This is a genomic window from Parabacteroides sp. AF14-59 (assembly GCF_003479515.1).
Classification (GTDB): domain Bacteria; phylum Bacteroidota; class Bacteroidia; order Bacteroidales; family Tannerellaceae; genus Parabacteroides; species Parabacteroides faecis.
The window spans coordinates 113,758-171,428 of sequence record NZ_QUHH01000013.1; the positions used below are offsets into that span (position 1 = coordinate 113,758).

General features: G+C 42.1%; 43 protein-coding genes and 1 pseudogene (2 of these 44 only partly in view). 11 read left to right on the forward strand and 33 right to left on the reverse strand.

Features of this window, described 5'->3' with window-relative positions; all coding sequences use genetic code 11:
* The 6 genes from DWW23_RS15115 to DWW23_RS15140 all read right to left on the reverse strand — a co-directional run.
* On the reverse strand, positions 1–133 hold the 5' end (the start) of the coding sequence (locus DWW23_RS15115; protein WP_222941160.1) for a 6-bladed beta-propeller. The gene continues 329 nt to the left of window position 1, outside the view; only the first 133 of its 462 coding nucleotides appear in the window; its start codon is at positions 131–133; its stop codon lies beyond the left edge, outside the window.
* Between the two features lie 748 nt (positions 134–881).
* Positions 882–2,039: a DUF4998 domain-containing protein gene (locus tag DWW23_RS15120; protein ID WP_122354111.1), complete on the reverse strand. Its 1,158-nt coding sequence runs from the start codon at positions 2,037–2,039 to the stop codon at positions 882–884.
* Between the two features lie 18 nt (positions 2,040–2,057).
* Positions 2,058–3,248 carry a DUF5000 domain-containing lipoprotein gene (locus tag DWW23_RS15125; RefSeq protein WP_122354112.1) on the reverse strand — a complete coding sequence of 397 codons (1,191 nt, stop codon included), beginning with the start codon at positions 3,246–3,248 and terminating at the stop codon, positions 2,058–2,060.
* A gap of 36 nt (positions 3,249–3,284) precedes the next feature.
* A complete protein-coding gene (locus DWW23_RS15130) occupies positions 3,285–5,219 on the reverse strand; it encodes a RagB/SusD family nutrient uptake outer membrane protein (protein WP_122354113.1) in 1,935 nt (644 codons plus the stop codon).
* Between the two features lie 60 nt (positions 5,220–5,279).
* Positions 5,280–8,489 carry a TonB-dependent receptor gene (locus tag DWW23_RS15135; protein ID WP_122354114.1) on the reverse strand — a complete coding sequence of 1,070 codons (3,210 nt, stop codon included), beginning with the start codon at positions 8,487–8,489 and terminating at the stop codon, positions 5,280–5,282.
* Positions 8,490–9,183: 694 nt separating this feature from the next.
* A complete protein-coding gene (locus tag DWW23_RS15140) occupies positions 9,184–10,506 on the reverse strand; it encodes an MATE family efflux transporter (protein WP_122354115.1) in 1,323 nt (440 codons plus the stop codon).
* A 207-nt stretch (positions 10,507–10,713) separates the two neighbouring features.
* Here DWW23_RS15140 and DWW23_RS15145 point away from each other — a divergent pair, with 207 nt between their 5' ends.
* Complete coding sequence (locus DWW23_RS15145) at positions 10,714–11,709, forward strand: gliding motility protein GldB (protein WP_122354116.1); 996 nt, start codon at positions 10,714–10,716, stop codon at positions 11,707–11,709.
* A 77-nt stretch (positions 11,710–11,786) separates the two neighbouring features.
* Here the strand turns inward: DWW23_RS15145 and DWW23_RS15150 are convergent, their stop codons facing one another.
* The gene (locus tag DWW23_RS15150; protein ID WP_122354117.1) at positions 11,787–13,403 is read right to left on the reverse strand and encodes an ABC-F family ATP-binding cassette domain-containing protein; all 1,617 of its coding nucleotides are present in this window, start codon (positions 13,401–13,403) and stop codon (positions 11,787–11,789) included.
* A 345-nt stretch (positions 13,404–13,748) separates the two neighbouring features.
* Here DWW23_RS15150 and DWW23_RS15160 point away from each other — a divergent pair, with 345 nt between their 5' ends.
* Entirely contained in the window at positions 13,749–14,933 is a 1,185-nt protein-coding gene (locus DWW23_RS15160; RefSeq protein WP_122354119.1) for a DUF418 domain-containing protein, read from the forward strand.
* Between the two features lie 67 nt (positions 14,934–15,000).
* Here DWW23_RS15160 and DWW23_RS15165 read toward each other — a convergent pair whose 3' ends face one another.
* The 6 genes from DWW23_RS15165 to DWW23_RS15190 form a co-directional block, all read right to left on the reverse strand.
* On the reverse strand, positions 15,001–15,894 hold the full coding sequence (locus DWW23_RS15165) for an aldo/keto reductase (RefSeq protein WP_122354159.1): 894 nt from the start codon (positions 15,892–15,894) through the stop codon (positions 15,001–15,003).
* Positions 15,895–16,017: 123 nt separating this feature from the next.
* Positions 16,018–16,365: a cupin domain-containing protein gene (locus DWW23_RS15170; protein WP_122354120.1), complete on the reverse strand. Its 348-nt coding sequence runs from the start codon at positions 16,363–16,365 to the stop codon at positions 16,018–16,020.
* Positions 16,366–16,416: 51 nt separating this feature from the next.
* Positions 16,417–16,986 (reverse strand): Crp/Fnr family transcriptional regulator, encoded by a 570-nt coding sequence (locus DWW23_RS15175; protein ID WP_122354121.1) that lies wholly within the window; start codon positions 16,984–16,986, stop codon positions 16,417–16,419.
* A 245-nt stretch (positions 16,987–17,231) separates the two neighbouring features.
* Positions 17,232–17,810 (reverse strand): LUD domain-containing protein, encoded by a 579-nt coding sequence (locus tag DWW23_RS15180; protein WP_122354122.1) that lies wholly within the window; start codon positions 17,808–17,810, stop codon positions 17,232–17,234.
* Positions 17,811–17,847: 37 nt separating this feature from the next.
* The gene (locus DWW23_RS15185) at positions 17,848–19,221 is read right to left on the reverse strand and encodes a lactate utilization protein B (protein WP_122354123.1); all 1,374 of its coding nucleotides are present in this window, start codon (positions 19,219–19,221) and stop codon (positions 17,848–17,850) included.
* On the reverse strand, positions 19,218–19,958 hold the full coding sequence (locus tag DWW23_RS15190) for a (Fe-S)-binding protein (RefSeq protein ID WP_122354124.1): 741 nt from the start codon (positions 19,956–19,958) through the stop codon (positions 19,218–19,220). The genes DWW23_RS15185 and DWW23_RS15190 overlap by 4 nt, the downstream gene beginning before the upstream one ends.
* Before the next feature lie 308 nt (positions 19,959–20,266).
* Here DWW23_RS15190 and DWW23_RS15195 point away from each other — a divergent pair, with 308 nt between their 5' ends.
* Complete coding sequence (locus tag DWW23_RS15195; RefSeq protein WP_233564347.1) at positions 20,267–20,587, forward strand: hypothetical protein; 321 nt, start codon at positions 20,267–20,269, stop codon at positions 20,585–20,587.
* A complete protein-coding gene (locus DWW23_RS15200; protein ID WP_233564348.1) occupies positions 20,584–20,991 on the forward strand; it encodes a type II toxin-antitoxin system VapC family toxin in 408 nt (135 codons plus the stop codon). Before DWW23_RS15195 ends, DWW23_RS15200 begins: the two co-directional genes overlap by 4 nt.
* 43 nt (positions 20,992–21,034) lie before the next feature.
* Here DWW23_RS15200 and carB read toward each other — a convergent pair whose 3' ends face one another.
* The 4 genes from carB to DWW23_RS15220 form a co-directional block, all read right to left on the reverse strand.
* Positions 21,035–24,259: a carbamoyl-phosphate synthase (glutamine-hydrolyzing) large subunit gene (gene carB / locus DWW23_RS15205; RefSeq protein WP_122354125.1), complete on the reverse strand. Its 3,225-nt coding sequence runs from the start codon at positions 24,257–24,259 to the stop codon at positions 21,035–21,037.
* Positions 24,260–24,270: 11 nt separating this feature from the next.
* Positions 24,271–25,356, reverse strand: a complete 1,086-nt coding sequence (carA, locus tag DWW23_RS15210) for a glutamine-hydrolyzing carbamoyl-phosphate synthase small subunit (RefSeq protein ID WP_122354126.1) — start codon at positions 25,354–25,356, stop codon at positions 24,271–24,273.
* A 78-nt stretch (positions 25,357–25,434) separates the two neighbouring features.
* The gene (locus DWW23_RS15215) at positions 25,435–27,321 is read right to left on the reverse strand and encodes an amidophosphoribosyltransferase (RefSeq protein ID WP_122354127.1); all 1,887 of its coding nucleotides are present in this window, start codon (positions 27,319–27,321) and stop codon (positions 25,435–25,437) included.
* A gap of 237 nt (positions 27,322–27,558) precedes the next feature.
* The gene (locus DWW23_RS15220; RefSeq protein WP_122354128.1) at positions 27,559–30,498 is read right to left on the reverse strand and encodes a DEAD/DEAH box helicase; all 2,940 of its coding nucleotides are present in this window, start codon (positions 30,496–30,498) and stop codon (positions 27,559–27,561) included.
* Between the two features lie 81 nt (positions 30,499–30,579).
* On the opposite strand from DWW23_RS15220, the gene DWW23_RS15225 reads away from it, so the two are divergent.
* Positions 30,580–31,128, forward strand: coding sequence for a DNA-3-methyladenine glycosylase I (locus DWW23_RS15225; protein ID WP_122354129.1), 549 nt, complete (start codon positions 30,580–30,582; stop codon positions 31,126–31,128).
* Between the two features lie 3 nt (positions 31,129–31,131).
* Here the strand turns inward: DWW23_RS15225 and DWW23_RS15230 are convergent, their stop codons facing one another.
* Positions 31,132–31,986, reverse strand: a complete 855-nt coding sequence (locus DWW23_RS15230) for a virulence RhuM family protein (RefSeq protein WP_122354130.1) — start codon at positions 31,984–31,986, stop codon at positions 31,132–31,134.
* 251 nt (positions 31,987–32,237) lie between these two features.
* Here DWW23_RS15230 and DWW23_RS15235 point away from each other — a divergent pair, with 251 nt between their 5' ends.
* A complete protein-coding gene (locus DWW23_RS15235) occupies positions 32,238–33,488 on the forward strand; it encodes a DUF418 domain-containing protein (protein ID WP_122354131.1) in 1,251 nt (416 codons plus the stop codon).
* A 240-nt stretch (positions 33,489–33,728) separates the two neighbouring features.
* Positions 33,729–34,382 (forward strand): type A chloramphenicol O-acetyltransferase, encoded by a 654-nt coding sequence (catA, locus tag DWW23_RS15240; protein WP_122354162.1) that lies wholly within the window; start codon positions 33,729–33,731, stop codon positions 34,380–34,382.
* A gap of 19 nt (positions 34,383–34,401) precedes the next feature.
* Here the strand turns inward: catA and DWW23_RS15245 are convergent, their stop codons facing one another.
* The 4 genes and pseudogenes from DWW23_RS15245 to DWW23_RS26945 form a co-directional block, all read right to left on the reverse strand.
* The gene (locus DWW23_RS15245) at positions 34,402–34,614 is read right to left on the reverse strand and encodes a hypothetical protein (RefSeq protein WP_122354132.1); all 213 of its coding nucleotides are present in this window, start codon (positions 34,612–34,614) and stop codon (positions 34,402–34,404) included.
* 90 nt (positions 34,615–34,704) lie between these two features.
* Positions 34,705–35,611, reverse strand: a pseudogene (locus tag DWW23_RS15250) (hypothetical protein).
* A 3-nt stretch (positions 35,612–35,614) separates the two neighbouring features.
* Positions 35,615–36,739: a hypothetical protein gene (locus DWW23_RS15255; RefSeq protein WP_122354133.1), complete on the reverse strand. Its 1,125-nt coding sequence runs from the start codon at positions 36,737–36,739 to the stop codon at positions 35,615–35,617.
* Positions 36,740–36,801: 62 nt separating this feature from the next.
* On the reverse strand, positions 36,802–36,927 hold the full coding sequence (locus tag DWW23_RS26945; RefSeq protein ID WP_255419611.1) for a hypothetical protein: 126 nt from the start codon (positions 36,925–36,927) through the stop codon (positions 36,802–36,804).
* 425 nt (positions 36,928–37,352) lie between these two features.
* On the opposite strand from DWW23_RS26945, the gene DWW23_RS15260 reads away from it, so the two are divergent.
* From DWW23_RS15260 to DWW23_RS15275, 4 genes are all read left to right on the forward strand, one after another.
* A complete protein-coding gene (locus DWW23_RS15260) occupies positions 37,353–38,363 on the forward strand; it encodes a BT4734/BF3469 family protein (RefSeq protein ID WP_233564349.1) in 1,011 nt (336 codons plus the stop codon).
* Between the two features lie 197 nt (positions 38,364–38,560).
* Positions 38,561–40,261 carry a reverse transcriptase domain-containing protein gene (locus DWW23_RS15265; RefSeq protein WP_158583195.1) on the forward strand — a complete coding sequence of 567 codons (1,701 nt, stop codon included), beginning with the start codon at positions 38,561–38,563 and terminating at the stop codon, positions 40,259–40,261.
* A gap of 123 nt (positions 40,262–40,384) precedes the next feature.
* The gene (locus DWW23_RS15270; RefSeq protein WP_122354135.1) at positions 40,385–41,995 is read left to right on the forward strand and encodes a DUF262 domain-containing protein; all 1,611 of its coding nucleotides are present in this window, start codon (positions 40,385–40,387) and stop codon (positions 41,993–41,995) included.
* A 4-nt stretch (positions 41,996–41,999) separates the two neighbouring features.
* Positions 42,000–43,436 carry a hypothetical protein gene (locus DWW23_RS15275; protein WP_122354136.1) on the forward strand — a complete coding sequence of 479 codons (1,437 nt, stop codon included), beginning with the start codon at positions 42,000–42,002 and terminating at the stop codon, positions 43,434–43,436.
* A gap of 911 nt (positions 43,437–44,347) precedes the next feature.
* On the opposite strand, the gene DWW23_RS15280 is transcribed toward DWW23_RS15275, so the two are convergent.
* From DWW23_RS15280 to DWW23_RS15330, 11 genes are all read right to left on the reverse strand, one after another.
* Positions 44,348–44,842 carry a hypothetical protein gene (locus tag DWW23_RS15280; protein ID WP_122354137.1) on the reverse strand — a complete coding sequence of 165 codons (495 nt, stop codon included), beginning with the start codon at positions 44,840–44,842 and terminating at the stop codon, positions 44,348–44,350.
* A 115-nt stretch (positions 44,843–44,957) separates the two neighbouring features.
* Positions 44,958–45,233, reverse strand: coding sequence for an HU family DNA-binding protein (locus tag DWW23_RS15285; protein ID WP_122354138.1), 276 nt, complete (start codon positions 45,231–45,233; stop codon positions 44,958–44,960).
* Between the two features lie 69 nt (positions 45,234–45,302).
* The gene (locus tag DWW23_RS15290; protein ID WP_122354139.1) at positions 45,303–48,380 is read right to left on the reverse strand and encodes a BACON domain-containing protein; all 3,078 of its coding nucleotides are present in this window, start codon (positions 48,378–48,380) and stop codon (positions 45,303–45,305) included.
* 18 nt (positions 48,381–48,398) lie between these two features.
* Positions 48,399–49,562: a fimbrillin family protein gene (locus tag DWW23_RS15295; protein WP_122354140.1), complete on the reverse strand. Its 1,164-nt coding sequence runs from the start codon at positions 49,560–49,562 to the stop codon at positions 48,399–48,401.
* Positions 49,563–49,587: 25 nt separating this feature from the next.
* Positions 49,588–50,703 (reverse strand): fimbrillin family protein, encoded by a 1,116-nt coding sequence (locus tag DWW23_RS15300; protein ID WP_122354141.1) that lies wholly within the window; start codon positions 50,701–50,703, stop codon positions 49,588–49,590.
* A 25-nt stretch (positions 50,704–50,728) separates the two neighbouring features.
* The gene (locus DWW23_RS15305) at positions 50,729–52,048 is read right to left on the reverse strand and encodes a fimbrillin family protein (RefSeq protein WP_122354142.1); all 1,320 of its coding nucleotides are present in this window, start codon (positions 52,046–52,048) and stop codon (positions 50,729–50,731) included.
* Between the two features lie 25 nt (positions 52,049–52,073).
* A complete protein-coding gene (locus tag DWW23_RS15310; protein WP_122354143.1) occupies positions 52,074–53,048 on the reverse strand; it encodes a fimbrillin family protein in 975 nt (324 codons plus the stop codon).
* Positions 53,049–53,058: 10 nt separating this feature from the next.
* Positions 53,059–54,018 (reverse strand): fimbrillin family protein, encoded by a 960-nt coding sequence (locus tag DWW23_RS15315; RefSeq protein WP_122354144.1) that lies wholly within the window; start codon positions 54,016–54,018, stop codon positions 53,059–53,061.
* 48 nt (positions 54,019–54,066) lie between these two features.
* Positions 54,067–55,014 carry a DUF5119 domain-containing protein gene (locus DWW23_RS15320; protein ID WP_233564350.1) on the reverse strand — a complete coding sequence of 316 codons (948 nt, stop codon included), beginning with the start codon at positions 55,012–55,014 and terminating at the stop codon, positions 54,067–54,069.
* Between the two features lie 13 nt (positions 55,015–55,027).
* Entirely contained in the window at positions 55,028–56,491 is a 1,464-nt protein-coding gene (locus tag DWW23_RS15325) for a DUF3575 domain-containing protein (protein ID WP_122354145.1), read from the reverse strand.
* A 490-nt stretch (positions 56,492–56,981) separates the two neighbouring features.
* Positions 56,982–57,671, reverse strand: the 3' portion of a protein-coding gene (locus DWW23_RS15330) for a site-specific integrase (protein ID WP_122354146.1). It continues 228 nt past the right edge of the window; only the last 690 of its 918 coding nucleotides appear in the window; its start codon lies beyond the right edge, outside the window; it ends in the stop codon at positions 56,982–56,984.

Here is a 57,671-nt window from a genome sequence, read left to right on the forward strand (position 1 = left end):
CTACAAACGAAAACATAGACTGATCAGTTAGTTCAGGTATTATGAAAGATGAACTATATACTGCTTCAGACAAATGAAATTTTGAGATCATTTTCAAAGTATCAAAATCAATGACATGAATAGACTCCAACATCTCATATGTATTAACATTCTTGGTTGTACAAGAATAAAAGCAACTCAAAATTAAAAATAGATTAATTAACTTCATACTTAATTCAATATCATCACACTAGAATTTTATACATATTATTTATCCATTGCAATAAACTTAAGATAGAACACACCTTCTATTTTCTATACATTACAGTATGTTTTCATAGTTCAATAACTTTTCAAGCGTATAAAAATATTATATATAACATTCTAATCACGATTACAATTTTCTAATTTAAGCAATTCAAATCAGTAGATAATTCAGTCATTGAATAGTTTATAATATCATTCATGATAGTGCATCCATAAACTAATAATTTATAAATACTTAGTACTATAACATAAAGGGCCATCCCAAAAACACTAACAACATAACAGTTAGGATAAATAATAATAGAGCTCGATATCTTTGTCCATTTTTATACAGATTATATATACTTCTACCATAATAAACAGTCAAAAATATTGCTATTACAATTAGAAACATAGAAATATAATCCACAAATTTATCACTCCCATATAACCAATTCCTGCCATTTGTCACAATATTACTAATTAGTAAATAAGTAAACAATAGGATTGAAACAATTATGTTTATAAACAATTTCACATTCTTCATAATATATTACATTACAGAATAGCATATGGTAAATCCGGTGTCAACAGTGATCAATGTGACTCTGATTACTATTGATCACCGGATTAGTAAATAAAAAAAAGAATAATACCTAATGAATCAAGCCATCACCTGCCGGAGAATAAGCCCCTATTTCACCAATATAAGCATACGATGAACGAGAATTCGAAGCGACATAATACATGAAATAGCGTGCTTTAACAACATTAGCCGCCCTTGAAAATTGAGGGATATCGACTACATTATCTAAAGAGTAAACACCATAATCCTTCCATCCCGCATCATTACTGTCTGACGGATCAGTCAATGATTCTGCATAGAATATCTGGTGAGTCGGTTGAGCACCACCCGAATCATCCATACGACGATATACTTCAAAACTCGATATATCAACCATTTCTCCCATATCTACAATAAAATAATGAGGGAAAGGAGCCGTCGGGTTATGCTCCGTATGCCAAGGAGTATTAATATCACCATCGATAGCATTCGTTGCCGGCCATTCCGGGGAAGCTGAAGCTGAGCTGAAACCGACAATCTTCCAATTCGATTTGTCTATCGGACGTTCATAATAAACCGGTATACTCTTAGATGTAGACATGAAAGTATCTATAGCATTCTCCTCCGGTAAGAAGCGTAAGTTGTAACTTATATTTCCCTTTAACTTATGTAGGGTTGTAGTAGTGGCATCAGCCGGAACCTCCATGCGGACCGTTTTGTCGGAAATATCAGTATATTGCAACTCCATACCGATAGCCCCTCTGACTGTTCCTCCCCAATAGATCACCATCGAATCGCCTCTCATATCGTAACGGGTAAATTCGGTTGTATAACTTCGGTTAGAAAGTCCGTTCTTATAGTTCTCGCCATAAGAAGATCCGGTAGCTTCATATTCCAACGAACGGTTACCGAACTTATCGAAGCTGACTAACTGGAACAGATACCCGCTCTCCGGCATATCATCGAGCATAACAGGAAAAACTCCGGTTCGCCCTCCTATCTCGACATCGACCGAGTCTACATAATTATTCCAGTAGATACGTACATTATCTATACGTTGTGCTTTTATATGAAGGTTCAATTGAATCCGGTTCTCACCGGCCTGAACTCCCACACTATCCACTTTTGCAGCGTAAGCGATCTCCCCTTCGTCAAGATACCTGTCAGTAAGATCATTCATTTTCGTACATGACTGGCCAGCGATCACCAACAGCATCAGTAATGCAAAATATACTTTATTGAATTTCATAAACTGTTCTTTTTATAGTTATTGATATAATTCGGATCTGTTATCTCCAAACACAAACAATTCTCCAATCTGGAAATTATCACCACCAGTCCAAGTCCTAAGAACCCTTATACGAATCCATCGAACAGCCGGAACATCCAACGGCATAATAAAATTCTCGCCGGAAGTGAGGGCTACATCATCATCTTCTGCACTATGCTGCCCCAATGGAAGCCCTGAAGGCTTTACAGATTCAAAAGAGCCTAACAATGTCCAGCTATCCCAATTACCCGTAGGATCATAATCTTTAGTTCCATAAACTTCAAACTGTTTTAGGTTTCCTTCAGAAAAAACATAGACATCACCACGTTGATAAAGTAACAGACGGCTTATTTTACCTACCGTCCCCATGTCGATAGTGATCGATTGAGGCCAGATTCCGGTTCCACCGGGAGAACTGAACCCATTATCCCCCTTACCATACACATTATCCCATATACGGGACATTCCCCAACCTTGTGTTTCACCAATATCGTTCGGCAATTTCGCATCGGCCCATTTACTCCTGTCGAATGAAGTTTCGAACATTGGCGTCAATTCTTTATAAAGCGTCTGACTAACATTTCCCCAACGATCTTTTACGTAAATTCCGAAATTCATTGGAATAGTATCCAAACCACGGGTAGCTCCGCTACCCTCTACAACCGTCGTATAAAATGTTTCCAAAGGTTGATAATCTCCGTATTCATCTTCACGCACAATATGAACAGTCACTTCATCCCGGTTTGTATTTGTCCATTTTCCTTGTACACCACCAAAATCCTGTACCAAATCAAGTGTTTTACCGATTGTTATTACAGGAGGTTCTTCAGGATTGACAGTCACTTTCACAGGCACAGATTCGTTACTGCTCCGATCCACCGCAATAAGAGAAACCTCACGCGGTTCCGTATCACCAAAACCAACCACCTTGATCGTATCGTTATAAAGAGAACTTTTAGCCTCAGCCACACCATCTTTCAGATCATAAAGAGCTTTTACATACAGTAAATCTTCATCATCCGGCAAAGTATAACTAAGAATAGCCCCTCCGGGAATATTTTTCACATTTACATTCGATACGGCCCCCGGAGCAATAGAATCTATAGGTTGTTGCCCTACCGGGGCCTCACTGCATGACCAGGTGATCAAACCTAGTGTCATAACAGACAGTATAATTTTATTTTTCATATTCGTCTTATTATAATGTATTAAATATAGAATTCTCTACCATCCGTAGTTTTGTATAAGATTCTTATTCGCAACAATATTCGTTTCCCGGATAGGCATAAAATAATCTTTCACCGTCACTTTTACAGGAACTTCCGCCACATTCTGCAATTTATAAAAGTCTTCAGGTGTCTCACCCATGATATTCCATCCCTGAGGCTGTACATTGTAAGTATTGATCTCTTTCCAACGACGAACATCCCAGTAACGTTTGGATTCAAAAGCAAACTCGATCGTCCTTTCGTCGTGGATGATGCTGCGTAGCCCTTCTTTTGTAGATGGTTTAGACGGATCAGTGGAATATTTTCTCCATGAGTCTACTACACCTTCCAATCCGGCACGTTCACGAACCCGGTCTATGTATTCGTAAGCTTCTGTCGAAGGACCGGAATATTCATTCAACGCTTCCGCATAGAGCAAATAAAGATCGGCCAAACGGATAACAGGGAAAGGATAAAATTCAGGTGATGAAATATTATTGGCAGTAACACCGTTTTTATAACTAGCCATTTTCTTCGGTGCATACCCGGTTATGGAATAGGAACTCCCCCCCTGAAAACCAGACCAGCCTAAATTCAAAAAGTTAGTATAATTACATGATTCGAAATCTGTTTTGCCATTCCCATAATAGATTCCCTGATCGAAGCCTATACTTGCATAAAAACGAGGTTCACGGTTGTAATGCATATAGCAGGTACGTTGCCCTTCCTTGACAAAATATTTCTCATCACCGGAAGAAGGTTCCGGCCGCAACTCATAGCGTTTATTATACCAGGCTTCTTTACTCCATTGTTTATCTTCACTCATAGGGACACCATTGGAGGTATAATAACTTTCTACTGTTTTAATCGTCGGAGCCCATTGAGCATTGATTGTATTGATCACTTCTGCATTAACACGTAAAACACGAGGAGTCGCAAAATTGGAACGGTCATTACATTGACTGTTTGTTCCTCCCCATATCAATTCACTGTTCCAACGTTCGCAAACGACCTGGCGTAGCATGGTCTGTAACTGAAAGACTGGGTTTTGAGTCAATGTGATCGGCTCAATATCCGTATAGAGTTTCTTACCGGCACTATGGCAGGATTCTATCGCCTCTTTACAAGCTTCTGCCGCGATTTTCCATTTTTCAGGATCGTAAGTCTGGTTAAACAAAACCGTTCCGCGATTATCTACCAGCCCCGCCATTTCCGTATTGCCATTAAACAAAGGACTGGCAGCCATCACCAGCATCTCGGCACGAATAGCCAGAGCTATTTGTTTATCTACACGACCGGCTTCAAGACTCATGACCATTTCCTTATAATCCGGTAAATCGGGCAATGCTTCCATGATCAGATCATTCACATAAGTCACTACATCATCTACTTGATCCCGATAAACAGCTACCTGGTCAGGTGAGGCAGAAACCGGAAGGTTTACATCTATAATAGGTATCGGGCCATAACATTTCAACAGATAATAATGATAATATGCCTTTAGAAATTTTACTTCTGCTATCCAGCGATCACGTTCGTATGATTCCAGATCGACAGTATTAGTAATGTTTTCAAGAAAAATATTACAATCGCGGATACCGATAAATAAACCTTTACCACCTTGCAGACCATCCCAAAAGTTCAGATAAGGATTATCCAATTTCTGGAAACCACGCTGCAAATAAGAGGCTGTAAAAGTCGGTAATACGCCTGTTGTCGGATAAAACTGCCACGTCTCGTCACCTCCGTTAATCGCCGGATCATTATATAAATCACCCCACTGCGGACGATAGCTGTAACAAGTATATAAAAACTTCTCGGCTGCTGCCCGATTCGTAAAAGCCGACTCAACCGTTGCAACGTTATCCGGTACTAAATCCAGATAACCGTCACACGAAATAAGTCCTTGTAGTAATGCTGCAAACATTAGTATTTTATAGAATGTTTTCATGTAAACTAATTTATTGATTAATTGAATCAAATAAGATAAAATTCGTTGCCACTCTCATATTTAGAAGGAGATCTGAGCTCCCAGGTTGAATACACGCTGAACCGGATAGCCTAAGCCATCTCCGCCCATTTCAGGGTCCCATAATTTGAAAGGGCTGAATGTTAACAGGTTCGTACCGCTGAAATAGATACGGAGGTTCTTTATATGAGCTTTTTTGACCGCGTTAGCCGGAACAGTATATCCTACCTCCAATGACTTCAAACGCAGGAATGAACCGTCGCGCATAAACCAGGTAGACGGTTTCTGATTATTTTCTACGGCTTCATAAGACAAACGGGGCCACAAGGCATACAGATTACGATTATCTTCCGACCAGTGATCGTCTGCAAATGCTTTCAACAAGGCATTTTGTCCGTCAAGGAAAGGAAGGACACCTTTATCCGCTTTATCCGATGAAGTATCGATCCAGAACGATTCACGTGCCAACCCCTGGAAGAAGAAGGACAAGTCCCATTGTTTATATCCACCGGACAAACCGAAACCATAAACGATCTCCGGACTTGTCGGATATCCCATCGGTACCATATCCAATTCGGTAATCTTACCGTCATTATTAATATCCTTATATTTAATATCACCGGCCATATAATTACCAAACTGGACAGGCGAATTACGAATATCCTCCTCATCAACAAACAAACGTTCTGCTACATAACCGAAATTCTGATTCAGGGAAGTTCCTATTTTCGACTTCCAGGGAGTATTGCTATAGTCCGGTTCTTCATAAAAAGTAAACTCACTGGTTGCATAAGTAAAATTGGCCATACCTGTCAACCATGCATCTTTATTGATCATATGGTTATAATTTAATGACAGGTCGATACCGCCACTTTTAGCCTTTCCCACATTTGCCATCACATCAGCCTGAAGTCCCATAGTTGTTGGAATGGAAGCACGTGACATTAAAATATTCCAACGGGATTCCATAAAATAATCGGCCTGAAATTCTAATTTATCAAAGAGTCCCAGTTCCACACCAAAATTTGTTTTCCGGGCAGTCTCCCAGGTTATTTCATCGTTCGGATAACGGGATATCTGGACACCATTCAATGTTCGTCCTCCAAAATTACCGTATGTACCGAATGAAGACTGTTTACCTTCGCTATTCATATTCACTTCCGATATATAGAAAAAGCGATCTTCAGGCCTACCGATCGCGTCGTTACCGGATAGTCCATGTGTGATTTTCAGTTTCAATTTATTAATTGTTTTCTTCAGATCGTCATTCCAGAATGCTTCATTGGAAACAAGCCAACCCAGACCGGCTGAAGGGAAGAAACCGAAACGTTCTTTTCTGGCAAAACGTTCAGAACCGTTATACCCGAAGTTCGCTTCAAGGAAATAGCGTGAATCATAAGCATAGGTCGCACGACCGGCAAAATTTACATTACGAGAAGGTAATGATAGCTGAAGCGTCTCTGCATCGGAAGTAAGAGATTGACGAAGTGTAAAAACCAACATGGCACCTACCGAATGTTTATCATTATAAGTTTGTACCCAGTTAGCTGCTGTTTCGAAATAGGTCGTAGAACTAACGACTTTTTTCCCAGGTTCAAAGCTCAGGGTTTCCTGTCCTTCCTGTTCGTTAAGAGCGGCCAGGGTATAAGTGTCTTCCAGTTTATTGTACGAACCGACCCGATAGAAGAATGGTTTGTACTGACGGGAAACGTCGAAGTAACCGTAACGGTTCGTATTAAACATCGCACGAAGTGACAACCCTTCCGTGATAAAATCAAGATTCTGTTTCAACTCGAACTGGGCCGCCATCTGTGAAGTTTGCGTATCTTTATATCCTTTCAACATATCTGCATACGGATTATTATACTGGCCCTTGTCCGCATTACCGAATAATATATGTTTGGTAAATTGATTGGCTGCATCCGGTTTATAATAAGGGGCAAATAAAACAGGGTTGGTACGCATGACTTTAGCAAACAGTTGATCACCGCCATCTATCGGTCCGGTATAATCATCAAAAGCGCCACTCAAACGAACCACAGCTTCGGTTGTTTTTGTAACATTGATATTCACATTTGCACGGAGCATATAACGTTTCAGACTAATATTATTGTTGAAGCTGTTTCTTTTATCAACATTCAATACCCCATTATCCGAAATATAACTACCGGCAATATAATAGCGGGCGACCTTACCACCACCACTTACGTTAAAGTTAGCCCGGTAGTTGAACGTATTTTTCTTAAACAGTTCATTATACCAGTCTGTAGCCGGATAAGCATATGGATTTACTCCTGCAATCGTATTATCTATTTTCTGTTGGGAGTAAGGCAATGTCCCCATCGGGTTACGGGTCAATACGGCTTCATTATGAAGACGCATATACGTTATCGGATCGGCCAGCTTAACCATTTTTGTAGGTTGTGACATGGAGCCTTCCAACCGGACACTAACCTGTGCAGCCCCTTCCGCTCCTTCTTTCGTTGTAACCAAGATAACGCCATTCGCACCACGAGAACCGTAAAGGGCAGTTGCTGTGGCATCCTTCATAATAGAGAAAGAGGCAATATCGTCCGGTTGAATACGGGATAATTCCGTTGTGGTAACTTCATTATTATCAATAAGAATAAGAGGATCTTTTTTATAACCGAAAGTAGTCACACCACGAATAAAGAACTCGGCATTATCTTTTCCCGGTTCACCACTTCGTTGATAGGCAATCACACCGGCCAAACGACCGGCCATTGCTGTAGTCAGGTTACTGGAAGGAACTTTTAGTTCCGATGGATTCAATGTTGTGATAGATCCGATAACACTTTCTTTCTTTTGTTTGGCAAAAGCGACAACGGTCACTTCCTCCAGTTCATCTGTTTTAGGTCTCATCGTGATTATAAGATCTTTCTTATCCTTGACCGTTATAATCTGATCTTCCATACCCAAATAAGAAACAGTTAGTTTTTCACCGATCGAAACACTGATCACAAACGACCCGTCGATATCTGTGGCAACACCTCTCGTACCACCTACAAGAACTATATTTGCACCGGGAAGAGGCTCTCCCATATCATCTATTACTTTTCCTTTTAAATTAAAGGTTGTCTGACTTTGATTCGGTATTATCCCACTTGAAGCCGATTTGCCCCTATCTACTCCTATATTAACCGATGCGAAAGATGTTGTATAGCTAAAAGCACATAGAATAGTTAGGGATACAGCTTTTCCTTTTATATTACTGTATATAGATTTATTCATTATATTGATATTAAGTTTAACAATTAAATATGTTAATTATTGATACAATTAAATAAGTTCATTTTATGTCTTCATAAGCAATTATATTAATGTTACTGACTCTTAGTTCTAGTGGAACTATGGTTAACAGCACAAACACAAGAAGAGATTACTCATTGTATTTCAACGTATTAATTATTTTACACATCATTAACACATAAAGATTCAGTTGATCAAGTAGTTGTTTTCAGGATAATTTTTGGAACATAATTAAGGATAGTGCCAGTTTTATTATATTAAATATCATTTTTGTAACTTGTGATTTTTATTTAATACGGATATTTGTAACAATTAACAATCCGGATTAAATTAACATAGTTCCACTAGAACTGAGGATACCTTTAAACAACAAATATGAAAATGCGAAAAAATATGGCAATAGGAAATTCCGGTTATATCCGCAAATAGCTTACATTATAAAGAGATGAGCCTTTCTTTTATAATGCAAGAATAACTTTTCCATGCCCGGAGAGGGGAACAAGGGGGATGTTAAAGTTAGTTGGATAAGCACCGGACCATCTATCAGCAGGCTTTGGATAAAATATCTATCCTTTGAAATGTTAAGACCTGACTTTTGAGTTTTAAATAAAGGACTTTTGATTTCAAAATAAGGGACTTTTAATTACAAAACATATATGTTTTGTTTAGGATAAACTTATAGCCTTTTGTTCCTCCAATTTCCCTTCCAGAGATAAAAGAACGAAATCAGCAACATCCCGTTATAAACATGTTCGGTTGTCCAGCAAACAGCGACATCGGCATGCAACCAGATACCAACCAGAAATGTATAAGCCACATACACAAAGATACTAGCCATATCTATCATCAGTGCCGACTGTGTATTCCCGGTTCCAGACACACTAAAAAAGTAGATAAAAGCAGGAACGGCCAATATATAGGAAGAAAGCATCACCCAAAGAGAAGAAGTTGAACTCTGTATCAGGTCCGGATTATCCGTATAGATGCGCAAAACCAAATCCGGAAACAAGGCGATCAATATAGCTAACGGCAGCACGAAGAAATAACAAAGCCGTATCATACGTCCGCATAATCCCAGGACCTGATCCGATTTACCGGAACCGATCAGGTTACTGACCAAAGAGCTGGATGTGGAAGCAAACGCATTCACAAACATAAAAAGAAAAGAAGAAATACTCCTCACCACATTCGTAACAGCCAACGGACGTTCTCCCTGATGCTCCATCACCACAAAGAAGATAAACCACCCCACGAATGCAATGCCATGCTGTACCATAATCCAGACAGACACATTCAATATTTGTTTGAGCATCCTGAAATCGATCCCCACAAAACTGAACATCGCATATTTCTTATAATCGATCTTCTTCCAGGTATAAATAATAAAGAACAGGACCGACACCGCCTCAGAAATAGAGGAAGCAATCGCCGCACCGGCAATTCCCAATGCAGGAAAACCGAACTTACCGAATATCAGGATATAATTCAGGACAACATTGGTCAATACCATCACGACTGAGTTGGCAGTCAATATCTTTGTCTTGGTGATACCCACATAAAATGCCCTGAACATGACGGCAATAAAAGAGAAGAAAAAGCCATACACACGCCAGTCGACATAACTCATGGTAGCCCGATATACATCGTCCGAACCGATCAGTTTCCGAAGGATCAACGGAGAATATAAATGAGATGCGGTAAATAAAACCGCCGCAAGTAACAACAGAAAAAGTGTCCCTTGCATGAAGACCGGACCGATCCGTGTATAATCGTGAGCACCGTTGCGCCGGGCAATCAGAACCTGTGCTCCGACACTGAAGCCGAACCCCAACATATAAATAACCAGGTAATACACACCGGCCAATGCCGATGCACCTAATTCAACCTCTCCTACCCGACCCAAATAAGCCGTGTCGGTCAACCCGATCATGTGCTCCATCAGCAAACTGATAAGTACAGGATAGGTAATCTGCCAGATTTGTTTATTCGTAAATTGCATAAAGGATATTCAAAAGGGCTGCAAAGGTAGTAATAAGAAGTTTTCCACACAATATAACGGATAAATATCCGTTTATCAATTTGTCATTACTATGCCGGGTAAATCGGATTAATATACCGGGTAAATGAAAATACCCCCGCGGGTAATATTTTTTAACGTATTAAAATGACAGAGAAAAAAGTAAATATATAACATAAAGATAGAACGATGAATTTCAAAATATTCCTGACATTCCTTATGACCGTCTGCTTTTGTAGTTGTAACGGACAAAATACGAACGCAAACAATATCACGGATGCGACTCCGATGCCTGTTAACCGGTTCGATAAAGCGTTGTATGAATTGATTTGTTCCGATGACACCACGCTCAATCAGCAGTTATTAAATCAATATCCTCAAATGACAGAGATTCTGGGGAAAGGTATTCTGAATATGCAGTCACCGGATCTGCCCGGCTTTTTCACCAAGTTGGAAAACTTTTATTCGGAGCCGACCCTGAAAAAGCTCTATGCGGATGCTATTGCAAAATACGAATCGGTCACAGAGATGGAACAATCACTTGGTAATGCATTTGCCTGGGTACATGAAAAATTTTCGGCAATGCAGATTCCGGCTTTATATATGCACATTTCCGGTTTAAATCAGAATGTGCTGGTCGGAGATAGCCTATTGTCTATTTCCATCGATAAATATATGGGGCAGGATTATCCGCTATACCAGGATTTTTTCTATGATTATCAACTTCGCAAAATGCAACCGTCACATATAGTTCCCGATTATGTCGCAGGTTGGCTGATGTCCGAATATCCTTTCACCGGCAAAGAGAATGTACTACTCGACCGGATGGTCTATGAAGGTAAGATCAAATATCTGGTTTTATCTGCCTTACCGGATATGTCTCCCGCCCAATTGTTCGGTTACACGGACGAAGCATGGGAATGGTGCAAAAACAATGAAGCAAATCTTTGGAAAGCGATTGTCGAACGTAAACATTTGTACACACCGGATCAGATGGCTACTACAAAATATTTTGAAGATATGCCCGCACAATTCCTGGCAAGCGATGCTCCCGGCAATATCGGAAGCTGGGTAGGACTGCAAATCATTCTGAAGTATATGAATGAAACCAATGCAACCCCCGAAGCACTGATGAAAAACGAAAATGCACAGGATATACTGACTCTATCCAAATATAAACCATAAGACATAAAAAAACCGCCCTATTCTCACGAACAAGACGGATAACCTAATCTAACTTAATTCTAATACCATGAAAAACACTATATCTTAATAACAGGGGTTGAAGAAAAAAGTTCAACGAACCTGTTTATTTTTATTTCTTTCACAAAGTAAAGATCGTGCGAAACCAAAAGCACTGTACCATTGTAGTCCTTGATGGCCGCTGTTATTATACTAACACTCCGGATATCCAAATTGTTCGTTGGTTCATCCAAAACAAATATATCCGGCGTGCTATTACTGACCATCAGGCAGCAGATAGCAAGCCTCATCTTCTCCCCACCGCTTAATTTTGAACAGTTTTTATCCCATGTACCGACCGGAAAAAGGAAACGGCTCAGGATCATTTTTAACTCATGCTCCGGTTTGGCAAACAGGTTGAATTGCTCCAACTGTTCAAAAACCGTCAGGTGAAGTTTCACGATCGAATATTCCTGGTCGATATATACATATTTGAAGTCTGCACGGGTAATCGTTCCCTCAGTCGGTTCCAATTCGCCCAGCAGCAACTTCAGCAATGTCGTTTTTCCCGCTCCGTTATTTCCGCTGAACTGGATACGGTCACCACTCCGAACCTGCAGGTTCAACGGTTCTTTCCATAAACCATCCTGACCATAACCAAAGTTCATATCCTTTACAGTGATCAATATTTTACCGGTATGAAGATTGGGGGAATTGAAATCCGTCTTCATCTGTTTCATATCCGGCAGCGTGTTCTGGATATCCGTAATGGTGGAATTGATCGAACCCATTTTCTCATCGTGTATATCCTTCAATTTAACGGTACTTTGTTCGGCATGCTGTTTCATGGCTCCCATCATTATCCGGGGAATGCCTTTCTTTATGGCTGCTTTCTCCCCTCTTACACTCGATTTGCTCTTTCTTTCAAGTGTTTCCCGGGCAATCTTCTTTGCCAACCGCAACTCTTTTTCTTTCTCGCTCAATTGATTCTGCAAGGCTGTCAATGCGACCTCTTTCTGTTCTTTATAAAAGTCGTAATTTCCACCATACAATGTAATCTTACTTCTTTCCAGTTCACAGGTGTAAGGCAGCAGGTTGAGCAGCGTCCTGTCATGGCTGACAATAAGCATGGTGGCACGGCTCGACTCGATAAAGCTATAAAGTTTCTTTCTGCTATTTACATCCAGATGGTTGGTCGGTTCGTCCATCAGGATGATCTCAGGAGAATGTATCTGAATACCGGCTAAATACACTTTCGTCTTTTCACCGCCGCTCAATGTACTCATCGATTGGTTCAGCCGGATATGTTCCAATCCCCAGGAGGAAAGAGCGGCCAGGCTTCGTTCTTCAATATTCCAGTCATCATCCAGAACGGTAAAATTATCGGCCGACGCATCTCCCGCTATAATGGCATGTAATGCATTGATTTTGGATTCGACCAACAAGGCTTGTACCACAGTCAACTGATCGTATTGACCGAAATGTTGCGGCACATAATAGGGTTTGGAAGAACAAACGACCTCCCCGGAGGAGGGTTTCAGACTTCCTTCAATAATACGTAACAAAGTTGATTTACCGGAACCGTTATTTCCCACTAATGATAATTGCTCCCCTTTGTTTACCATCAAACTGATATCTTGAAATAGTGGTTCTTTATCCGCATGGATATAGCAAAGCTGTTGTACTGATATGCACATAGTCTATCTGCTTTAAAAATGTTAGAAACTAAAATCTGGAAATAAAAAATGCGCCAGGATACAGCGCAGGACATAGCCGGAAGGTTATACAGAAACTTACTCCCATTCGGATCGGGAGCTACTCATAAATATGTTCTGAAACCGGCTTACTTGGATATTTTCATCGGTGTATTTATAAAATTATGGGGCAAAGATAATAAAAAAGCTGAAAGTCAGGATAAAAACATTGTAAAAAGATTTTTATTGAATAAATTTTCTACATTTGATCTACCGATGTAAATCAATAGTTATACAACAAATCACATAGCTTATAAAATTCTCAATAACAAACAAAAAGATCAGACCATGGAAAACAAAGAATTAATCCATTCGTTCCAAAAGCAACGATTAGATGTAGTAGATGCTTTAAGAGGCTTCGCTTTATTAGGTATCATATTGATACATAATATAGATCATTTCGATTTAGGTAATACAGTCACATCAGGGTCTACGTTTTTATCATTCATGGATAAAATTATCCAAGAAGAGATTTTCTTTGTTTTCGGAGGCAAATCCTATGCAATTTTTGCTCTGTTATTCGGTTTTAGTTTTTTTATCCAGTTTGAAAATAATAGGAAAAGAGGGAAAGATTTTGCCGGAAGATTTGCCTGGAGGATGGTTTTGTTATTTTGTTTCGGATTACTGCATGTTATGTTTTATTCCGGAGAAATTCTTTCATGCTATGCGGTAGCAGGCTTGATTCTAATTCCTTTTCATAACAAAAGTAATAAAGTATTACTACTACTCGCACTTTTTTGTATGCTGGAGCCTTGGGAATTATCAAAAATAGCTTACGCAATCTGTGAACCCTCTTATGTATTTAAACCCTGGTCACATAATTATTACTTAGAGGCGACAGAAGCTGCTAAAAATGCAACCAGCTTCATTGATGTAGCAAAAGTTAATTTACATGCCGGATTCATAAACGCTCATCTATTTGCATGGCATTCCGGTCGATATTTTCAGACATTATCACTTTTCTGTATCGGTATGTACCTGGGGAGAAAAGAATTATTTTTACAAACAAACAAAAGTGAAAAATTCTGGACTTACACTTTATATATATCGCTTCTGTCTTTCGCTATACTTTATCCGGTAAAAAACCATCTATCTCAACTGGGATTCCGTCCTGAAATCAGCGGACCTCTTGACGTTATCCTGAATATGTGGACAAACTTCTCGATGATGGCCATTCTAACTTCTTTGTTTATCATCGCCTGGTTTAAAATTATTTGCCGTAAATTCCAATCAATACTTATCCCATATGGACGTATGAGTCTGACAAACTACATCACTACCTCTATTATAGGATCTTTTATCTATTATCAATATGGCCTAGGACTCTATTCCTCGGCAGGAGTAACATGGAGTTTGCTTATCGGTCTTTGTATATTTTCAATCCAAGCATATCTTAGTAATTTATGGTTAAAGAAGCACAGAAGAGGTCCTTTAGAATGGATATGGTATAAAGGTACATATTTATATAAGTAGAAAAAAAGAATCAAAAAAGATAGGTAACTTCCCTGACTTAACGGGTAGTTACCATCTTCAAAAAATATTATCGGATACTCTTTACATTCCTCATTACCCTTTCAATGGCATCATCCATCTGGGCGATCGACTCCAGGCCAAGCGTCATACAGTGTAAATTGCTCCCGGTAACAGCAAACCGGATCGAACGTTCGCGTTCATCATCTGCAACATGCTTTCCTTCACCGAATATTTTCATTCCCATGATACCTTTTCCATTCTCCCGGGCCTTCCCTAAAAGAACATTCACATCTTCGGGTGTTCCGTCCATATGGCTCTGGAAAGGATTCAGACGGGCCAGAATAATATCGCACCACGGATTATCGGCTGCTTCCTTCATAGCCTCCCAGTTATGGCAAGATATTCCGACAGCCTTCACAATACCCTCTTCTTTTGCCTGGGCAAGACCGTCCATATAGAATTTACGTGTTTCAGGCCAGTCGCCGCTGGTCATGCAATGCATCAGTAAGATATCGAAATATTCGGTACCGGCTTCCTGACGGAAACGGTCGAGGGTTTTCCTGACCGGTTCTCTTTTCTCCGATCCATCATCATACGTCCACATCTTTGTCATCAGAGTTACTTTTTCACGAGGCAGTTCTTTTAAGGCCTTACCCACGAAAGGCTGGGAACCGTACATATCGGCCATATCGAAGAAACGGATTCCCCTTTCATAGCCGTGATGAGCCAGTTTCAGGAAATTATCCATTCCGATACGGGTTTGGTTGGATTCATAATTCCATCCTTTCGTTCCGGTACCCAAAGCGATACGGGAAACTTCCAGTCCTGTTTTGCCTAACTCCACTTTATCGACCGTCACATCGGAAGGAAGTACCCGCTGCATATCAGCCCAACCAACCTGTGCCAGCGACAAACCGGCTACTCCGGCAACACCTGTCCGGATAAATTTTCTTCTGTTCATCATTTTTATGTTGCTCATGGTAAAAGAATATTGAGTATTATTTTCGTGAATACAGATTAAGGATTTCACAAAAATAATACTATTTACCTAATTACCCGAACTTTAACAGAAAAGAGTGAATAATCAAGATATATCAGGAAGGATTGTGATCAGGTCCTCATTTTCCTCTACCAAATAAAAGGCTGTAAAAACCAACGGTTCTGTCTCCGAAGCGTTATCAAAATGAAGTACCGGCTGATCCCTGGGTTCGAAGAAAGCTTCACCTGTTTTTATTATCATCGGATCTCCTCCTTTCAACTGGAACAGAAGGGCCCCGGAAACGATACATCCTACCACCGGGCAACGATGTAAATGATAATCAGCTTTTCCTGCAGGAGGAAGAGTTACTTCTTTTATCTCAACTCTCGACACGGTCTGCTTTGAAAAACAGGCTGTCAACAAATCTCTTCTGAATACTTTTTCTTGTACCATCTTTCTATGTTTTTAATTATATGGCAAAGAAAGAGTGAAAGAGCGACTATTTCATTGACCTATGTTAAGAGATTTGATCCGGCTCAAAGATTCCGGTTTGATTCCCAGGTAAGAAGCGATATGATACTGTGCTACATGTTGTTCTATACCGGGATAGTTTTTTACTAACAATCGGTATCTTTCCAAGGCTGAATCCTTCAAAAGAGAAGTTTCCTTGACACATTTCTTCACAAACAGGGTATCGGCAATGTGTTTTCCAAACTTAAACCATAAAGGAGATTCATTTGTCAAAAGTTCAAAATTCGCATATGAAAGACTGCTAAGCGTTGTATCTTCCAATGCCTGAATAGCTCCTACGCTCGGTTCTTTCCGCAAAAAACTCCGATAAGAGGTGACAAAAGAACCCGGGACATAAAAGTCGCTTATAAACTCCTCTCCATCCTGTTCACGGAATGACCGTAACACACCTTCTTCCACTACTCCGATAAAAGTACAAACCTGTCCGGTCCTCAGAAGATATTCTTTTTGGGGAAGTTGTTTCTCTTCTAATAGCTCTGTCAGTCTATCATAATAGCCAGCCGGAAGAGCTAGTTCTTTTATGATGAGTTCCAATTGTTTCATTCTATACTAAATAGTTATATATAATATAATGTACACACGTAATCTATAGAGTGAAAAACGATTTGAGAGGATACAGATTATGGATTCGGTCCTAATCAGATTTGGATGTTGCTTTTCTCTTGAAAGAAATGTGACCAAAAGATCAAGACCTCAACTAATAAGCGTCCGCTTTGTCTTTCATTGGAACAGCGAAGCCGGTGCAGTCCTGATCTTTTGACCACTTTTCCATCAAATAAAAAGTAGTTTTATCTTAAAATAACCAAGACATTCATCGGTCCATGTGCACCGAACACCAATGCCTGTTCTATATCGGCTGTTTTAGACGGACCGGAGACAAAAAAGCCATATTTATAGTCTGTACCTTCCACCCGCTTATAAGCTTCATGCATATTATTAACCAAATCTTCCTTATTGGTAAGGATCACCAATCCGGTCGAGATGAAATAAAGTGCTTTATGTTTTACTTGCTGCGTAATCCATACGGCACCATTCTCGGCAACCCCGAAACAACCCTCCACAATAGCAAGGTCTGTATTATTCAATCCCCTGGGGTCGGATACCGAATCTGGATCGAAAGTGGCACAAGTTATTTCAGACAGATTCGACGCAATACGTTTCGCGTCAGGAAAATGTTTCCGGATCAGCTCATTGATATCTTCCCCCGCTTGCAGAACAACGGCCTCACCACCTGCAGCCTTTAACGATTCGGAAAACTGTCCGGTTTTATCTTCATAATGAATGGCATCCAATGTGATTTCCGGCTGCTCGTAACGAGTACCGGTATGACTACGGATACGGGATAATATAGATTCTTTACTACTCATTCTTTCCTATGTTTTTACAGGCAGGCAAACCCTACCCCTACGGTTTTTGTATCTTGTTTTTCTTCCACATATCATTGAACGATTCTTTGGCAAAGGTCGGTAACTCACGCCCCTTTCCCCAAGCATTCAATCCGTTATAGATCATAAAACGAGGTAATTTATTTACCAGAGGAGCAAACCTCAATGCTGTATTGAACAGTGCCGGACGTTCCATCAGGAACTTCATACCGCCCGACATTACTTTCTTCTCCGAGCTGGCCTTTCCAATCTTGTCCAGATCCTGACGCCAACGGTAAATCTGTTCACCCAGGTCTATCTTTACTGGACAGACATTTGAACAGGATAAACACAGGGAACAAGCCGAAACATTATCAGAATACTCTTCCGGATTTTTCAACATGCCCAGATTGATGCCGATCGGACCGGGTATAAAATAGGTATAGGAATAACCGCCAGTCCGACGATATACCGGGCAGGTGTTCATACATTCGCCGCAACGAATACAATTTAGCGTACGGATATGATCCGGCTTTGCCAGAATATCGCTACGACCGTTATCTACGATGATTAAATGAAACTCACCGCCATCCTGAGGTTTACGGTAATGAGAAGTATAAGAAGTTATCGGCTGTCCGGTACCGGAACGGGCGAGCAGGCGGGTAAAGACACCCAAAGCCTCCTGGTTGGGAACGATCTTCTCCATCCCGAATGTAGCGATATGGACTTTAGGGAATGAAGTCCCCATATCTGCATTTCCCTCATTGGTACAAACTACAATTTCACCGGTCGAAGCAACGGCAAAGTTGGCTCCCGTCATAGCAACATCAGCCGTCAGGAATTTTTCACGCATATTCTTACGAACAGCATGTGTCAGATAAGTTGGATCTGAATTGCCTTTCTCCGTACCCAGCACACGTTCCATCATCTCGCCCACCTCCTGGCGTTTGATATGGATGGCAGGCATCACGATATGGCTCGGATGAAGGTGCATCCATTGAAGGATACGTTCACCGAGATCACTCTCGACGATGTCATACCCTTTCTCGAACAGATACTCATTCATACCGCATTCTTCCGTCAGCATAGATTTGCTCTTGATCAGCGTATGCGCATTATGCTGCTGAAGGATCTTTTCGACGATCTCATTGTGCTCCTTCGCATCTTTCGCCCAATGTACGATGGCTCCGTTGGCTATGGCGTTCTTTTCAAACTCTTCCAGCAACGTATCCAAATGGCTGTTGGAATACATTTTGATATCACAGGCCAACTCACGCAAACGCTCCCATTCGGGAAGCGAATGACTCATCTTATCTCTTTTGGCACGTACCATCCAAAGGGTCTCATCGTGCCAGGCTTCCTGTTTCCTGTTAGCTATGAAACGGGCAGCTGCTATTGAATGTTTCGTACTCATAATCCTGCGGCTAATATTTGAGTGATATGAATGGTCTTTATCGGCAGGTGTTCACGCTCGATGACACCCTGCATATGCATCAGACAGGAACTATCGGCTCCGGTGATATATTCGGCCCCGGTACTCATATGGTCTTTCACCTTGTCATGTCCCATACAAACAGAGACTTCCGGCTCTTCGACGGCAAACATTCCTCCGAAACCGCAACATTCGTCGATGCGCTTCGGTTCGAGTATCTCGATGCCTTTTACCAACTGCAACAAATCACGCAGTTTGGAAAAGTATGGGGTATTCATTTCGCTGGGAGATGACAGATGCAACTCGCGCACCCCGTGGCAACTGTTATGAATACTCACTTTATGGGGGAAAGCAGAAGGCAGTTCTTCCGGTTTCACTACATCATGCAGAAACTCGCAGATATCGTATATCTTACTGCTGTTCTGACAAACATGTCCGGCCTTTTCCAGGATGCCGGGATGATTCTCTTTTACGAATGCAACACAACTGGCAGACGGTCCGACCACATAGTCGTACTGTTTAAATAAATCTTCCATACGGAGAGCCAGTTTCAGGGATTCGTTTTCAAAACCGGCATTTGCCATCGGCTGGCCGCAACAAGTCTGGTCTAAAGGATAATCGACGTCCAGGCCCAAATGCTTCAAGAGTTTGTAGGAGGCTACGCCAACCTCCGGATACACCGCGTTGATATAACACGGGATAAATAGTCCTATCTTCATATTGGTTGAATTATAACATAAGTATAACTGTTCTCTCTTAAGATATGTTTTCCAATGAACTACAAAATTAAAATAACTTCTTAACTATTCTCCATATATTTGTGCAACTAAAGCTAATAAATTTAAATGGATATTTTAATTTTATGTGTAAACCCATATCATCGGTTTCCACACCATCCGAAAGGATGATTCAACTTCCGTAAAGTTACATAAACCATTTGCTGTAATTCAGTTTTGATATCTCATGCGGTGTAAAATATTATACTTACATTTGTCGCATAGTATAAACAACTTAATCTATAATCTTTATGACAACAAAGCCTTACAAAAATGAGAACAAGCCATCCGACAAGGTTTCCGAACCTATAGCATCTTATGCCAACCCGGAAAAGACCAGCATAATAGAAACCTATTGGGGATTATTGAAAAACCTCAGTACAGACATAAAGCTAAAACTAATAGCCAGACTTTCTAACTCTATCCTGGAAGATAAAGCAAAAGAAGAATATAAAGATTTGCCAGATAAATTTTATGGAGCATGGGAAGATGATAAAAGTGCCGAAGAGTTAATCAACGAAATACGTAACAGCCGGGTATTAGGAACACGACATATAGAATCCTTTGAATGATGAATGCACAATATCTATTAGATACGAATATCTGTGTTTTCCTGTTCAGAGGTAAATACGATATCAATAAAAAGATTAGTCAGGTAGGATGGAATAATTGTTGTATATCCGAAGTGACTGTTGCAGAATTGAAATACGGAGTAGAATGTTGCTCTAATCCCCTAGCAAATGAGACTATTCTAAAAGCTTTCCTTGAGAAAATTACAATTATCCCGTTTGCCACAGCCATCGATAGATACGCAGAAGAAAAAGCAAAATTAAGGAAAGCAGGTAAACTTGTTGATGATTTTGATTTGTTCATTGCTTGTACTGCCAGTGCTAACAATCTGGTTATGGTCACTAATAATGAAAAGCATTTTGATCGAATATCGAAACTTACCGTTATTAACTGGATTGAAAGATAAAACAAAAGGAGGATGCTGTAACATCCTCCTTTTCATTTCATTCTTACCTATATTCCTGCCAGCTCTTAATCTGTATATCATCTACCGTCAGCGTACAGAACGCTTCGATAAAGGCACTTGCCAGACGGGCATTTGTGATAAGTGTCGTATTCAGGTCGATAGCGGCACGGCGGATCTTGTAGCCGTTATCCAACTCACCGGCGGAAAGGTCACGCGGGATATTTACTACCATGTCGATCTTTTTTTCGTGGAGCATGGTGAGTGCCTGCGGCTGTTTACCCTCCTCACTCGGCCAGTAAACACGGGTACTCGGGATGCCATTCTCTTTCAGGAAACGATGTGTTCCGCCTGTCGCGAAGAGATTGTAACCCTTTGTCGCCAACATCTTGGCAGCATCCAGCATCGCCACCTTCTGTTTCGGCGTACCGGTCGAAAGCAGAATATTCTTTTCCGGGATACGCAGACCGACGGAAAGCATACTCTTCAGGATCGCTTCGGAGACATCATCGCCGATACAACCCACCTCACCGGTCGAAGCCATATCCACACCCAGTACAGGGTCAGCTTTCTGTAAGCGGTTGAAAGAGAACTGGGAAGCCTTGATACCTACATAATCGAGGTCGAACTCATTCTTATTCGGCTTTTCGACAGGCAAGCCCAACATGATACGGGTAGCCAGCTCGATAAAGTTTATCTTCAGGACCTTGCTCACGAACGGGAAGCTGCGCGAAGCACGGAGATTACATTCGATCACCTTGATCTCGTTGCCTTTAGCCAGATACTGTATATTGAACGGGCCGGAGATATTCAGCTCCTTCGCAATCTGCTTGCTGATACGTTTGATACGGCGAACCGTTTCCACATACAACTTCTGCGCCGGGAACTGGATCGTTGCATCACCGGAATGGACTCCTGCAAACTCGATATGCTCGCTGATCGCATACATCACGATCTCCCCATGATCGGCTACGGCATCCATCTCCACCTCCTTGGCATGTTCGATGAACTGGCTTACTACCACCGGATGCTTCTTGCTGACGTTAGCCGCCAATTGCAGGAAGCGTTCCAGTTCCTCCTGGTTGGAGCAGACATTCATGGCCGCACCACTCAGTACGTAACTCGGACGAACCAATACCGGAAAACCCACTTCCTCCACAAACTGATTGATATCTTCCATACTACTCAACTCTTTCCAGCGAGGCTGATCCACCCCGATACGGTCGAGCATGGCTGAGAACTTCTCACGGTCTTCCGCATTATCGATACTCTTGGCCGATGTTCCAAGGATATTGACATGCTGTTCGTCCAAACGCATCGCCAGGTTATTCGGGATCTGGCCTCCGGTAGAGACAATCACACCGTGCGGATTCTCCAGTTCGAGAATATCCATTACACGTTCGAATGTCAGCTCGTCGAAGTAAAGGCGGTCGCACATATCGTAGTCGGTCGAAACCGTTTCAGGGTTGTAGTTGATCATAACAGAGCGCCAACCCTCCTTGCGGATCGTGTTGAGCGCCTGCACACCGCACCAGTCGAACTCTACCGAGCTACCGATACGGTAAGCACCCGAACCCAGCACCACGATAGAGCGTTTATCTCCCAGATAATGCACATCGCTTTCCGTTCCACTGTAAGTCAGGTACAGATAGTTGGTCTGTGCCGGATATTCAGCAGCCAGCGTATCGATCTGTTTCACCACCGGAAGGATGCCGCGGTATTTACGGTCCTGCCGAACCTGAAGGATCGCCTTTTCACCGTCTTCCATCTGATCTTTGAAGATAGCACGGGCAATCTGGAAATCAGAGAAACCTTGCTTCTTCGCCAGACGGAACAGATTGTCGGGGATATCGACTATCCGGCTGAAACTTTCCAAAGCTCCTGCGGTCTGGATAATATTATATAGTTTCTGAAGGAACCATTTGTCGATCTTTGTCAGGTCATGGATCTGGTCAATCGTATAGCCGGCACGGAAAGCCTTGCTTATTACGAAGATACGATGATCGGTCGGCTCATTCAGCGCCTTGTCGATATCCGGGATGAGCAGCTCTTTGTTTTCCACAAAGCCGTGCATACCTTGACCGATCATACGCAGACCTTTCTGAATAGCCTCTTCAAATGTGCGGCCGATAGCCATCACCTCTCCAACCGACTTCATGCTGGAACCCAGTTCGCGGGCAACGCCATGGAATTTACCCAGGTCCCAACGCGGTATCTTGCAGACCACATAGTCGAGTGCCGGTTCAAAGAAGGCACTGGTCGTTTTCGTTACCGAGTTCTTCAGGTCAAACAAGCCGTAGCCTAAACCTAATTTAGCAGCGACAAAAGCCAGCGGATAACCTGTTGCCTTCGATGCCAATGCCGAGGAACGGCTCAGACGGGCATTCACCTCGATCACTCGGTAATCCTCGCTTTCAGGGTCGTAGGCATACTGCACGTTACATTCTCCCACAATTCCGATATGACGGATAATGCGGATAGCCAGTTCGCGCAGTTTGTGATAATCCGTATTGCTCAGTGTCTGTGAAGGAGCGATCACGATCGATTCGCCGGTGTGGATTCCCAGCGGGTCGAAGTTCTCCATGTTACAAACCGTGATACAGTTGTCGAAACGGTCGCGCACTACTTCGTATTCCACCTCTTTCCAGCCTTTCAGGCTCTTCTCAACCAAGACCTGCGGAGAGAAAGAAAAGGCTTTTTCAACCAGTACATCCAGTTCTTCTTCATTATCGCAGAAGCCCGAACCCAGACCACCCAGTGCATAAGCGGCACGCACGATCACCGGGTATCCCAGTTCGCGAGCAGCACGGCGTGCATCTACGATGTTCTCTACCGCTTCGCTCTTGATCGTCTTCACATCGATCTCGTCGAGCTTGCGAACGAACAGTTCACGGTCTTCCGTATCCATGATGGCCTGTACCGGAGTACCCAGCACACGCACGTTATATTTTTCAAGCACGCCGCTCTGATAGAGAGCCACCCCGCAATTCAGCGCCGTCTGTCCACCGAATGCCAGCAGGATACCCTCGGGACGTTCCTTTTCGATAACCTTTTCTACAAAGAAAGGAGTAACGGGCAGGAAATAAACCGTGTCCGCAACCCCTTCCGAAGTCTGTACCGTTGCAATGTTCGGATTGATAAGCACCGTCCGGATGCCCTCTTCCTTGATGGCTTTCAACGCCTGGCTGCCTGAATAATCGAACTCGCCCGCCTCACCGATCTTGAGAGCGCCGGAACCTAATATCAGGACTTTCTTTATATCTTCTTTCATTGTTATATCAGTTACAATAATTCTACGAACTTATCAAACATAAACTCCGTATCCGTCGGCCCGCTACAAGCCTCGGGATGGAACTGCGACGAGAAGAAAGGTTTCGTTTTATGCTTGATACCTTCATTCGTACCGTCATTCATATTGATAAAAAGCGGTTCCCAATCGGCACCCAGCGTCGTGTTATCCACCGCGTATCCATGATTCTGCGAGGTGATGAAACATTTCTCCGTTCCAACCATCCGAACCGGCTGGTTGTGGCTGCGGTGTCCGTATTTCAGTTTATAGATGGAAGCACCTCCTGCTTTTGCCAGCAACTGGTTTCCCATACAGATACCACAAATAGGTTTGTCGCCTGCCAGCGCTTTGCGGATATTCTGAACGGCTGCGTCGCAGGTATCGGGGTCGCCGGGACCGTTGCTAATGAACAGGCCGTCATATTCCAGTGTATTGAAATCATAGTTCCAGGGGACCCGGATCACAGTCACATTCCGTTTCAGCAGGCTGCGGATGATGTTATGTTTCACGCCGCAATCCACCAGGACAACCCGTTTCTTTCCTTCGCCTCCCCCATAAGTAATGACTTCTTTACAAGACACTTTGTCTACATAATTCACATTTCCGTATTGTCCGAAATCCGTAAGGTCGGTCTTTGCATCACCGATCACGATCTTTCCCATCATGACACCGTGCTCACGCAGTTTCTTGGTCAACGCACGTGTATCGATTCCGTAAATTCCGGGAATACCCTCTTCTTTCAACCAGCTTCCCAGGCTTCCGACAGCATTCCAATGACTGTATTCATGACTGTAATCACTTACAATAATCGCCTCCGCATGGATCTTTTCACTTTCCATAAACGTGGCGATCCCGTCCGGACCGAATGTACGGGGAGGTACACCGTAGTTACCCACCAGCGGATAAGTCAGAACCATCAGCTGACCGGCATAAGAAGGATCGGTCAAACTCTCCGGATATCCCGTCATGGCCGTGTTGAACACTACTTCGCCTGTAACCTCCTTCTCGCAGCCGAAAGAAAGACCGCGAAAAACAGTCCCGTCGTCTAAGATCAATGTTGCTGTTTTTTCTGTTTGCATAAACTTATGTTTGAGTTGACAGTTGACAAGTGACAGTTGACAATTAGAGCGAATCTGTCAACTGTCATCTGTCAACTGTTATCTGATTAAATATTCTTCTTCCATATAATTGATGAAAGCCTTGTTCACCATCCGTGCACCGCCCGGTGTCGGATAATCACCGGAAAAATACCAGTCTCCCGGATGATTCGGACAGGAAGCATGCAAGCCGTCCAATGTCTGGTAAACGATCTCTACCTTGGCACGTGTACCCGCCGGAGTAAGCAAATCGACCATCTTGGCCGAAATCTCCTCATCGGTGAACGGTGCGTAAATTTCCTTTACAAAATTCACGATCGTACCGTCCTCCTGTGCCTGTTGTTTCTTGGCTTTCCAATAAGCATCCGTTATCACCGACTCCATTCCCCGCTCTTTCAGCAAAGCCACCGCTGCCCTGAAAGCGATAAACTCGTTCATCCGCGACATATCTATCCCGTAATAATCCGGATAACGCACCTGCGGAGATGAAGATACGATCACGATCTTCCGCGGATGCAGACGGTCCAGGATACCGATGATACTTTGTTTCAGGGTCGTTCCGCGAACAATGCTATCATCTATTACAACCAGATTATCGACGAATGGTTCGATACTTCCGTAAGTAACATCATACACATGGGCTGCCAGGTCGTTACGGCTGTTACCTTCGGCGATAAAGGTACGCAATTTTATATCTTTAATCGCTACTTTTTCAGCACGAACGCGCATGGAAAGTATCTGATCCAGTTCTTCTTCCTGCAAAAGATGGCTGCGGTCGGCGATCCATTCTTTTTTCAGTTTGTTCAGATAGTTGTTCAGTCCTTCCTGCATACCGAAATAGGCGACTTCCGCCGTATTGGGAATGAAAGAAAAGACAGTATGTTTGAGGTCGTAATCGACAGCTTTCAGTATCGGGTGAACCAGATTCTCTCCCAACTTCTTACGTTCGCGGTAAATATCCACATCGCTACCGCGGGAGAAATAGATACGCTCGAAAGAGCAGGCTTTATTCACCTTCGGCTCCATGATCTGCGAAGTGCGGAAACGGCCGTCTTTACTGATAAACATCGCTTCGCCGCGTTGCAATTCCTTTATATCTTCGGCCTGCACGTTCATCGCCGTCTGGATGACCGGACGCTCGGAAGCCAGTACCACGATCTCGTCATCCGCATAATAGAACGCCGGACGGATTCCCCAGGGGTCACGCACGCTGAACGATTCGCCGCTACCGGTCAGACCGCAGATCACAAATCCGCCGTCCCAGGTCGGTACACAACGTTTCAACACGTTCGACAGATCGACATGCGCCTCGATCGCATGGGTTATATCCATCCCCTTCAGTCCTTCGTCTTCATACTTCTGGTACAAACGTTCGATCTCCCGGTCCAGACGATGTCCCATCTGTTCGAGCATGATATACGTATCGGCAAACTTACGCGGATGCTGGCCGATCGCTGTAATTTCTTTAAAGATGTCGTTTACGTTTGTGAGATTAAAATTTCCGCAAAGAGCGAGGTTCTTGGCTCTCCAGTTGTTGCGGCGTAAAAAAGGATGGACGTAGGAAATACCGGACTTACCGGTCGTACTGTAACGGAGGTGACCCATATAAAGCTCTCCGGCGAAAGGAAGATTTGATTTTGCGAAAAGCGGATCATTCAATTTACCGGGCGGTAAATCTTTGTAATGTTCATGAACGGCGGCGAATATCTCGGTTATAGCTCCTGTTCCCAATGCTCTTTCCCGAAACATATATTCTTCACCGGGGGTTGCTTCTAACTTCACGCAGGCTAAACCGGCTCCTTCCTGTCCCCTGTTATGCTGCTTCTCCATCAGTAAATAGAGTTTATTCAGCCCATACATCCAGGTACCATACTTTTGATGATAATATTCTAAAGGTTTCAGTAACCGGACCATGGCGACTCCACACTCATGTTTAAGTTGTTCCATCTGGTTCTATCTTGTTTATTTCGACCACAAAGATACGCACTTTATCAAACACAATGTTCATATTAATGCAAAATAATTGACACATTAATAGAAATAATCATTTTATCCTGCATTTGGTTAAAATATTATATATTTCCGTATTGTTTCGACAAAGTTACAATTACATAGCCGAAAACCACTCCCGACATAAAATTTGTAAGGAGAACGGAGATATACGATATAATTAATAACACTTATTTATAATAGCTCTTCCCAATCCTTATCTGTCAGCGACTTGAACGGGTCGTTTTCCGTAATAAATGTTTCAGCCAACTCGCTCTTGGATTCCTGGAGGTTGCGGATCTTTTCCTCGATCGTATCGGCAGTGATGAAGCGGTAGGCAAAGACCTGTTTATCCTGCCCGATGCGATGGGCACGGCTTTCCGCCTGCATCTCAGCTGCCGGATTCCACCAAGGATCGATAATAAATACATAATCGGCATCCGTCAGGTTCAGTCCTACCCCACCCGCTTTCAGCGAGATGAAAAAAGCGGACACATCCTGGCGGGTTGAGAAACGGGCTATTTCGCCCTCCCGGTCCAATGTACTGCCGGTCAGCATCGCATACTGCCATCCATGTTGCGTAAAAGCATCCGCCAACAATTTCAGGTGTGTGACAAAAGAAGAAAAGATCAATACTTTATGCCCTTCGCTCACCAGTGTTTCAAAAGCATCCAGCACCTGTTCCATCTTTCCCGAACCACCCGTATATTCCGGTAAAACCATTTGCGGATGATTAGCCAGCTGACGTAAACGGGTGATACCATTCAAGGCGACAAAAGAATTTTTGTAACGTTCCTGCAAGATCGTGTTCCGCAACGCATTCTTTTCTTTCTGATACACTTCGCGTTGTTCCGGTGTCATTTCGCAATACACGACCTCTTCCATCAATGGCGGAAGTTCCGGTGCCACCTGTTGTTTGGTCCGTCGCAAAAAGAAAGGACGGATAATTTGTTGTAAACGTTTACGGGCATTCTCATTCCCCTCCCTGGTAATCGGATGGATGAAATGTTTCCGGAAACCATCTGCCGATCCCAATAAACCGGGATTGATAAAATTGAATTGTGCCCATAGATCTTTCAGTGAGTTTTCGATAGGTGTTCCGGTCAGTACCAACCGGTGTTCACATTGCAGACGGACCACCGAATGATAAGTCATGGAAGCCGGATTCTTTATGTTCTGGCTTTCATCCAGTATCACATAAGTATAACGATACTTCTCCAGCAGCTCGATATCACGCCGCAACAGTCCATAAGTGACCAGCACGATATTATACCGGTTGAAGTTTTTACAGGGATCTTTCCTTTTCTGATCTCCGGTATAAGTATAGACACTCAACGTACTGAACTTGCGGATTTCCCGTTTCCAGTTAGGCAATAAAGAAGTAGGCACAACAATCAGAGAAGCGGGAATAGCCGCTGATTCTTCCTGTCTGTCCTTCACTTCCTCATAGGGTTTGTCATCCGGCGAATCTGTTCCGAAAAAGGAAAGTTGCCCGCTTTGATCGACTGTAACATTCTCTGGAGCGGATGGAGAAATCGTAACCTCTTTAGGTTCCTCCGGATCATATATATGTTGCAGCAAGGTAATAGCCTGCAATGTCTTCCCCAATCCCATATCATCCGCCAGGCAACCACCGAAACCATTCGCCGCCAAATGGACCAACCAGGAAAAACCTTCCTGCTGATACGGACGTAACGTCGTCTTTATCTTTGGTGGAATAGCAACCGATTCTTTCTGCACATATTCCTTCGATACGGATTCATCCTGCTCCAAAGCAGAGACAATTCCCAAATGCATCTTACGGACTCTAATCTCCCCGGGCCGGTCATCGCCGAAAGCAAACAGATCGCTATATTTCTCAAACCAATCTTCTGGCAATAAGGCGACTTGCCCGTCCGGTAAAACAAACTCACGCTTTCCCTCCAGAATATGTTTTCTGAAGCGGATAAAAGGGAATTGAAAATCACCCATGCGAACTGTGATACGAATATCGAACCAATCGGGAGAAGGGGAAATTTCCTGTGTCAGCGAAATATCTCCCAGATAGAACCGCAGAGAGGTATCGGTCTGCACAAAAGAGAAACAGGCTTCCAACTCGCTTTTATGTTGTTGCAGCCAATCGATAAATATATAACCACCCGCTTCTGTGGTCCGAACGAACTGTACATCGGTTATCTGCTTGAAATGCCATTGTTCAAGTAAGCTGATGTACGTTTGTTCCAATTGCAAATCACGCGTAAAATAATAAATGACCGGTTTCCCTTCAACATGTTCCAACCGGGGATAAGCGAACTGGTTTCTTTTTCCCGGCGAAAAAGAACGTTCTCCATACCTGAAACGCAGTTGAAGTGCCGGTTCATCATTGATAGAACGCTCCACAGACAATTCCGGGACACAAGTGCGGGGCTCATGGATCATATCAAACCCGGAAGAACTGGCCGGATAATCGCTGATCAAAGGAAGTGCCACCAGTTCCAGATATTTTTCAGTCTCAGCCAACGAAACTTCCACGTATTTCCGTGAAAGGAAAGGTGTAACTTTCGCCGCTTCTATACGTTTGAATGCTAACAACTGGTCATCCAGCAGGAATATAGCAGGCTTTGATGACAACAACAGAAACCGCCTCTTTTTCAATAAAGACACTTCCACTCCATTCATGTGACATAAGGCTGTGTACCGAAAAGAATGGTCTGTTATCTCGAAACGAAAAGAAATCTCAGCCTCCTCCCCGGAAAAGCGCACCCGGTCATGTTCATAAAGCAACTTACTTCCTGCTTCCTTTATATATACAGACAAATGGTTTGCCTGTATCAACCGGACCATCTCCCTTATCTTCTTATCGATGAACGGTCGGAGTTGTTTCTTCAGCATCTCCGGCGTCACCGAATTCAGAAAGCCGGTAACTGTCTGTTGCCGGGAATACACCTGCATCAGTTTCTTTTCCGAGTAACTCTGTGCGATCGCGATTGCCCGTTTCTCCATATCAGACAACCCCGCTTCATTTCCGGCGTGCGTGGCTTGCTCTTCCACGCTGATCACTTCCGGCGATACAGTTCTGGCAAAATAAGGAATAAGCAAAGGTCCCAAAACAGGATGGTTACTTAACGCAATGATCAATATCTGATTTTCGGGCATCAACGGTTCATTTTTATTAAAATTACAAAGTTACAAGAAAAACAATTATCTTTATCTCCCATAACAAACAAAACAGAATTTATGTCCTATTGCGAATATGTAAAAACATCTAAGGATTCAGCCGTCGAGCTTAATAAAGCCTATCATGATACAGGTTACGGCTTCCCTATCGAAGACGATAACGAGTTATTCGGCAGACTTCTCCTGGAGATCAATCAGGCGGGCCTAAGTTGGTCGACGATATTAAAGAAAGAACCGAGCTTCCGTTCTGCTTACGATAATTTCCATATTGAAAAGGTTGCAAACTACACGGAAACAGACGAAGCCAGACTTTTATCCGATTCCGGCATCATCCGGAATAAATTAAAAATAAAAGCAGCCATCCACAATGCCCAGGTCATTGTACAACTGCAAAACGAATACGGCTCATTCAAAAACTGGCTGGACCATCATCACCCTAAAACCAAAGATAAATGGACCAAATTATTCAAAAAGACATTCAAATTCACCGGAGGTGAGATCGTCAACGAATTTCTGCTAAGTACCGGCTATCTTGAAGGGGCCCATACCCCCGATTGTCCCATATATCAAAAGATTCTGGAAAAGAATCCGGCATGGAACAAACGGTAAAAATCAAACGATCTTTCCCATTATATCATTAATGTTAAGATTGAGTTTTGAAAAGGCGAACCATTTCTTTCCCAAGTCTTTCAAGGAAGCACCGATATGGTAAATATCCTTTTCATCGATCAACAGAGAACGATCGTGCGATTGTTTGAATTGTTTGATTATGATTGGTTCATATTGAGCATTGTGCCGTTGTAAATCCATGGTCAGTTGTTTTGATATTTGTGCTGTATAAATTGTTGCTGCAACATTTACATCTCGTTTGGTTAGCAACATCAATACACTTTCATCCACGTAATTATCAATGAGGATAATTGATTTGCGAGCAGACTTTATCAAATCTGCCGCAAATTTATAAGCATCGAACAACTGACCATCAAAGAAGATGCCTTCGACAGGAGGAAGAGAAGTACGAATAAAAAAGTCAAACTTCTGATCATATTCAGAAAATTTAGTATCCATGCGTTCTTCAATATGCTCTATCCGCTTATTAAAAGAACTCCCTTTCAACAAATAATCTCTTATTATTTTCATGGCCCACTGACGAAATTGAGTACCTCGTTTAGACTTAACACGATAACCAACAGATATTATCACATCTAAATTATAATATTCTATCTTTCGCTTAACGGAGCGATCTCCTTCTTTTTGAACTGTCAAGGAATACTTGACAGTTGAGCTTCTTTCTAACTCATTTTCTTTATATACATTATTGATATGTAAACTGATATTCTGTTTTGTAGACTGGAACAATTCCACCATTTGCGCCTGAGTCAGCCAAACAGTCTCGTCTTCTAAACGAACTTCTATTTCGAGAGTATTTTCGGGATGGTAAAGAATGATTTCTCCTTTATTTTTCATAGCTTATCGTTTTTGTTGGTTACAAAGTTAGAACTATTTCCGAATATATTTATGTTTTATTCCGATATTTCCAAAATCAGTAATAATGGTGTATAAAACCGTAATTCATATATGGACGGGTATCCCGGCACCCCCTACCTTTGCAGAAACGATTTACAGGTGAATCGTTAAAACAATAGAGCGAATAAAAGAAATATAGTAACAAATAAAGAGCAGAACAATTACAAAGAATAATCAATAATAAATAGAAAATGGAACAGAACAAAACTATTTCATCCCCCCAAAGTCGGATTCACGTCTTGGATGCATTAAGAGGATTTGCACTACTCGGTGTCATACTGATGCACATGTTACAACATTTTGGTGTTTTTTCAGGTATACCAGCATCAAACCCACAGTTTCCCCGGTTGGATACAGCTATTCAATGGCTTTCTGAACATGTAATCATGGGCAAGTTTATTAATATCTTTGCATTCCTTTTCGGATTAAGCTTCTTTATACAAATGGATCGTGGAGCAAAAAAAGGAATTGATTTTCGGAAACGCTTTATCTGGCGTATGGTTATTCTTTTTGCAATAGGTATCGTTGGTAATAGTTTTTTCACTGCCGACATTTTATCTATATATGCAGCTTTCGGAGTAATCATGGTTCTGCTGTTTCCTCTAAAAAACTGGATATTGATTGTGATTGCCCTGCTTCTGTTAGTTGGTACCCCCCGTATTATTTCAACCAGTTATGATCGTTTAGTAAAAACAGAGCAAGTGGAAAATACACAGCAAAGATCAGCCTCTAACGAGCCTGTCAGAAACAGATCGATTTCTGCGGGAGAAGCAATGGAAAAACCTTCGTTCTTTAAGTCGGCAAAAAGAAACCTGACCACCGGATTTGTAGGAAAACTGAATTATCAATTTGGATTGAACGGGCGTGGATATATTACGATGGCTCTCTTTATTTTAGGCTTGGTCGTAGGACGTTTGCGTTTCTTCGAAGGAGTAGAGACATATAAAAAAAGGAACATACTGCTTTTTGTGGGATTTACTCTCGCCTGCTTTCTTATCAGTCTGATCCCGTTACAAGAAGTTACTTTCAGAATGCTCATGTCCGGTATTGAATTAACTCCGGCAATGCTGGCATCTATGGCACTCAAAGACATACATACGATACTGTTTTCCGGAGCTTTAGCTATGGGATTCATTATTCTGTTCCAGACAAAGGCTATCGGAAAATATCTGAATGCCATCATTCCTTACGGACGTATGGGATTAACTAACTATGTAGCGCAAAGTATTGTGGGAGGAATCATGTTTTCGATGTGGGGCTTTGGAGCAATTTTCGGCAGTTGGGGAACTACTGAAGTATTTGTCTTAGGTTTGATTGTATATGTTATACAAGCGATATGCAGTAAGTATTGGCTGAACAATTACCTATATGGTCCTTTAGAATGGTTTTGGCGTTCGGCTACCTATCTCAAAGTACAACCATTTAGAAAAAAGAGAGATTAGCTTTTTATATGGAAACTAACGACAAGATTTGTTTGATTTTCTTTGAAATCTATTGCAAATTCCATATTTTTGTATCTGTAAATTAATATATTATCTAATTTATGGCATCAATCGACACCATATAGTGACTTCTTCCAGGGCTTGTCAGGGAATATCTCCCTGACACAAGTTTTCATGCCCATATTCCTCCAGAGCTTATTATAAAATGATGAATGTGCTTGCTTGTTAAAAATGAAAGACATGAAATTTAATCAGATAGATATCGAAAAATGGAGTCGTAAGGAATATTACATTCACTACATGAATGAATTACGCTGTACATATAGTTTGACCGTTAATATTGACATTACAAATTTAAAAGCAGTTGTAAGAAAAATGAATAAAAAGATATATCCTGTACAAATATATATGATTGCAAACATTGTAAATCAGTATAAGGAATTTCGAATGGATATTAATTCTTACGGAGAGTTAGGTTATTGGGATGAGGTAAATCCAAGTTATACGGTGTTTAATAAGGATAATGAAACATTTTCCAGTATATGGACTAACTATAATCGCGTTTTCAGTCGATTTTATGACAGTTGTATTGCAGATATGGGTAACTATTCACAATCAACATCCTTAAAACCGAAACAAAATGAACCCCCTAATTTTTTTACGATATCTAGTTTACCTTGGGTGAACTTTACAGGATTTAATGTGAATGTATTTAATGAGGGCTGTTATTTACCACCCATTTTTACAATAGGTAAATTTATTGAAACAGAAGATTCTGTTTTAATGCCGCTTTCGATACAAGTTCATCATGCTGTATGTGACGGATTTCACATTGGGAGATTCGTGCAATCATTACAAGATTTATCGTCCAATCATAAGGAGTGGTTATTTTAAATCAGATATCCTTTATATTTTATACGTTCGTTATTCTTATCTTCAAATCTTTCGCAACAATGCACCTCAACCACCAATGCATCCCTGCTCTCACATCTTTTTCGCCAATACCCGTTAGGCAACCTTCTGCCGTTACCTGCAGCTCATGGTTGATAAAGCGATATCCGGTCCAATACACGCAGTCCCGGCAGTGGCAGCCACCCATTATACCTGATTCTAATGTCCAGTCCATAAATATTTTATTTAGTTTTTAATGATAATAAAAAAGAATGGCGGCAACCGTTTCCAGCCACTGCCATTCCTGCTTGAATAGACAAGAGCGTCATCGCCCTTCGTTTGGATTTCCGGTTTCTGATGTTTCTCTCTTGATACTCCTTAGCCTATACATCAGATGCAGGAACAATTCCCGGTCGTAAATTCTGTAAAAGAATCTTTCTCCAGTTTCCTTGATACTTCCGGTAAATGAAACCGATTCGTGGTTGATGGGGAATTGGCAGAACCTGCCGTTTGACAATAAGGTATATCCCTTCTTTTCCGCTTCGTCCAGAAATGATTCTATGTCATCCCGCTTGTTATGACCGGAGAAATACAAGAAATGGTGCTTGCGCAGGCTGAGCAGGATGTCCGAGAGTTCTTTTCTCGACTGGTGGACAGATTCGGTATCATCCCGTTTGACCACCAGATTGCAGATGAAACGCTCTTCGCCTTCCGTATTGATGAAAGAGTAAGGCGTGATGAAAGTCCCTTCTCCGTTCTTACCAGTGATGGCTTGCGGCAGTCCTTTGGTTATTTTACCTTTGAAGGTAATCTGGCGATAATGTCTGGCAATAATCCTTTCCAGTTCATCTTTATGTGCTCTTACAGAATATAGTCCTTTGAAATAACGTCCACCAAGAGTAAAGCAGAACGGATACAAGCTGCCGGAATAAGGTTCACCGACGAAAAAGAAACGTTCGGTGTAGCGAATGGGGGGCAATACATTCAGATAGTCGTAATAACCCTCTTCCGTTATTTCGCGGAAAGGGGCACATAAGGATTGCTCATAAATCCGGTTCCGTTTGTATATCTCATCGGATATTATGGCACCAGATTAGGATTTTTTCCTGGATTCTCAACTCTTCCAGAGTTTCACCTCCGTAATCGCTATGGATTCCATCGGATAGGGAAGTGAGGCTATATCCACGGAAGAACCGGGAGTCAATGACAAATTTCAACTGTTCGTTCTTCATGGCTTAGATGTTTGGGAGGCTTAAAACTCTTTTCGCGGCATATACGGCATTGCTTGTCAGTTGCCCTTGCCATGCCTTATTTGTGGGGGACCATCGAAATCCGGAAGATTTTAGTTCCTTACGCCTGCTTTCCTCCGGAATATCATCGAAAAGTATTTGCAGTCGGTCTGCTTCATAATTATAAACCACTGTGCCACCTTCAAAAGCTATTTCCTTGCTCTCCTGTTTACGGACGGCTTGCAACTTATCTTTCATTCGCTGTGCCACTTCCGGGAGTTTAAAGAACTTATTTTGTACGGTGATGACCGGCTTCTTTATCTTCGAGTTGTATTCATTGATAAAGTCAACCGCTTTTTGTACGATATCTACATTGCCATGATTGGCGAATGTTTCTACTTTATTCAATATGCTGCTTACGAACAGTGCCCGGTTATAGCCTTTACTCTTACCAGTATCAATCTCGTGGATGATATCTGCGCTGCGTCCTATATCCTTTTTGAGTATTTGCCAGGCTTCGTCTTGTTTCTCTTCCTCCGGTCGGGCTGCTTCTTTCATCCGGTGCATGGCATTTATGAACCTGTTCTGCCATTCATGGAACTCTTTGTATCTGTTGTCATAGCTTATGTTAGCCTTTTCATTTCGCTTGTGGTTGAATTTGGCCGGACCGGTAATCATCGTACTGGCACAATTGGACAAGCTACCCAGTAGGGAAGAAAATTTCAGTTTGTAGGCCGATATGTATTCATCATGCTTCTCTTCTGGGATTTGTCGCATATCTTCCTGTAATATCCTCTCATATTGCAGGATGTCCGTTTCACCTCTCACATCCGGATCGGAAGAACTCCAACGATACGCATTCTCAGCCTTTTCCATTAATTCTTCCAAATGTCCCGGATATCTGAAAGCCACCGCTTCCCAGTTCTTGAAATCACCGGGATATAGTTCTTTCAACTCACCTTCATTGCCATACGCATGGGCATAGTTATGAAACCCCTTCCGCACTTGTCTGAAATGAAAAGGGACAGGTTCTTCATTGATCCCTGTCCTTTTGATACATGTTACCCGATAGGCATTTGTCTTGGTTAGTGGAATAGAAGATTGGCTTCCTGCACTTCCAACCGGATTCATTACTTGTTCTTTGTGAACCGTCACTTCTTTTTTAAACTCAGTCACACTTTCAACTTTTTAAGTTATACATGACCGGCTCCGTGGGGCCAGTATTTTAATTTCTTACCTGCCTGGCTGCTTCGTGCCGGGATTGTGCAAGGCTTGGTGAAAGAAAATACCGGAGCGTAGCGAGGATGATTTTTTTTCATCCAATCAGCCCGAAGGGCCGCCTTGCTCAATCCGTAAGGCACGAGGCTATCTTTGCGGGGAAGAAGTTGAAATATGAATGAGTTAAAAAAATATTGGTACCCAGTATAGAGATTGAATTATTATAATTATCGATAGGTTACTGGTTGTTATCCAATATATCGTCAAATAGAGTGAGTGATTTGTTTTATTTAATGTAGTATAATTGTACTTATTAGTAACCTAAAAGTTTCTAGGAACTATAATCCTGAGGTTTCCCAATATGAAAAATTTAATAAAGAGGTATCACAGATGTTGTTTTATGAGGTTTTTTATTGGAAGATATGCTAAAAATATTTATCTTTGAAATCAAATGCTAGAAAAAATACAGTATTTCGTAGTCAACTAGCATTTAATTACTTAAATCTGAATACTTACCCAGAAAATTATGAACCGTACAAGAGAAGATATAGAGGAGATGCAGGTTTCCTTTTTTTTAAAAAAGGAGGCTTCAAAACATTGTGATATGTCCATAGGGCGAGTATTACGTGGTATAGCTAACGGAGCATATAGTAAAGAAGTGTCAGAAGCAAGAGAATATCTTTTTGAAGAAGATATAGAAAAGTATAATCGAATTAAACTTAGCTTACCTGCTGTTGCATTTTGTGGGACATTCAAAAATGGACATAAAGCAGAAGAATGTACTCACTATAACTCTTTGATGGTTATAGATATAGACAAATTGAATGAGCTGGAAATGATAACTGTAGTCGAGATACTCAAATATGAACCTTGTATAGCGGTTTTTTGGCTATCTCCTTCAGGCAGAGGATACAAGGGGTTGGTACATTTGAATTATGATGAAATCAAACAGGAACTTCCACAGAAGGAAAAGCATTATTTGGCCTTTCGGCAGCTATTCAAGTACCTGTTTGCCGAATACAATATTGAATTGGATGGAAGCGGAAAGGACATATCCCGATTGTGCTTTATGTCTTCGGATAGTTCAATTTGCATCAAAGAAGAAGCAAAGGTTTTTGATGTTCAGGCAGAAAATGATGTGGTACCTACAAAAAATAAGAAAATCACCACAACAACTAATTTAGTTGTGCCCCTCAAGAACTGGAATGAGGTATGTGGAAAAGCGACTGGATACAAGGACAATATATATAACCGCAGTTTGATTATTTTTTTGTTGAAGAAACTTAAAAAAAAAGGACTCTCTATCACTGACACTTGGGAAAATTGGATCAAAGTAGCCTTTGCAATAGCATCAAGTGTACATCCAGAAATGGGAAAAAAACTGTTTCTCGAACTTTGTCGTTTAGATGGAGACAAACATGATGAAACAAAAAGTGAACAACTAATATGGGATGCATACATACACAATAAGGGTAAATGTAGCATCAATACCATCAAATACTTAGCTGGGCAGAAAGGAATCGTGTTGGATAAGTAAGGTCGTGGTATTTTTCTACGGCATATTTTTGTATGAAAGAATGAATAGAAGGTGCTATCCTATCATACAGTTATTTAGTGACACTTATCTCTGTATCAATTACGAAAGGGGTCAATGACTCCGATTAATGCTTGTCTCAACAATACTTTTTGCCTATGCTAAGTCATTTGTCATTTATAAATCGCGATAAGGTGGTGATGAAACTCATCAAGCTGCGTTGTAAATTAGCTGATCAGCAGTCTAGTTTAGACCATAAAAGGGAGTTTATCAATAAAGCAAGTTTACCACCTAAAAAAAATGTCAGAAATGAAATCTATAATCTTTTTCCACCGCGGAAAAAATGGCATCAAATAGGGTCTGAAGAACGCTACAATCTGGATAGTGTGGCAAGAAACGAATTACGATTAAAACGAACTTACCAGTGGGCTAAGAAAAAAGGATGTGATGAGGAATGGTATATCAATTTATGTCAAAAGGCTGATGAGATAGTGAAATATGCCATTGTGCGTAATATAGGTATTGAACCTCCTTATGTAACAGCCATAGAAAAGAAGTCTGTTGACAAGGATCGGAAAATTATCTGCCGCCCCATCTGTTCTTTTCCGATGTATGATAAAATCGTACTTTCCTTGTTAAATAGTTATCTGACTTCGCTATTTGACGATTATTTCGTGGAGTGTTCGTATGCATTTAGAAAGCCTGGTAAAGAAAGAAATAAACTTCAACATTTAGATGCAGTATTGAATGTACAAGACTATCGTAAGAGTCATTTGGGACAGTCATTGTTCGTGGCGGAATGTGATATGCAAAAGTTTTATGATACAATTTCTCACAAGGTGATCAAGAAATGTTTCATCCGTTTGCTGCAACAGGCTAAAAAAGATGGGAAAATAGGTAATCCAGATGTAAAGTTCGTGAAAAGATGGTTTTTTGCCTATGTAGATTGCTTCGACTTCCTACAAAATGTCTGGATACTTAACAAAAAACCGATATCACATCCCGTTTGGAAAAATGTCAAGAATAGCAAAGGGTACAATTTAGAGATTCAATGGGTAGAAAAGAATTTGTTGGACAGGCGGTTGGCTAAAAAGAAGAAGGGAAGGGTTGGCGTACCCCAAGGTGGCTCTTTATCGGGGTTAATAGCAAACATTGTGATGCACTATATAGATATGGAGATGTTGAATGAAATCAATGGAAAAGACATCCTTTATTGCAGGTTTTGTGATGACATGATTCTGGTAGGCATGGATAAAGAGGAGGTAACTCACTGCTTTCAACAGTATAGTAAAGCTATCAAGAAGGCTAAACTTATTGCTCACCCCAACAAACCTATGGAAAAGAAATGTTTGAAAGATTTCTGGAAAGGCAAGACAAAAGGACCTTATGAATGGAATGAAACAGGCAAGGACGTTTATCCTTGGATTACATTTGTGGGGTTTGATGTTAATTGGAAGGGCAATCTAAGAATCCGCCAGTCATCTCTGAAAAAGCAGATGGAAAAACAAATTCGTATTGCCAATGAGCTTACATTGCCATATAAGCATGGTAAATTACCAAGGTATTCCAAAGGGACAATATATGAAAGTCTAAAAGGTCGTCTGATATCCACGAGTGTTGGCAGAGTAAATTTTTGGAACTATCACAACAATACGAATGTTCACAGTTGGATGAGTGCATTTTCTATTCTTGACAAAAACCCATGGTCTGAAAATCAAATTAAGAGTCTTGACAGACATAGGCAGGTTGTTTTAGCAAGAGCTAAGAATAAACTTCAAAGCATTGAATGTACAAATAAAAAGAAAAAAGATAATTTATATGAGAACCATAGAGATGTCTTCACCTTTAAAGGAAGCCCTTTCAGCTATTACGGTCAATGCTTTGTGTATAAAGATGGATGAATAAAGAATTCTACAATAAATCGCAAGGTACATTATGAAATAATTTAAAAGATTACTTAACTTTGCAAGTATTAAATCTTATCTATAACTCCTTGATACAAGGATTTAATTATTTAATCGATTATGGCATTATCACTTTCTGCTGAACAAAAAAACTTGAAAAACCTCTTCTTCAATGAAGACAGGTATATTATCCCAGAATATCAACGTCCTTATTCATGGGACTATGATACTTGTTTCCAAATGTATTCTGATATCACTTCAGCATATGTGGAAAATGCGGATTATTTTATGGGAAATATTATACTTGCACGTAGTAAAGAGGATGATGAAAGTAAACCTGAAGTAGTAGATGGACAACAGCGTTTGCTTACAATTTGGCTTTGGCTGAAGGCCATGTCTCTTTTGATGCCATCATTTAATAAATTAAAAACTGCAACTGAAATTGAGCTTTGGAATGATGCCAATGAGATTGTCCCCAAAGTCAAATCCAAAGTGTTTGAAACAGATGACGAAACTTACATTCAAGAAATATGGCGTCTAAATGATAGTGGCATTGAGAAGTACTTAATAGCCCGTGTAAACAAAAAAGGAGAAGTAGATTTAAAGAAATGCCAGAACAATCTGTCCTATAGTTTCTTGAATATTTATAGTTGGCTAAAAGAGTTCTATTCTCGTCTTACATCAGATGAAAAAAATAAATTTGTGAATTATTTTATTAATCAAGTTTATCTGTTACCTATTGAACTGAAAGCTCAAGGTATGTCGGAAGCCATAGATAAAGCTTTGAAAATATTTGAAACAATCAATAATAGAGGGCAAAATTTGGAAAATGCCGATATCTTCAAATCCACTTTATATGCAAAAGCTAAAAGTGTGAATAGAGGAAAAGAATTCATCGAAATGTGGATTAATATTCGCTCCGATTGCAATAGGCTCAACATATCTATTGATGATTTATTCAGATATTATTCTCATATAATCAGAGGTAAGAATGGAATTATTTCCACAGAAAAGAATCTGAGAGAGTTTTTTGTGAGTGAAGAAATTTCCCCTTTGAAACACAATGATTTCGAAAGTGTTGTTAGTGACCTAAATCATATTATCAACATACTCACGAATATCAATGTCTTGAAACAAGATACCCGCGAGATTTCGTTTTGGCTAAACATTATGAGTGCCTATACGAATATCAATCCTTGGTATGCCATCGTAACAAAAATGTATGTTACTGATGAATTGGATGATCTAGTGCCATTTATGAAAGATATGGTTCGCTTCTGTTACTCTTACGGTTCATCACGTTCCATCAGATTTGCGATTTATGATATAATCAACGATGTTGTAAATGGCGGAAACTGGAAAAATAAATATGTTCAAACAGTTGAGAATACAGATTTGTCATCTTTAGGTAGGCTAAAAAAAGGATATGCACTTTTATCCTATTATTTGAGTAACCAAGAAGTGTGTGCAAATGGATATAAATTTGAAACCATAGTAAAACTTGCTCAGGTGAAATCAGCCCATTTGATTACAGAAGAAACATTGGCTTCTTTAGGCAACTACGTGGTATTGCCTAAGGCGGGTGCCATACAAAGTAATTCTTATTTTAATCTATATCATTCAAATAAGAGACAACCGATTATGGATGAAATAGTAATTGCAAAAGAAATTTCTGAACGAGAGAATTATATTAAGACTTTATTACAATCGTTCTTCAATAATAAACAATAAACTAATGAATCATTTTAAAATAAATCATTTTAAGCCATTTAGGAATGCTGGGATTGATTTAACACTTGACAGCAAGCACCTTTTGCTGTTGGGTGAAAATGGTTCTGGGAAGACATCAATCTGTGAAGCTTTGGAACTTTTCTTTTACTACGATAAGATACTTGATATTCCAACACACTTGATCGGAGAAGCACGCAATGCTGAAATTCGTACTAAACTCAATAAATATCGTAATGCAAAGGAATTGAGTATTCCGATTGAGATAGAAGTAGATGGCTACAATTTACATGTTGCAGATGATTATCGACCATCTGTCAATGCTTTCTTTATAGGAGCAAAGGAATTGCGGCAGAATCAAGATTTATCATTAGATAGAATATTATCGACGATTCGATTTCCGCAAATAGCAATCGACTATTTAAGTTTGTATTGGGATTCAACTTTTACTGATGATATTAATAGGATCTTGAAAGAAGAATTTTATGATGATATTGAAATAGAAATAGAACAAGGTAATGGACATAAATTCAAATTGAAAGCAACCAAACGAGGACTGGAAACTTCAGAAAAAGTTTATGATAACTTCAATGAAGCAGCTGTTCATCTGATTGTGTTGATTATACTTTTAAGAATAGTCGAGCTAAATAAAGAGAGTGGTAAAATCAACCTCTTGGTGCTAGATGATATTATTACAAGTCTTGACGCAAGCAATAGAGGATTGATAATTAAATATATAATCAAACACTTTGATGGCTTTCAAAAAATTGTATTGACGCATAACATCAGTTTCTTCAATTTGTTTATTTACATGAAGAATACGTATGTTTCTTCTGATGGTAATGGTCAAGAATGGATAGAAGAGACTTTATATATTCAGAAAGAAACTTCTATGTTATCTAAATACAAGCATGAACAAACCGCCGAAGATTTGACAAAAGAACGCGATAATGGAAATACTAATTTAAATGATCTCGGTAATAAGATTCGTCAACGGTTTGAATCTTTACTTTATGAAATTGCTCGTTTGGCTCAATTCGGAAATTTTTATGAAACTTCACAAATTCTTGATAGTCTATTTAAACTAAAACCCCAAGAATTTTATGTATGCTTTAAAAATGGGAAATTAAATAATACCTATACATTGCTTAATGAAATACGTAATGCTCTTAATTCAGGAATTAATTATCGCTTAGAAGAACGATTACTAAATAAATTCAATGAATATGATCAGAGTAACAATTTAAATTGGTTGAAAGAGACTGTGACGGATATGAAAATGCTTCAAAAAGTAGTACTCCATCAATTGTCTCACACACAACAAGGTCATCCTCACTTTCAATCAGCAGAAATTGATACTGCTTTGTACTTACTGAAGAAAATGGAAGATTTTGTTGCAAAAGGCAGAGAAATGAATGGTGGAGGTAATGTGTATGTAATTTAACTATTTGTACATTGAATTGCTAAATATGAGATAGTTAACAAAAAATTTACACTGCCTTTAATTTTCATTAAAACACACATTGTTTAATAACTCAATTTGAAACTGCTATCTTTACTTCATTTGAACAAGGTAAGTTCATATTGGAAAAGCTTCGATACTACATAATTGCAAAACTATGAAATAGAAAACGACCTTTATGTGGGATCTTGAAAAAAGGAATTCGCAAAACCCTGAAATTCAAGAAACTAAAAGCATAGTTCGACACCCTCAGGGTGTACAAGGTAAATTTAAACTTTTATTAGTTTGTAAAAAAAGCACTGATTCTTAATGAATTAGTGCTTTTTATTTATTGCAGTTATTGTTCACTTCTTAAATTTAGGTGTAAATGTGCGACCTACTTTGCGACCATTAAAAAAAATCGTGCAACCACTTTTTAATTCCAGTTTATCATGCATCTTTGCATCATAAGGATTTTAAATATGAAATCTGGAGCGAAACGGTGAAGTTGGGTGGTTTCTAAACCATTACCTATTCTGATTTTGAAGCTATTTAATTAGCTGATATTCAGAAAACTACTTATTAAGAACAATACCTTGAAGGTACTTCTCATTGTCTCAAAGTTTACGTTACAAAATTAGTTTACTTTGAGCTATAAGAGGTTATATACAATAACGCAAATGGTAGACAAATAAAGACTTATAGTCTTGTCGCATTTTCATGACAGGTAATGACTTGGTAATTGAACATTGTCCTACCTTTGTCTATTGATGGCTTTTGCCGTCACAAAAGAAAAGCCAAACAAAGGACTTAACAACACATTATCAATCGGTTGTCCTCATCTGGCTCTTACTTGCTTTTTTATCAGACTTTTATTCTAAACAATCCATAATCGTGTTATTTACCTTTACGTATTAATACCTCATCACCCCGCAAAACTCCACAATCGTCATCTTCCCCACTAACACTAACGCCTCTTCATAGGCAATCTCATCTTTGCCGAGATGTCCGGCAAGCGTGCCGACCTTGCCACAAATTTGGAAACAGATCAGGACGGACATTGCGATGTGGTTTATAGAGGTTTGGGCTGTACATTCAACGACTTCGGTCAGGTGGAGCATTCGGATAAATAAGACGGGGAAACGGAGGGGACAGCGAAGACAGGATATGACAGTTCTTTGTTGCATGAAATCGATGTATGACTGGCGGTCGTGGATGATTACTTCTTTGATGAATTTCTGGTGCTTCTTGGGTAAGGTGCACCAAACGGTGAAGGCTATTTTGTAGATCTTTTCATGGAAATGGCTACGGCCTTCTTTCGACATTTTGTCAAGGCTCCGGTTAAAGACTCTTGCGTCCGGCACTTTCCCATTGGGGAATAATGCTTCTAATTTGTTTTGCTTCTTCATGGGTATATCTGATAGGCGTTGAATAATTAATTGAGAGAAAATCAAAATAGCAATTTAGAGGTACAGACTTAAAATCCTGCTGATTAAAAACTCTGCACCTCTACATACTGCCTTTTCAAGTGTTTAACTCTTTAAGTAAAAACTTTCCGGGCTTGAACTTGACACTCGTACGTGCTGGTATTGCACAAGAAATCCCTGTACGAGGATTACGACCGGAACGCTCTTTCTGTACCCAAGGGGCAAAAGTCCCGAAACCTTGAAGCATAACAGGACTATCCTGTTTCATTGCTTCTGTCAATACATCCTGAAAGGAATTCAAAAATTCTCGTGACTGGCATTGCGTAATATGCATTTTTGCAGCCAATTTACTTACCAAATTTGCTTTATTCATAATTATCAATCTATTATAATTTAACTTTTAACAATATAAATCCTCGATGTCAATCCATCTTTTTATCTTCTATTTTTCTCGGACACAACGTACTGGATATTCATTTGCTCCTGGGTTAGAACTAGTCCCACTTGTATTTAATACACCATTTGTAAAATAAACTACAGTTCGTACTGAATAATAGGGAAGTCCAACCGAACTACTCCAATATGGAACATCTGCATTAAAACCATCGCCAAATGTATATGTTGCCGGATCATTGTCTGTTGCATCTAAATTATTTCCTCTACATTTATCCCATATAGCGTATAGCTCAATTATTGTCGGCACACGCCAACCCTCTCCTTTATCTTTACAAATTTGTATTGGAATACCGGTAATGTATTGTTTGATAATCGAGCTTTGCTTTGCCTCAACCTCAATAGTATAAGGAGAATCTACTGTATATTTCTCTGAATTTCCTTTGTAATCCCCACCATATGGACCTTTATCTTCACAATTTCCACTATCATAATTAAACGGGAAAGCTCGTACTTTAGAATAATTTGTTTCCTTATAGTTTTTATAAGCATCGGCAAGAACCTGATCAATAGTTATCGTATTCAACCCACTGGTTTGTTTTACCGTAACTGTATCTGAATGATTACCATCTGTTACCGTTATGATAAAATCAGCCGAACGTGCTCCTCCTTCATTTGCCAGTGCATTGAATTTTATAGATTGAGAAGCGTTTGACACATCACCACTAGTTGATTCTGCTGTTATTGCAGCGTCCCCGTCTTCCGATTTTATTAATTCCCAGGATAATCCAGGAGTACCCGTTATTGTCGCTTCGGCAGAAGATATCGTATTCGGTAATTCTATCGTTCGCGGTTCCACATTGAATACCGAAGCTTTCTGAGTAACCGCAGTTTCTTTTTCAATATTTCCTGCTTTTACCAAAATATCTCCTTTACGCACTTCCTTATTCTTGTTTACGCTATTTGTTTTATATTCAATAGCCTGCCGACTTCCTGTTGTTGTTCCCGTAGTACCATTGGTAAATTCGAGCCAATCGGGACAAACGATATTATAACTCAAACCTTTGGTTCCTGTAAATCCTAATGTGGTTGTAGTACCGACCGTCGGTTCCAATGGAGTCGAGTTATCTTCTACTGTTAGCGACGAAGCCCCCTGCTGCACAGCTATCGTTCCTGTCGGCCCCTCGCTTTCGTCTCCTACCCGTACAGCTACTGTTCCACTGCGCACACTGGAGTTCGGATTTACAGGAACATTAAACGTTACATTTTGGGATTCACCCGTTGTCGTACCTGTCGTTTGACCGGTCAAACCTATCCACTTATTTTCTTCCGACACTGCCACTTGCCACGATAAACCTGCCGTAGCACTAAACGATGAGGTAATGTTACTTGCTTCTTCGGCTGTCACCGTGACCGCAACGGATGGACAAGTCACTTTAGATGCTGCCTGCGAAACAGCGATTACATTGGTTAAACCGGTATAGCTCAAATTTCCGACCGATTCCCCTCCTTCCACCGTTATAGTTACGGGACGTTCCTTTGCATACGGGTTACTGGCCATAGCTCTCACTATCAGATTCTGTTTTTCACCGGTGGCTGCATTACCGCTGGTTGCCGGATTAGTCTCCGCCCAACCCAACCAACTACCATCCGACAGGACAGCACGCCACGGCAAACCTTTCGTTGCCGTAAAAGTAGAACTGCCCTCCGAACCGGAAGCCGCACCAAGAGAAATTGTACTACCTGCCTTCAAAGTGGAGCCATCCTGCACGATCTCTATCGTTTGTTCTTCACCCGTTATTGTAAGCGGAAAAGAAAAAGACCGGGTTTCTGCTTTGGGATTGGCTGTTTCCGCCTTGAACAGTAGTTGGGCAGGACCCTGGTAGCTTATGCTACTCTCCGGGATTGCCTGGTCTTTACCGTTTATCAAGGCCGACAGCCAACCCGGCAAACGTATTACCCATCCCTGCCCCGGACGGGCTGTGATCTGCAACTCTTTTTCACCACCTATCCCCGCAGGCATATTGCCCGGATCGACCTCCACCGGAGGAATCGTACCCACCGTGATACGTTCGTCGGTAATATCTATACCGGCCAGTGTGACATTCATCGTATAATGGGAGTTACGTTCGATATCGTAATTATTCATACCGCTGCCCGGATAAAAACGGATACTGACATTCTCATAAGTCACTCCGGACTGTACCGCCCCGCCTTTCAGTTCTATATAGGTGACATCCGTCACTCCCTGACCCGTTTTCTTCTTCTCCGATTCCACGGCATTCTCACCGTTTACCGTACCTGCCATATTCTCAGGCAGGTACCAATACATCGTTGCACCGTCCCTACTGGCGGTACCGCTATAGGTTTTATAAGTCACATCTGTTGTCAACTGACCGGTCGGGACTTCAATCCGATATCTGTCCGGTACGGAGTTCAAGGTCACCGACGTCGGAGTAAACGAAAAGTCCGTTCCCCCGATCAGATAGGCAAACGAGATCTTCGCTACTAACCGCGTCAAATCGACATTGATACTCTCCACTCCCCCTTCACTAATAACACCGTCCCATATCCCCGTCATTCCGCACAATTGGTTTGACGGCAAACCTACATCACTGGAAGAATACGTCAGTACATGTTTCTTCAAAGCCGCCTCGGTATCGATCTTTTTCAGGTCACCGCCATTCACCACAAACCAGACATGGTGCTTCTTTCCGCCGCTGTCCTTCAGACGGACATCGACCTTACCACCGATTATCGTGGGAAAATACTGGTTGAAGATCCAATTGCCATCCGCATCATACTGCCCGATCCACAGTTGAGCGATCCGGCTTTCCTCCCCTTCGGGCAACTGGTCGGCTGCCTTGGTCCTAACCGTGTCTTTCGGATTTGTCGGAATAGAGTCCGTTTCGATCGTACCGTCGGCTGTAAACGCAATACTGCGCGTCTGTGAATCCCGGTTCGCCAGCACATTCAGATGAAATGTCGCCTGAACTTCTTTGCCTCCTTGAGGCAACTGCGGTTCGTCCACCACTTCCGTCTGCGTGCAACCCGGCAAAAGATGGAAGACCGTCCAGAGAAACAGGCAAAACCCAAGTCCGTTCCTTATTTCACTTATCTGTTTCATTGTCGTATTTTTCTTATATTATTCTCCTCCCCCGACTTCCCCGTTTCCGCTCCAGACGATATCCTTCCAACTTGCCACAGTCATCACGATACCAATCCCCTGATGGATATCAGGATCGGGATAGGGTTCGTCGGGACCTCCTACATTTCCATCGGAAAAAGGGACGGCATTCCATGCCAATACTCTCAGATTCAAACGGCTTTCGTTATTTTTCACTTCCAGGGTGAATACATACCGTTTGCCTGCATCGAAAGTGATCCGTTTATCGATAGTTGCTTTCAGGGTGGCTGTCTCGTTATTCTTTTGTACACCGATCTCCACCTCGAAAGGCAGATTGTTTTTGGGAAGGATAACACCCTTTATCTTATTCAAACCCATATCGTCCGGATCGGAACCTTCTTCCACCGGGACAAATTCGTCGCTACCGAATGTCACTTCCGTCTCCACACCACTTTCACCGCCGGTCGGAGAGATTCCCGTATCGGCACCGACGATCAGGTTCGCACCGGAAGAAGATATATGGGTCAATACTAACTTTGTTCCAAAGAGTTCATCAAACGGAAGCGCATTGTCCGGTGAAGGGGCAACATTGAACACCAGAAGTGCACATTGCCTACGGAAGGTTTCCAGTTTCACTACGCGCGAAGTACGGGAGATCGTGACCTCGCGGACAAAAGAGGTCATGATGTCTTCCTTATGGGGAAGGACGGCTATCATATAGCGATTATCGGCATCCGTCACCGGCTTTCGGGCAGGAGAAACGGCATAAAAGTCATAGACACCTCCCCTTACTACCAGTTCTCCGGCATTTTCAGGAAGTTCCGTTCCGCTATCATCCACCACACAGGGAGATAAAGAACCGTCCGCTTTCACCACATAGGTCACTTCAAACGAAGGGGTAGCCGTCGCGAAAGGAACCGGTACAGTCGGTTCACCCACCTCTCCCCTCAGATAGCCGCAGATACGCACGGTCGCTCCTGCGGGTAACAAGGCAGGCTCCGGGGGCGGTGTCACCGTTTCACCTGCACGCGTCAGGACAACCGGGATACCCAGGTCGGGCTTCCCGAAACGGATCGCCACCAACTGCGCCGTTTCCGGCAGTTCCTCCACCGGACCGGCTGTGCAACCGATCAGTAATCCACAAAACAGTAACCCTATCAGATAGATCAAATATCGTTTCATGTTATAATGTTTTATGTATGTTCCATTATTCTACCGGTATATCATATTCACCGCCATCATTCCAGCCTGCCACCTGTATATCTGTCAGTTCGATACCCTGTGCCTGCATACGGATATTGTAGATATAATTATATCCCTTTTCCCATTTGGCCGTAAACGTGCCGGGAGTAGTTCCGCTACTTTCGGACGGTTTCATCGTAAATACACGACCGTCATCCAGCGTCAGTTCCAATGTGACACCCGCACCCGTCACAGGAATAACCAACCCGAATGCCTGGACAGGCGTTTTACGGGTCTCTTCCGTTCCTGCCACACTCCCGATACCACGCATATCGCCACCTGCCATAAACACCAGTTGATCGACTGCCGTCAGCGTACCTTCCAAGCCACCCGTCGAAAGGTTCAGTTTCGCGGAGGTTGACTTTTTAAAGCCTACGCTACTTTTCAATACCACCTTCTCTATCAGGCAACCGGCAAAAGCCGAACCTTCTTCCGAGACCCGGAAGCTCACTTTCGACAGCGCATGCTGCAGAAGAAGCGAAACCTCCGGATGCCAGCGGTCTACCTGCTCTGCCGCCATGCAGTAGAGGTAATCCTCCTGGTCGGTTTCCCATTGCACATCGGTTGTGGCATCCACAGGCTGACCGCCGTCATAGAAGTAAAACTTCTGCTTGTCCAGTACCTTGACACCGCTCATCAACGGCACTTTCGGAGTTCCCGAAAGCGACACGCTTTTCTCCGACGGGGCATAAGCGTAAACACTCCCTTTTTCCGTATACAGGTAAAGCAGCTCTTCTCCTTCCGCCAACTCCCAGGCAGGCGGTGCAGCCACAATGTTATATGTAAATAACTGCCCCCGGACACTGCTTTCGTAGAAACTGACCGTACCGCTGCTGTTTTGTTTGGTGGCGCATACACCGACAGAGGTGAGCGGGTTCGGATTCTTGTCTTCCTCTCCCGGACCGCCCGTAACGGTACTTCGCGATTCCACTTCCAATGACAAGCCCAGGTCCCTGATACCTAGAGGTACGCCCTCCTCCGTATCACCGCCACCGGGGTCGGGCGAAACAATATCCGCCTTGGTACAACCGATACACAGCAACAAGAGTATAGCCGGTAATATGTATAAGCTCTGTTTCATGGGCTTTGTCTTTTATATAAGTTAGTTACAACGGTATTTCTTCCTGTTCACTATCAGCCCAGGCTTCTACCGTTACATCCATTATCGTCAGCTTGTTACGTCCGGCTGAAAACGTATAGATGTAATTGCTTCCGGCGTCCCAATTGTTTCCGGGCAAGGTGATCGGATAAACGACTGCCGTTTTCGACCCTTCCTTTAACGTGATCTCCACATCGATTTCGTTGTCTCCAAAACTGGCAACCGGATAAATAATCGCGCTGACAGCTTTGGAGACCAATACACCTTTTACAGTAGACGAACCGCTTCCGGCAGCAATGAATGCATGTTCTCCTTCAGTCCCTCCTTCTTCTATCTGTCTCATCAATACATAATTAGTTATCGTGCGTGCCATGCCGGTAGTGGTGGATGTTTCCGTGATCGTTCCGTCTGTCAGTGCCATCTTTCCGTTCCCTACTTTAAACAGGTCCGTACCGCCGGTATGGTTCTTTACCTCAAACTTTGTAAAGCTCACATCATTATCGCTTAGGTGCCCACCATCGTACACGCGGAAAGAGATCATCGCCATGCCATGATACATATCCAGGTTGATCTTATAACCGGGGTTATCCGTATTATTATTATCCGGATCAGCATCCGGAATAACAGGAGTTTGTCCGTCCGCACGTCCATTGTTGACATAACGGCCTGCTGTTGCGGAAAAATACAGGTAATCTTTCTCGGTCGACAACGACAAGTTTTCCGGTGTTTTATTATTTACCTGTGACCACTTATCTCCCTCCCAATGTCTTTTTGCATTGTTTGCTGTGGCATTTATCTCACCGTCGGCCAGGACCGTTACAGGAATTTTAAGGTCGGATTCACTAGTGACGGCAGTAAGAGTTTTAGTCAGGTTTGCATCATAAGGATAATAGGCATACACCTTTCCGACCGTTTTGGTCAGATAATAAGGAGCTTCTTTCGTTGATTTATAGGTATCATTCTTTTCCTTAATCGAAATCCAGTTCGCTCCTTTTTCATCACCCATATACCAGACATGATGACCGGTATATTCTGTCCCGTCAGGCGTATACCAACCGGTTACACTGCTGTTAGTTACCAACACACCCAATCCGGGCACATAATCGGCATTGGCGTATTGGGCTACAGGATAGGTGATCGCTTCACCGCTTACCACCGATTTCGTTGCCGCCTTGGTTCCCGCATCCACTTTCAGGTTGGGAGTGATACCCAAAGGTACCTGACCGTCATTACCGGATTCAGGGTCGATTTCTGTTTCTGTTTCTGAACAGCTAGTCGCTGCCGCGAGGGCTATCAACATAACCCACATTGTCTTAGTTGTTTTCATTTTCGTTTGTTTTAAAGTTGTCATATTATATTGGCATATCATCCTGCTCATGATCCGTCCAGGCTTCCACACTGACAGAGGTTGTTTGTATTTTACTCTTATCTGTAAAGAATAGCGTTACAACATGGCTTTTGCCTGTCTGAAAGCCACCTTCTATATGGAAAGAGACTTCCGAAACTGTTTCATGTTCGGTTCCCCTGCCGTCTTTCGTTGTTGTTATCCGAAGGTGTAACGGGTGTTTTGCTGTTCCGTCAATCGGAGATATTGGTAGCAGGAGATATCCTTGTGGTTCGGGAAGGTCTTCGCCGACTGTTACCTCCGGGACTGGCAAGTTTACTATATCCTGTACCGGGATATTCTTTATTGCATCACCCGATGATATATCATCCAAACGGGGCGTTTCCTGTTCCAAATCCAGTGTCTGCCATGTATGTACATCTATCGCTTCAATTGTTTTTATCGTTCCCCAACCTTCGGAACGGTCACTGTAACAAACCAAACGAACCTGTGTCAGTAAATGACGGAACGTACAGGTTTGTATCGGGGCATATCCGCTACCCGTCAGGATTCCAGTTGACATGATATCCGTTGTACCATCTACTATAAAGGTTACTTTGCCCATTCCTGCAACGGCTTCCGCTTCACCCTTTGCCGGATAATAGCCGTGCAAGCGGATACGACGACCGTCCTCCGGGTATGACTGGGACTGGGCAAACACGATCGGACGGTTCCCCTTCCCTCCTCTTCGTACCGCTTCATATATGCTCCACGTGCCATAAATTTCTGTCGGGACAGTCGTTTCCTCCTGACGGGCAAAGCAAACCTCTAAATCCTTTTCATAGCCGGAACCGATCACTCCACGTGTTGATTGTCCGATCGCTCCTTCCAGGCACACCGCTGTTTCCGGTACTGGCTCCGGAGTAGGATTGCTGTCTGAACAGGCGGCGAGGCCCGGAAGGATAGCGATGGATATGAATGCTGTTACTATGAAGTTGTTCATGACTTTACGGTTACTTTCCGGGAGTTATTATTGTACTGCCATTATTACCCGGTTGCCACTGGGAGATACCGGTTTCTACCGCTATTTTGCCGTCTTCCGTAAAGGTGAGTGTGATTAAGTGAGAATAACCCGCTTTCACACCTTCGCTGATATTGGAGACGGTAACATCCAATGTTTTGGGATTTCCGTCATAAGTTCCTTTCACTTCTAAACTGACAGGCAAATCTTCTGTTCCCATATTCGCTGTCGGGTAAAGCAACAGATAGCCGGTCGATGGTTTTTCGGCATCCAAAGCAGAAACTGTAGACGGACAGTTTTTAACCGTTAGCGTTTGGTCGGCTGTTCCTGTTGCTGTCAGTTGAGCCCCCTTGGCTTTATCGAGCGATAGTTTCAATCCCGTTGCTACATTCTCCACTTTAATGGAAGTGATAGCCGTCCATTTTTCGATCGCTCCGGCAGAACCTGTACACTTGAACTGCAATTGGGTAAGCAGATGGCTGAAGGTGAAAGTCTCGAACTTATTCACCAGCGAACCGGTCTGAACTCCTGTTGCCATTATATCATCCTCACCCGTGATAGTGTAAGTGACACTGACCGGGTTGGCGGTTCCTCCGTTCAATGCCTTACGGGGATAGTAACCGATCAGGACAGACTCGCCTTCTTCCGTCAGATAGGTTTGTTCCGGGTCGAAGGTGAGAACCGTGTTACCTGTACCTCCTGTACGAACCGCATCGATAACCGGGGTATTCCATTGAGCACCCGTTGTTCCGGGATTATCCAGACGGGCGAACGAAACTTCCAGGTCATTCGTATAACCGCCGCTGATTACCGCACGGGTAGCCTCGGCTATTCCGGCATTCACCTCTATCGATTCCGCCGTCCCACTCGTCACTGGTTCTTCCATGTTCGTGCAACCACTTAAGAAAGAGGCTATTAACAGACTCATAATCAATAATTTTTCTGTTTTCATTTTATTCCAGTGTTTTATTGTTATTATTGCTATCATTTTCATTTCGTTTCAGGGAGTTACCACACCCGAACCGTCACTGCCCGGTTTCCAGTTGGTCAGCGTAATCGTCAAACCGCTTATTTCATCATAGCGGATAACCAGGTCCAGTATCACATGTGTCGTGACAGTTGCGGTAAACGCATCTTTTACTTCTTCCGTTATATCCGTGGATGAAGTGATTTCCTTTCCGTCCGGCAGGGTCATTGTAAGGGAAAGGTCGACAGGGTTTTCGCCTTCCTCACCCGGGGATAACCCGAACAGGTTAAGGGAAGAGGTATAAACGCCCGGACTGATCTCTTCCGGCTCGAACGTCATGAAAGCAGGCGTATCGAACAGCGGTTTGCCGGAAGGTATATGAACCCGTGATGAAACACCGGTCAACCTTCCGGACAATACCGCTGCAGCGACATCCCCCTTATCCCCTCCTGTGACCTTTATATTCATTTCCAATGTACACACAAGGTTTGCCGGAGATAATTCCTTTGCTACCGTTTCACCTCCGACCACCTCGATCTGTTCCAGACCTGTACCGTACAAGCTACCCGGACAGGCGATCTGTACGGAGCTTGATTTTAACGAAGAGAGTTGTTTCGCCCTTCCGCAGGCTTCCTCATACCCCTTCTCCATTTCAAGCGTGACACCCGTACAACCTGTATTGCAGACTGCAACCCGGTAACGCCCTAAAGGCAACGTACCCTCATATCCCGAAGCATCTCCCGTACGCATTAGCGGACTTTCCGAATCTTCCGGATAGAAATACCAGGTCATATTATCCGGGCAACTACTGTTTGACTTTCGAAGCAGCAAACGTACTTTTCCATTCTTTTCCCAATCCTCGTCAGTCATACGGTAGGCACAGGACGATACCGCCATAATCCATGCAGCACTGATCGCCCAAATGGCAACCTGCATCATCCTATATCCTTTATATCTTATACCTCTTTTATATCTTTCCATATCCTTATCCCCTTTATCTGATTTGAAAACGATATGATAAACTAACCTTTAAACCGACCATAAACCCCGTCGATGCAAAACGGGTTTCCAGATAATTACGGTTATCCAATGGATCATAACGGTATTTCTTTCCACTGAAAACTGAGCGATAACCGACACGGACACGCATGTCTATTCCAAAACCACCAACCAGAGAGAAGCGATACCCCATCGACAGACCTGCCGACCAAAAACAGCCCGTTCGTCCGTAAAGCTGATCTTCCGACAGGTCGATCGCACTCCCACGCACATCGAAATCTCCGTATTCGGTAAACAAGCCGGTATTCAATCCGGTAAATCTTCCTAAAGAGGATAGCCAGATAGTAGGTTCGAGGGATATTTCAGAGACAGCCCAGCGATCGCGCGTCTTGTCTTTATAGGCAAAGTCGGAATACATGCCCGACAAGGCAACCGACCAACGACCGGCAAAACAGCACTCCACTTCCAGGTTCGGCATAAATGCGCCCGTTTCTATTTTCGTTTCACCGGTTCCTAAACGGATCGATGGTACTACACCACACCAGGGAAGAAGGTATGTTTTCACGGCCAGATATACAGGGTTTTGATGCATCGGAGTTTCATTCATCCCCACTGTTTCAGCTGGCTGTTTTTTACGGTCTTTTTCCGTCTGTACTTTATTCTCCGCCTGTAATCCAGTTTCTGCGAGAGCAACTGTTTTCTCTTTATGTTTTGTCACCACCCGTACTGTTTCCCTGGTTGTTACGGTGGTCGCTAAAGCGATGTCCGGCTCTTCTGTCCGTTTATTATGGCGTACCGTATCCGTTACGGAAGCCAGACGGTAATCTTCCAGTTCCGTACGGTCGAAAAGAGGATCGTCGATACGGTACACTTCACGGTCGTAACCTCCTGCCTCGCCACGACGGTACAGGTCTACATAAGGGACTGCACCATATTCACCGATGGCAGTCTTTACCGCTACCGGGTAACGGCTTTCACTGTAATGGATCGAGATATTTGCAAACCAAGGAAGTGGTTTATAAACCTTATAGACATGTATCTGATCGCGATAGTTTCCGCTACGGTCGATATAAAAGGCAACGCAATCATGGGGTATATCGAAACGGGTTTTCAGGTAGGCACGGATACGACCCGCACGCAGTGAGGCTTCGTTCACAACCTCTTCATCTTCGTATTCATAGGCATTCACATGCGAAACGATCAACAAATGGCAGTCACCTTTCAGGATTTGGTCGCGGGACATGTCGAGTAAACTGCCCATCCGTTCCAGTTGATAGGCGTTGTCTCCGTAATCGGCAAGGAACAAATCATTGTCCTGACGGAAAGAAAAGAGGAACGATTCAGCCTTGTAATAGGTTATAGTCTGGGCATCCGCTCCCAGCCTCAAAAGGAAGTTGAGCAGTAACAGGAAAATTATTCTTACCTGTATTTTCCGGTGTGGACCTTTTATCCTATACATATTAATATATAATACCAGTTTGTTCAATATTGAACTGTGACTATGATTATCACTAACTACCTGTAAATGTCCACCTTATTTATATAATAAGGGTAGAGGGTGAAAAAAGCCCTCTCCGAAAGTGTCCGTTTAGGGAGTTTTGGAGATAAAAAATGAAGGATTGATGTCTTTTTGAGTCGTTTGAGAGGTAGAAACGGTACTGCGGAAATAGCAGTTTTCTCTTAACAGATTTAAAAACGATGGCAGTCCGGGCCTGTTCTATACCATCTTGTAATGAAAATCATATTCTATGGCTAAAAAATAGGTTAACTTGTGAAATTTAGCAAAATAAATATGCTTTTTTTAAGAAAACACCCTACACTCCTTGGTTTTTCACTTTTTTCTTCTTACGTTTGCCACGTACTTCATTACAATTCAGGTTTTTTATTATTTATAAGACACTGATTGTAAGAAAGAAAGAGGATGTTTCCCCTTATTATATAAATAAGGTTTACCCCACCCGCAAACAGCTGCCGATCGCTTCGGAAACCTGACGGTTTGCTTCGGTTATTTCCGATACATCAAACTTCTGCAAATAGATACGGGTCGTTTTTTCCGACGTATGCCCCAGTGCCTGGCTAATTACGCCGATAGCGACATGCAGGCGATACGCCTCCGAAGCCCAGGCATGACGGAACGAATAGGTCGTCAACGTCTCCGGTAAATCCAGCATCACACTGATCTCTTTCAGGTAACGGTTTTCCGTCGCCAGACAGCTTTTATACTGTTCGTGGGTCGCATCTTCCGGCAATACAGGGAAAAGGTAACGCCTCTCTTTATTTTTATACCGGTCGATCAGCATCTGCATCCCCGAAGTCACTTCCATCTGGATAAAGGCTCCCGTCTTCTGCCGGTGGTATTGCAATACCGTACCGTTCTCCACTAAATTCTCACCCGTCAGATGCACGATATCCACAAAAGGAATACCGCAAGCCATAAACGAAAACAGTGCCAGATCTATAGCAAGCTGTTTCTCCGGCTCACTTTTCAGATCCAGAGCGGCTATTTCCTTTATCACTTCCACCGGCACAGCCCGCTTGTGCGTCTCTTCCCGTCTGAGGTGAATCCCCGCAAAAGGCGACTCTCCCGCTTTCTCCCGGCACTCCCGGCGGGCTCGGTTATACATCGCCCGAAGGTTGCT

What these genes read in the sequence shown, in the direction of transcription:
- DWW23_RS15120 (WP_122354111.1), bottom strand. Translation starts at nt 2,039, where the DNA reads ATGAAATTCAATAAAGTATATTTTGCATTACTGATGCTGTTGGTGATC.
- DWW23_RS15125 (WP_122354112.1), bottom strand. Translation starts at nt 3,248, where the DNA reads ATGAAAAATAAAATTATACTGTCTGTTATGACACTAGGTTTGATCACC.
- DWW23_RS15130 (WP_122354113.1), bottom strand. Translation starts at nt 5,219, where the DNA reads ATGAAAACATTCTATAAAATACTAATGTTTGCAGCATTACTACAAGGA.
- DWW23_RS15135 (WP_122354114.1), bottom strand. Translation starts at nt 8,489, where the DNA reads ATGAATAAATCTATATACAGTAATATAAAAGGAAAAGCTGTATCCCTA.
- DWW23_RS15140 (WP_122354115.1), bottom strand. Translation starts at nt 10,506, where the DNA reads ATGCAATTTACGAATAAACAAATCTGGCAGATTACCTATCCTGTACTT.
- DWW23_RS15145 (WP_122354116.1), top strand. Translation starts at nt 10,714, where the DNA reads ATGAATTTCAAAATATTCCTGACATTCCTTATGACCGTCTGCTTTTGT.
- DWW23_RS15150 (WP_122354117.1), bottom strand. Translation starts at nt 13,403, where the DNA reads ATGTGCATATCAGTACAACAGCTTTGCTATATCCATGCGGATAAAGAA.
- DWW23_RS15160 (WP_122354119.1), top strand. Translation starts at nt 13,749, where the DNA reads ATGGAAAACAAAGAATTAATCCATTCGTTCCAAAAGCAACGATTAGAT.
- DWW23_RS15165 (WP_122354159.1), bottom strand. Translation starts at nt 15,894, where the DNA reads ATGAACAGAAGAAAATTTATCCGGACAGGTGTTGCCGGAGTAGCCGGT.
- DWW23_RS15170 (WP_122354120.1), bottom strand. Translation starts at nt 16,365, where the DNA reads ATGGTACAAGAAAAAGTATTCAGAAGAGATTTGTTGACAGCCTGTTTT.
- DWW23_RS15175 (WP_122354121.1), bottom strand. Translation starts at nt 16,986, where the DNA reads ATGAAACAATTGGAACTCATCATAAAAGAACTAGCTCTTCCGGCTGGC.
- DWW23_RS15180 (WP_122354122.1), bottom strand. Translation starts at nt 17,810, where the DNA reads ATGAGTAGTAAAGAATCTATATTATCCCGTATCCGTAGTCATACCGGT.
- DWW23_RS15185 (WP_122354123.1), bottom strand. Translation starts at nt 19,221, where the DNA reads ATGAGTACGAAACATTCAATAGCAGCTGCCCGTTTCATAGCTAACAGG.
- DWW23_RS15190 (WP_122354124.1), bottom strand. Translation starts at nt 19,958, where the DNA reads ATGAAGATAGGACTATTTATCCCGTGTTATATCAACGCGGTGTATCCG.
- DWW23_RS15195 (WP_233564347.1), top strand. Translation starts at nt 20,267, where the DNA reads ATGACAACAAAGCCTTACAAAAATGAGAACAAGCCATCCGACAAGGTT.
- DWW23_RS15200 (WP_233564348.1), top strand. Translation starts at nt 20,584, where the DNA reads ATGATGAATGCACAATATCTATTAGATACGAATATCTGTGTTTTCCTG.
- carB (WP_122354125.1), bottom strand. Translation starts at nt 24,259, where the DNA reads ATGAAAGAAGATATAAAGAAAGTCCTGATATTAGGTTCCGGCGCTCTC.
- carA (WP_122354126.1), bottom strand. Translation starts at nt 25,356, where the DNA reads ATGCAAACAGAAAAAACAGCAACATTGATCTTAGACGACGGGACTGTT.
- DWW23_RS15215 (WP_122354127.1), bottom strand. Translation starts at nt 27,321, where the DNA reads ATGGAACAACTTAAACATGAGTGTGGAGTCGCCATGGTCCGGTTACTG.
- DWW23_RS15220 (WP_122354128.1), bottom strand. Translation starts at nt 30,498, where the DNA reads ATGCCCGAAAATCAGATATTGATCATTGCGTTAAGTAACCATCCTGTT.
- DWW23_RS15225 (WP_122354129.1), top strand. Translation starts at nt 30,580, where the DNA reads ATGTCCTATTGCGAATATGTAAAAACATCTAAGGATTCAGCCGTCGAG.
- DWW23_RS15230 (WP_122354130.1), bottom strand. Translation starts at nt 31,986, where the DNA reads ATGAAAAATAAAGGAGAAATCATTCTTTACCATCCCGAAAATACTCTC.
- DWW23_RS15235 (WP_122354131.1), top strand. Translation starts at nt 32,238, where the DNA reads ATGGAACAGAACAAAACTATTTCATCCCCCCAAAGTCGGATTCACGTC.
- catA (WP_122354162.1), top strand. Translation starts at nt 33,729, where the DNA reads ATGAAATTTAATCAGATAGATATCGAAAAATGGAGTCGTAAGGAATAT.
- DWW23_RS15245 (WP_122354132.1), bottom strand. Translation starts at nt 34,614, where the DNA reads ATGGACTGGACATTAGAATCAGGTATAATGGGTGGCTGCCACTGCCGG.
- DWW23_RS15255 (WP_122354133.1), bottom strand. Translation starts at nt 36,739, where the DNA reads ATGAATCCGGTTGGAAGTGCAGGAAGCCAATCTTCTATTCCACTAACC.
- DWW23_RS26945 (WP_255419611.1), bottom strand. Translation starts at nt 36,927, where the DNA reads ATGAAAAAAAATCATCCTCGCTACGCTCCGGTATTTTCTTTCACCAAG.
- DWW23_RS15260 (WP_233564349.1), top strand. Translation starts at nt 37,353, where the DNA reads ATGAACCGTACAAGAGAAGATATAGAGGAGATGCAGGTTTCCTTTTTT.
- DWW23_RS15265 (WP_158583195.1), top strand. Translation starts at nt 38,561, where the DNA reads ATGAAACTCATCAAGCTGCGTTGTAAATTAGCTGATCAGCAGTCTAGT.
- DWW23_RS15270 (WP_122354135.1), top strand. Translation starts at nt 40,385, where the DNA reads ATGGCATTATCACTTTCTGCTGAACAAAAAAACTTGAAAAACCTCTTC.
- DWW23_RS15275 (WP_122354136.1), top strand. Translation starts at nt 42,000, where the DNA reads ATGAATCATTTTAAAATAAATCATTTTAAGCCATTTAGGAATGCTGGG.
- DWW23_RS15280 (WP_122354137.1), bottom strand. Translation starts at nt 44,842, where the DNA reads ATGAAGAAGCAAAACAAATTAGAAGCATTATTCCCCAATGGGAAAGTG.
- DWW23_RS15285 (WP_122354138.1), bottom strand. Translation starts at nt 45,233, where the DNA reads ATGAATAAAGCAAATTTGGTAAGTAAATTGGCTGCAAAAATGCATATT.
- DWW23_RS15290 (WP_122354139.1), bottom strand. Translation starts at nt 48,380, where the DNA reads ATGAAACAGATAAGTGAAATAAGGAACGGACTTGGGTTTTGCCTGTTT.
- DWW23_RS15295 (WP_122354140.1), bottom strand. Translation starts at nt 49,562, where the DNA reads ATGAAACGATATTTGATCTATCTGATAGGGTTACTGTTTTGTGGATTA.
- DWW23_RS15300 (WP_122354141.1), bottom strand. Translation starts at nt 50,703, where the DNA reads ATGAAACAGAGCTTATACATATTACCGGCTATACTCTTGTTGCTGTGT.
- DWW23_RS15305 (WP_122354142.1), bottom strand. Translation starts at nt 52,048, where the DNA reads ATGAAAACAACTAAGACAATGTGGGTTATGTTGATAGCCCTCGCGGCA.
- DWW23_RS15310 (WP_122354143.1), bottom strand. Translation starts at nt 53,048, where the DNA reads ATGAACAACTTCATAGTAACAGCATTCATATCCATCGCTATCCTTCCG.
- DWW23_RS15315 (WP_122354144.1), bottom strand. Translation starts at nt 54,018, where the DNA reads ATGAAAACAGAAAAATTATTGATTATGAGTCTGTTAATAGCCTCTTTC.
- DWW23_RS15320 (WP_233564350.1), bottom strand. Translation starts at nt 55,014, where the DNA reads ATGGAAAGATATAAAAGAGGTATAAGATATAAAGGATATAGGATGATG.
- DWW23_RS15325 (WP_122354145.1), bottom strand. Translation starts at nt 56,491, where the DNA reads ATGTATAGGATAAAAGGTCCACACCGGAAAATACAGGTAAGAATAATT.